Here is a 45,285-nt window from a genome sequence, read left to right on the forward strand (position 1 = left end):
CATACCCCGCCAAACTGGTCTGGTTTTGCCCACAGGGTTCGGTGTCAACGCACGGCACGGGCGGATAAGGGCGGGGTAATGCGGTCTCCCCGCTATCCTGAAATGGTACGCATGCGTTTTTGGCTGTTTCGTCACTGATAGAGACGGGTGGCCGAAGGATTTAAGGGGATGAGAGTGAACAAGCCGTCGCGCCCGACCCAGGTCGATGTTGCCAAGATGGCGGGAGTATCCCGTCAAACGGTTTCACTTGTCGTTCAACGAGATCCCCGCGTCTCCGATATTTCCCGCGCGGCCGTTGAGAAGGCCATGAAAGAACTGGGTTATCGCCCAAACCTTTCGGCACAGGCCTTGGCGGGTCGTCGAACCGGCTTCCTCGGCATCGTCCTCTCGGGCCTGGAAAATACTTTTCATGCCGAGCTTGCCGAAGGGTTGCGCCGCAGGGGAGAAGAGCGCGGCCTTATTCCATTCGTCTCCGTCGTCAGCGACTCGATGGAAGAACAGTATGCTGCGGCCCAGCGCTTTACCGAAGTAAACGTCGATGGTTTAATCCTTGTCTCCCCGGTGTTCCCGGACGAGACGATCTCCGAGTTTGGCAGTCGGCTCCCCACCGTCCTTGTCACCCGCAATGTTGGCCCGGCCGAGGTGGATCTGGTTCATTCCGATGATCGCCTCGGCGCTCAGACCGTTGTCCAACACATTGCTGCCGCCGGCTACGACCCGCTGATTTATCTCGGCTACGAGCGTGCTGTCGAAGGCGACTCGTCGAGTACTCGTATCGCGGGCTACCTGGAAGCGATGGCAGCCATGGGTCGTGAGCCGGCGATGTTCGATGCGGGGGAGACCCCGCTCGGGGAGCTGTGCCGCGAAATTGTCGGAACCTACGGGCGCGGCTTCGGTATCTCCTGCCACAACGACCTTATTGCGTTCCAAACGGTTGGCATTCTCAACGACATGGGTCTTGTGCCCGGCATCGATTACGGTATTGCAGGCTACGACAACACGACGTTGGCAAACTTCCCCGGTGTCTCGCTCACAAGCGTCGATCAGAAGACGGGAGAGCTGGCGAAGCTTGCCGTTGACCTCATCATCGAACGCATCGAGGGTCGTTCCGAACGCAAGGACATTACGCTCCCATTTCAGCTTGTTGAACGCCGAACAACGGTTCCCGCGGTGCGGTAGGCGACGCCCATCCGCACAATTGCCCGTGCAAAACCATCCGCACCGGCACGCGGATGTTCATCTACCATGCTGACCGACGGCCCCAATCAACACCTGCTCATGAGGACCTGTTCATAAGGTAACGAGCAAACTGGGGGAGGCCGCGCGTTAGCCCCCGTCCGTATCGGTCGTCCAATGCTCGTGGCCACGCTGAGCAATCGCCTGACAGCAAGGCACTCGTAGGCCGTTAGAAGCGGAAATATCACCCGAAATCAGCTGTGAGCTTCATCACTGTAAGCTCTGAATGGGGCTGCAAAATTCTGCAAGAACTACATATTTAGCGCGCTCCAAAAGTGCGGGGCGAGGTTCAGTTTGGCGCGCGCCAAAGCGGAATCGAGGAAAAGTGTTAACGCGAGTTAACGCTGTCGATTCAACGCAATAGATGTGCAATCTGGAATGGTCTGGAATTGTTACGCGATCCTTGGGAAATGTCCGAACATATGTAAGGATCGACCAGTAGGGCGAGTGCAGTGAAGCATCGCACCGCAAAAGAGGAGAACGAATGTCAATGATGACTCTCGAAAACAGGGTCATGTCGGATGGTCGAGTTGCTCGATCGTTCCGCGTGATGGGGCCCGTTGCGTTTGCGCCTGGCCCGATGCTCGCTCCGAGCACTTTCGTCTGGAATAGGCAGGGAAGGTAACGACATGTCCCAGAATGTTGAATACCCCACTGGGGAAAAACTTAAGAAAATGGTGGATGAGACCCCGATGTCCGGTAAGCACCGGTCAATCGGGTGGGTGGCAGGTATTGCCTGTCTCGGCTCGTTCCTGTTCGGCTACGACACCGGTGTGATCTCCGGTGCGCTGCCGTTTATGCACATGCCCTGGGATGCTGGGGGCCTGTACCTGAACTCTGTTGAAGAGGGCCTCATCGGTGGCATCCTTCTCATCGGCTGTGCTTTCGGCGCCCTCTTCGGTGGTCGCCTCTCCGACCGCTTCGGCCGTCGCCACAACATCATGGTGCTCGCCATCCTATTCTTTGTCGGCGCCCTCATGGTTGCGTTCGCTCCGAGCCTCTGGTTCATGTATCTGGCTCGCTTTGTTCTCGGCCTCGCCGTCGGTGGCGCTTCTGCAACCGTCCCGGTTTACCTGGCTGAGACCGCCCCGAAGCGTATTCGCGGCACCATCGTGGCCATTGACCAGCTCATGATCGTGACCGGTCAGCTTGCTGCCTTTGTTGCCAATGCCATCATTAACCAGGTTGTGCGCGGCCCCCGTCTGGAGATCGACCAGGCTGCTTCGCTTCCCGATGGTGGAACCCTCACCGCCGGTGAGTACACCTGGTCTGAGATCACCGATCTCGCCACGCTCTTCGCATCCGACGAGGCTTTCCAGTCCTTCGTTGGCCAGCTCTCCGTCGACACCGGTAACGGTGACGCATGGCGTCTCATGATGCTCATCTGCTCGATCCCCGCCATTGCGCTGTGGCTCGGCATGCGCATGATGCCGGAGTCGCCCCGCTGGTACGCGGCAAACCACCGTTATTTCGATGCCATCGGTGCTCTCAAGCGCGTTCGTGACCACCGCGATGCCCCGGTCGAAGACGAGATGGCGGAGGTCATCGATGGTCAGATCGCACAGGCCCGCACGAAGAAGGGCACCTTCTCAGAAGTCTGGAACACGCCGTGGCTACGCAAGCTGTTGCTGGTCGGTATTTTGATCGCCGTTGCCAACCAGACAACGGGCGTCAACACCGTCATGTACTACGCGCCCCGCGTCCTCGAGGCTGCGGGCATGACCACCCAGGCTGCCATTACCGCCCAGGTCGCGAACGGCGTCATGTCGGTTCTGGGCTCGTCAATCGGCCTGTACCTCATCTTCAGGTTCCGCAGGCGCCAGGTCCAGCTCGTCGGTGTTGCCGGCATCTTCATCTGTCTGTTCATCATCGCAGGGCTGTTCGGCACGCTGATCCAGCCGCACCTCGATGATGGCACGAACCCGGCCCCGGCCGCTGCCTTCCTTGTCCTCGGCTTCATGGGTCTGTTCATGCTCATCATGCAGTCGACGAACGCACCGGTGACCTGGACGGTCCTGGGTGAAATGTTCCCGAGCCACGTCCGCGGCATCATGAACGGCGCAGCAGTGTTCTGCCTCTGGATCGCCAACGCAATCGTGACCTTCGTCTTCCCGACGATGATCGATAACCTCGGCGGCATGATGACCTACGGAATCTTCGGAGTCATCAACGTCATCGCCTTCATCATGCTCTGGAAGTGGATGCCCGAAACCGCGGGTCTGTCCATGGAGGAGATCGAAGCAGAGAACGAGAAGCGGTTCTCGTAAAAGCCCGGTGCTGCGGGGAGTGCTGTGTGGTGCACTTCCCCGGGGCGCCACTCGCTCCCGATTGGGGAGTGGCTCCACGAAGCTAGAACCAACAGGTTCACAGCTGAAATGACGCGCTGATACCGCAGAGCTGACACCGCGGTATCAGCGCGACATGGCGAGAGGGGGTAGGCAAAGGAGGAGCGGCCGGATGGTCGCGAGCGAATATCTGATCGGTCGAGGGGTAAGATGAGTTGACAAACAAAATGTTCGGGTTGCGGGCTGTAATTTCGCGCACGGCAACGCCGAGATTGATCAGCGTTCCTCCATCGATTTGTAATTATCTTTAGTTGAAAACTTGGCATTTGTGCTGACATATGCGAGACTCTTTCCTAGAAGTTGGGGCAACGTAGCTCCCGCTTTGGTAAGAGGAGAAAGTATGTCAGCGAAGACTCTGAATGTCGGTGTCATCAGCCTTGGCTGGATGGGCCGACTTCACACCCGTAGCTACAAGCAGCTGCAGGAACGGTTCCCCGAGGTTGATGTCAAGATCAACCTCGCCGTCGCCTGCGATCCGATTGAGGAGACGCGCCGCGTCGCCGTCGATGAGCTCGGTTTCGACCGAGCTGTTTCCGATTACCGCGAACTGCTCGCGGATCCCGCGATCGATGTCGTGTCGATCTGTTCCCCGAACTTCCTGCACCGGGAAATCGCGCTTGCCGCGATCGAGGCCGGGAAGCCCTTCTGGATCGAGAAGCCCATGGGTGTCTCGGCCGCCGAGTCCCGCGAAATCGCGGAAGCCGCAGAGAAGGCCGGTCTCATCACCGGTGTGGGATTCAACTACCGTCACACCCCCGCTATTGAGAAGCTTCGTGAGCTTATCAACGAGGGTCGTCTCGGCCGTATCACCAATGTGCGTGCCTGGCTGCTTGCCGACTATGCGTCGCAGCCCGATGGGCCGCTGACCTGGCGCTACAACCGCGAACTCGCGGGTGCTGGCGTTGTGGGTGACCTCATGAGCCACGGTGCGGACCTGATCCAGTACCTGGTCGGACGCATTGATACCGTCACCGCGCTCACGGGCACCTTCATCCCCGAACGCCCCATCCCGACCAAGGCCGGCGTTGGCCACTCCGGCTGGGAAGTTTCCGACGAGCTCGGCCCGGTCGAAAACGAAGACTACGTTGCCATCCTGGCCCGCCTCGACAACGGCGTTGTCGGTACCCTTGAAGCTTCGCGCGTCGCTGTTGGCCCGCGCGCCGAGTACATGGTTGAGGTGTACGGCACGAACGGTTCGGCACGGTGGAATTTCGAAGATCTCAACGATCTCGAGATCTGCATCGGTCGTAACAACGAATTCCAGGGCTACACCCGGGTCATGGCAGGACCTGCCAATTTCCCGAACTTTGCTCGGTTCCAGCCCGGCGCTGGCACCTCGATGGGCTTCGACGACCTCAAGGCTGTCGAAGCGGCCAAGTTTGTCCAGTCCGTCCTCACCGGCGAGCAGCTTGCTCCGTCCGCAGCGGATGGATGGTCAGCGGCCGAGGTTGACGAAGCGGTTGTCCGCTCGGTCGAGTCGGGACAGTGGGAGAAGGTTGCTGCCGTCAACGGCACGACCACCTTCGATCTCGGCAGGAAATAAGGAGGCGGGACCATGTCAAAAATCAATGATGCTCCCCTGGAGGGGTACCCCACGGGCGAGAAACTCAGCCGGATGGTGCAGGAGACACAGCCCTCCGGTAAGCACCGTACGATTGGCTGGGTTGCCGGCATCGCCTGCCTCGGTTCGTTCCTGTTTGGTTACGACACCGGAGTGATCTCGGGCGCCCTGCCCTACATGTACATGCCCTGGGATGCTGGCGGCATGCACCTGAACTCCCTCGAAGAGGGTCTTATCGGCGGCATCCTCCTCATCGGCTGTGCCTTCGGTGCACTCTTCGGTGGGCGTCTTTCCGACCGGTTCGGGCGCCGCCACAACATCATGCTACTGGCAATCTTGTTCTTCGTTGGCTCCCTCATGGTGGCCTTCGCACCGAACCTGCCCTTCATGTACGTTTCCCGCTTCATTCTCGGCCTCGCCGTCGGTGGAGCATCCGCAACCGTGCCGGTCTACCTGGCCGAAACTGCTCCGAAGCGCATTCGCGGCACCATCGTCGCTATCGACCAGCTCATGATCGTCGTCGGTCAGCTTGCTGCCTTCTCGTTCAACGCGGTCATCAACACGATGGCGGGCGGCCCGAAGTTGACGATTATCGAGGACCCCACGGGCACCCTCCAACCCGGCGAACAGCTCTGGTCAAACGTCACCTCGCTTGAGAACACGTTTGAAAACCAGGAAGCGTTCCGGATGTTCGTTGATCAGCTGGTCATTGACACCGGCAACGGCTCGGCATGGCGCTACATGCTTCTGCTCTGCTCGATCCCCGCAATCGCACTCTGGTTCGGTATGCGAGTCATGCCGGAATCACCGCGCTGGTTCGCACACAACCGCCGCTACGTTGATGCGATTGGTGCCCTGAAGCGCGTTCGCGATCATCGCGATGAGCCGATCGAGCAGGAGATGGCAGAGGTCGTCGCCCTTCAGATCGAGCAGAACCGCACCCGGAAGGGAACCTTTGGAGACATCTGGCAGACGCCATGGCTACGAAAGCTCTTCTTGGTTGGCCTGCTCCTGGCGGCATGTAACCAGCTGACCGGCGTCAACTCGGTCATGTACTACGCGCCAAAGGTCCTCGAGATCGCTGGCATGACCACGTCGGCCGCCATTACCGCACAGGTCGCTAACGGCGTCATGTCGGTCATCGGTTCCTCTCTCGGCCTGTACCTGATCTTCAAGTTCCGCCGCCGTACGATCCTCCTTGTTGACGTCGCAGGCGTGGCAGTCTGCATGTTCATCATCGCAGCCCTGTTCGGAACCCTCATCCAGCCGCACCTGGACACGGGAGATAACCCGGCCCCGGCCGCAGCCTTCGCCATCCTGGCAGTCATGGGCGTGTTCATGCTGATCGTTCAGTCATCGAACGGCACGGTCGTGTGGACCATGCTCGGTGAGATCTTCCCGGCCCACGTTCGCGGCATCGCCAACGGCGCCTGCATCTTCTTCCTCTGGATCACGAACGCACTTGTCACCGTGACCTTCCCGGTCATGATCGACAACCTCGGTGGCATGGCGACCTACGGAACCTACGGCGTCATCAACCTCATCGTCTTCGCCGCCCTGTGGAAGTGGATGCCAGAAACGGCTGGACTCTCCATGGAGCAGATTGAGGTCGAGATGGAGAAGAAGTACTCCTAAAACCGAACGGAGAAGACCTTCAGTCACACTGACGGGCTTCTTCCTATTCCAACGGCAAGGGCGGTCCTGCGGGGCCGCCCTTGCCGTCCCGGATTGCCCCCTTTGCCGAGCTTCCCTTCGTTGACCTTCCCTTCGTCGACTGCCGTTCCCAGGTCGCCTGTTTCTCGACCGTTTCTTCTCGGGTAATCCCTTCTCTTCCTGTCTCGTTCCTGGCTATCTCGTCCGATTCCGAGTCGGCTCCGGGCACTATTTGTGCTGACTGGCTCCCGACGTAACCGATCGTGAGCAACGGCGGCGGTGACGATAATGGGAGCGTTTGCCGTGGCGATCATGGGGGAGTGGCATCACTGGCGTAAAGTTTTATCGGAGGAGAATTATGCAGGCTGCTATTACCCAGAGCGACGTCGCCCGAGAGGCCGGCGTCTCGCGCGGGCTCGTTTCTTTAGCGCTGGCTGACTCTCCGCGAGTTGCGACCGAGACCAAAGAGCGTATCCGCGAGGTCGCGGCCCGGCTCGGATACTCCAGGAACTTCGGTGCGGCGGCCCTCGCCTCGTCGCGGAGCATGCTTATCGGTGTCGTTCTTCCAAACCTGCGCAATCCCTACTTTGAGTCGCTCGTTGCGGCCTTCCAAGCTGAAAGCGAAGCGCGCGGATATACGGTTCTTACTGCAACCGCGTCAGGTGATGAGGCGCGTGAGAGAGCAATGCTCGAACACTTCCAGACCATGCGGGTCGGCGGCCTGATCCTTGCCACCCCGTCACGCCCCGCAAGCCACTACGTTGCTATCGCTTCCCGACTCCCTCTCGTTATTGCTGGGTCGCCGTACGATGGCGGGCCGGCACACGTTGTCCATATCGATGAGTTCGAGGCAGCGCGCATAGCCGTCACCCACGCCGTGGACCGCGGCTACTGCCGCGTTGTTTACCTCGCAGAAGACGTCGACTCTGAGGCTGCCGGTTACCGCAGGGCGGCCATTGTTGCGGCGGCGGAAGCCGCCGGGCTTGAGGTTGATGTTATGACCCCCGTTGCGAGTGCGGAGCAGTTTGGCACGCAGGCGAAGCGGGAGCCCGGCTCCGTCTGCATCTTCGCCCACAATGACTACCTCGCCATCGATGTCGTCTCCCAGCTCCGCCAAGCCGGTATCGTTCCCGGCTCCGATGTTGGCATTATCTCCTACGACAACACGTTCCTTGCCCGTCACGCTGGGTTTGATCTGACATCTATTGACCAGCGACCCGACGTTCAGGCGAAACTCGCACTCGATGCAATCGAGGCACTTGCCGCCGACAGCGACCCGTCCGGCGGCGACATAGTGGTGTCGCCTCAACTCGTTGTCCGGACTTCCTCCTAGTCGCTGTCTATTCGCGGGCGCGAACGACGTTCGGCGACTCGACCACCCAGCTGTGACGCACCTCTCAGTTGTCGAATCGGAAAACCTTCTCGAATTGTATTGACATTGTTCTTGAGCCGGGGCTATTCTAAAGACAATGTTAACGCGCGTTAACTCGCTCGTACTAATGGATATATTGACGAAGGAGTCCCATGTCCACGAAGCCCATTTCGGTAGCAGTCATCGGCGCAGGCATGGCTGGCCGCACCCACGCCAATGCGTGGCGCCAGGCATCTACGCTCTACGAGCCGGGAGTTCTTCCCCCGGTACGTCTCGCAGCTATCTGCGATGCATTCGAGCCGTTCGCGAAGGCCTCGGCCGAGTCCTACGGTTACGAGCGCTACGCGACGGACTGGAAGGAGATCGCGGCCGCGGACGACATTGATGTCGTGTCGATCGTTGTTGCGAACCGCCTCCACCGCGAGATCGCTGAGGCTCTTATCCTTGCTGGCAAGCATGTCCTGTGCGAGAAGCCCCTGACGGACACCCTTGAGGACGCGAAGGCCATGACCGAGGTGGCTGAGGCTCACCCCGAGGTTGTGACCGGCATTGGCTTCGGTTACCGTCGCCATGCCTCAATCGCGAAGATCGCTGAACTTGCTCAGAATGGTGACCTCGGCGAGGTGTTCCACTTCGATGGTCGCTACTGGTGCGACTACGGCGTTGACCCGAACACGCCGATCGCATGGCGGTACAAGGGTCCGATGGGCTCCGGTGCGCTTGGCGATGTTGGCTCGCACATGACCGACGTTGCCGAGTTCATCTGCGGTCCGATTAAGCGGATCTCCGGTGCCACCCTGTCCACCGTGATCAAGAAGCGTCCCCCGGCTGTGGAGGGCGTTGCTGGCGGTCGCGGCATGGCGGTTGAGGCAGAAGCAACCGAGGTTGTTGAAAACGATGACGTTGCCATGTTTAACGCCGAGTTTGAGAACGGCGCTGTCGGCTCAATCTCCGTTTCGCGCGTTGCCTTTGGTGACCCGAACGCTCTCATGTTTGACGTCATGGGCACGAAGGCGAAGGCTTCCTTCGACCTGGCCCGCGGCGGCGAGATCCTCCTCAATGACGAAACGGCCGAGCCGGGTATGCGCGGACCCCGCCAGATCCTGACGGGTCAGAACTTCCCGTACTTCAAGGGCGGTTCATCCATGGACTTCGCCGGTGTGGGTACCACCCAGATCGACCAGTTCAACTTCCAGGCACGGGCCTTCCTCGGCCAGGTTGCCGGTATCGACGAGGGGCTTCCCCCGGTTCCCTCCTTCGCGCATGGCTACCGCGCCATCCGCATCCAGAACGCTGTCGCTGAATCGGCTGCCAACGACGGCGCCGCAGTCGAAATTAACTGAAAGGATCCATTTCCATGGCACTGACCCTTGGCGCATACACCGCCTGCCTCCACGATCGTCCCCTCGCTGATGCTCTCGATGTTCTCAAGGAAGCCGGGCTCACCGGTGCTGAGATCAACGTCGGCGGCTTCATTCCCTCCCCGCATGCACCCGTCGATGCTCTCCTCGCATCGCAGGCTGCCCGCGACGAGTACCTCGGCCTCTTCGACGAGAAGGGCATCAAGCTCGCTGGCCTTACCGCTTCCGGTAACTCCCTGAACCCGCTCCCGGACATCGGCCCCCGTCACCACTACGACCTGAAGCGCGGCATTGAACTTGCTGGCAAGCTCGGCGTGGAAGAGCTCGTCTGCATGTCCGGTGCACCTGGCTCAGATCCGGATGCGAAGTACCCCTCCTGGGTTGTTAACCCCTGGGATGGTGTATATGGCGAGATTCTTGACTACCAGCACTCGGTGCTCGACCCGTACTGGCGCGAGATGGATCAGCGTGCACAGGACAACAACGTCAAGCTTGCAATCGAACTCCATCCCCACAATACGATCTTCACCCCCGTGGGCTTTATGGACTTCGCCGACCGTATTGACGCGAAGAACGTTGGCGTCAACATGGACCCCTCGCACCTCATGTGGCAGCAGATGGACTCGATTGAGGCCACCCGTTACCTCAGTGACAAGGTCTTCCACGTCCACGCCAAGGACACGAAGATTGAGCCCGGCGTCGGTATCCGTGGCGTGCTCGACACCTCGCACGGCCGCCCGCCGGCCGATGAGTCGAAGCGTTACCCGTCCGGTATGAACCACTGGTGCCAGGTATGGCCCGAGGATCCGGCATGGCGGTTCGTCCACGTTGGCTCCGGTCACGACCAGGCCTGGTGGACCGAGTTCCTCCGCGCCGTCTACGAGATCAACCCGAACATGAACGTCAACATCGAGCATGAGGACGGCAAGTTCGACAACGTCACCGGCCTCAAGCTCGGTGCCGACACCCTTATCGCAGCCGAAGCCGCGATGTAACAAGACAGCCGTGCGTCTCGGCAACGCATGGTGGCCCTCTCGTCGGGCCAGTGCGAACAGCGTAATGTGTGGGCGCTGAACGCATGTGGGCGGGAACCATTGAACCTGGTTCCCGCCCACAAACGTCTCTAACGAAAAACGGGAGGCAGCCCCGCCCTGGGTGTAGATAGTCGCGCTCGTAGTAGAAAGCCATTCAAAATATCGGCGTCTCCACGGATGCATTCTCAAAAAGTAGCTATCTGTTTAGTCGTCGTGTCGGCCACTTGTTGGTAAAGAAAGCGGAGGCCCCCTGGGGGAGCCTCCGCTGAAGTCTTCGCATTCGCGTCAATCGCGAGCAGATCCTCGGGGCGCCCCGCAGGGCTACGTCCCGATATCCGTCTGTAGGCCGGATGATGAATACCTCCGCTGTTTGGAGGGTGCCCGGCACGGCACTGTTCTAGGCGTTGTACTGGGCGTTCTTGACTGCGGCAGTGATGATCGTGCCGAGTGCGACGGCGCTAGCGATAAGAGTAACTACGGGCAGGTTCAGGAACAGACCTGCAACTGCAACGATGAACATGAGAGCGAGGAACGAAAGGATTGCCGAGGCGTTAATATCCTTGGATCCGTCAACGGTCTCGTGCGAGGCCTCAAACTGCTGGGCGTAAGCGTGAGCTTCAATGATGCGCGACAAAGTCGAACTCCTTGTGGTCGTGGGGTGCAGGTACGCGGTCCGTGCCCTGCACTGCCGTGTACTTGATCCCGGAGGACCCGTTCCGGTTGGAACACCTCAATCGTATCAAAGCCTGTAATGCTTACAAGCGTGCTTGCATTATTGTGGCAACTTGCTGAGCAACTCGCCTTTGAATTAAACTGTTAAATGGTGTCATAGAGCCAATAATGTGTACGTGTCGCAACCGCTTGGGTGTGCAAATATGTTGCATTCAGTTGCACTCGTTGTTGGAGAACTAGTGATTTCTGGCTCGCCTCCCGTCACCAAAGCGCCGCGGGGCTTGCGCGTCTGTGTTGGCTCGAATATATTCTTCAGCATGTTGAAGTAGTGCAGTGATCAGATCCGCGACCGAGGCGAGGCCCGGCGGATACTTTTTGCACTTTCAAGGACCCTTGTGAATTATCACCATCATTCTGCCGTGCCCGGTTTCGCTCAATCAGCTGTTTCCCGCGGTAGCCATATCCGCGTTGAGGGCGTGTCGAAATCTTTCCCCGATAGGCGCGTGCTGACAGATGTTAGCTTCACTGTCTCCTCCGGGAGCCGTGCCTGCCTGGTGGGCGAGAACGGTAGCGGTAAAACAACACTCTTAAGGATCCTGGCCGGGCTCGATCAGGACTTTGTTGGTTCAGCGCGCGTGCCGGGAACTGTCGGACACTATCACCAAGAGCCGCCCTTTCCGCTGTCGTGGACCGCTCAGGAAGTTATAGAGGATGCGACAAGCAGGCAGCGTGCCGTGCTGGAGACGATTGAACGATCGGCGACGGATATGGCGCGACCGGATGCGAATCGAGAGGACCTATCTCGTGCCGCCGAGGTCTATGAAGCTGCGCTGGCCGAGGCTGAGCGATTGAATGCGTGGGATATTGACTCCATTGCCGAGCGCGTTCTGGATGCCTTTGGGCTGAGCGGAATCGACCTGTCCCGAAAGGCTCTGCACATGTCGGGCGGTCAGGTGGCAAGACTGTCCCTCGCGTGGCTGATTCTCAAGCGGCCGGAGACACTTCTGCTTGATGAGCCGACGAACCATCTGGATGATCGGGGATCGGCCCTGCTGGTCTCGATGCTTGCGTCCTGGCCCGGGCCGGTTGTGATTGCGAGTCACGATCGAGCGTTCCTCGATGAAGTTGCCACAATCATTCTTGATCTTGATCCTGCTCCGAGCCCGTTTCGGGATGCTCCGCAAGATGATTCACCGGGATCCGGCCTCGGTATCACGTCCTACACCGGTACCTACACGGACTATCTCGACGTGCGGGAAGCGGAAAGAAGGCGTTGGGAGGAACGATTTAGTGAGGAACAGGCGGCGCTCAAGGAAGCTCGTGCACGGGTAGGGTCGTCCCACAGTGTTGGTCATTCATCCCGTCCTCCGCGCACCGAGGCCAAGATGGCGAAGAAGTTCTACTCGGACCGGAACGCCAAAGTGGTATCCCGGCGGGTCAAGGATGCTGAGCGTGCACTCGAACGGCTTGAAGAAGACCAAGTTCGCAAACCGCCGAAGAGGCTGAGCTTCGCGGGGCTCTCCGCCGGCGTTGAGGACAAAGGGGCCGAGCGGGCTGACACCGGTGGTGACGGGGGACAGCGGACGATTCTTTCCGCAAACAGACTCGCCATTCCGGGAAGGCTCGCACCCGTTTCTCTCGATATTAGAGAACATGACCGGCTCCTCATTACGGGAGAAAACGGTAGCGGTAAGTCAACAGTGCTGAAGATTCTGGCGGGGGCTGTTACCGAGTTTGATGGGACCTTACATCACCCAAGCGGACTCACGATCGCATCTCTGGCGCAGGAAGTGGGTGTGATCTTCGAGCGTCATACCGGAGCCGAGCGACGTGGCTCATGGCGGGAAGAGACGGTGGAGCGCCTCTACGTGCGTGCAGTTGGGGAAGAACGTGCTGAGCACGTATCGCTCGGCACCTTTGGCTTGATTGCGGGGCGAGATGTCCAAAGGCGCGTCGGTACCCTCTCGACCGGGCAGGTCCGCAGACTGGAGCTGTCTGTTCTTCTCGCAAATCCGCCGGACATCCTCCTGCTCGATGAACCAACGAACCACTTCTCGCTCAAGCTTGCCACCGAACTCGAGGACTCGATCCCTGACTATCCGGGTGCCGTCATCGTGGCAAGCCATGATCGTTGGTTACGAGAGCGGTGGGAGGGGCGCAGGCTCCACCTCACCCAGTGCGGCCCGGGCACCGCATAAGTGATCGGTCCGCGAAAGCGCCATGCCTGGCAAGGTGCCTTCGTGTCATTCGATGGGTGGCCCCTTCCCATTGATGGCTACCGGTTATCGAATCGAATCCAGACCGGGATCGCCGCATCGGATCGCATTGCTCAATTCAATTGCCACGCCATAGGCGCACCGATCCCTTGAAGCGACGGAGTCATCGGTGATGTTGGCGGAGTCACCATTCGGTGGTAGGGGCAGGGTCATGCGCGGCGTGTGTCCCACGGCTACTTGGTCGTCCGTTCTCCACGACCGTGCGTAGCCTTCTCTGTCAGTAACAGTCAGAACAATCGAGTTCCGATCGGCCGTGGTGTAAGGCGAGGTGGAACAATGCTCGTGCGGCTACGTGAGCAGATGATCCGGGGGAGAAGATGAGCGGTATCGAACGCCAAGCCGCCGGATCTGTTAGTAGTTGGCGTCGACAGTGAAGGCTCGGGCTTCGCCAACGATCTCGGGCAGACGAACCCGGCTGATCTGAAAAACTTGAGGGCGACCACCCTCGGGAATGATGAGCGAGACTCTGGGGCAACTACCTTGCTCGGGCCTGACTGACTCTCGCTACGTGACCAGTAAGTGGAAGTTACAGAACGACGGGTACGTGTCCGCCCTGTGTAATAAAGGGTTCTGTAAAGGGTTCTGTAAAGGGTTCCGTAATGGGTTCCGTTCCAAAAAGGGTTCCGCCTTCCTTACTGCACAAACCTATTTGCTTGGTAAACGCTTCCATTCGACAGCCTTGGCTCCGAGAATGGTTATGCCCGCCGGGAAGGCGGGCATAACCATAAACCGTTAAGTCGGTTTCCGTTTGGCCTTGGAATCGGCGCTTACCGGTTAGTCCTTCTTGAAGGTGCCCTTGATCTTGTCGCCAGCTTCCTGGGCGAAGTCCTTCACGGACTCGCCAACATTCTTAGCCTTGGCGCTGAGCTGCTCGCCCTTACCCTCGGCCTCAAGATCTTCGTTGTCGGTAGCCTTACCGAAGCCCTCCTTCATTTTGCCGCTGGCGTTCTCAAACTCGTTATTGGCCTTGTCATCAATACCCATGACAGATCCTTTCGATAGTTATGACGTACTGTCTCTGACAAACTTATTGTGGTCCACATCTCAAGCCCTCGCATCATATTACGCCAAGGGAAAAAGGCCTCTGACCTGCGCAAACCCTGGGAAAGTGCTTCATCAGGGTTCGGGCTGAAAGTTCACGGAGCTATCCTCACTAGTTCCTGTCCTCACTGGTGTCTGTCGCGATGATGTGTAGCGTGGTTCGCACAGGCGGACGGAAATGATGTTCGCAGGCGACTTCGGAACCGCGGCTACCAAACCGTCTCACGGCGGGAATGGTTCACGCGGTTTCGTAGCTATCCCTAGCGTGCTCCTTTCCACATCGTGTTCCGATAACAGGACGGGCGCCCGGGTTCGTTAGGATAGGGGAAGGTTTCCAAGAGAAAGGCCGATATGTCTCAAGCACCGGGATTGGACCCGCGCGACGAAGCAGGAGTGGGCGCCGCAGTAGAAGCGGCACAGGCAGCATTTAGTGTCTCCACCACTTTTGACGAACTGAAGACCGCTCGGCTCGCCCACAGCGGCGACAACGCCCCCATTACCCTCGCCAACCAGCAGATCAAGGGCCTCGATAAGGCCGACAAGCCCGTCGCCGGCAAGATCATGGGAATGGCGCGCAAGAACATCCAGGCCGCGCTCGCGGAAGCGACTGAACGGCTTGAAGCTGAGGCCGCGGAACGGATCCTTGTGGAGGAGACCGTTGACGTGACGGTCCCGACGAGGCGTGCACCGCTCGGAGCTCGGCACCCGCTGCCCGTTCTGCTTGAAGACATTTCTGATTTCTTCGTTGCCATGGGCTGGGACATTGCGGAGGGGCCCGAAGTCGAGCACGAATGGTTCAACTTCGATTCATTGAACTTCGGGCCGGACCACCCGGCGAGGCAGATGCAGGACACGTTCTACGTCGACGGTGTCGACGACGGTGGCGAGGTTGATCGCCAGGACGGCCTCGTCCTACGTACTCACACCTCTCCCGTTCAGGCCCACGAGATGCTAGAGCGGGGAGCTCCGATCTATGTTTGCGTTCCCGGTAAGACCTTTCGCACCGATGCTCTTGACGCGACCCACACCCCGGTTTTCCATCAGGTCGAGGGTCTCGCGGTCGATAAGGGGCTGACCATGGCACACCTGAAGGGCACCCTGGACCGTCTTGCCAAGCACCTGTTTGGTCCCGACGCGAAGGCACGTCTGCGCCCCTCCTTCTTCCCGTTCACCGAGCCGTCCGCCGAGCTCGACATTTGGTTCCCCCAAAAGAAGGGCGGCGCCGGCTGGATCGAATGGGGTGGCTGCGGCATGGTCAACCCCAATGTGCTCGCCTCGGCAGGTATTGACCCGAACGAATATTCCGGCTTCGCATTCGGCATGGGAGTGGAGCGTGCACTCATGCTCCGCCACGGCATCGCCGACATGCGTGACATCGTCGAAGGAGACGTGCGTTTCTCCGCACAGTTCTCAACTAATGGAAGGAGCATCTGACATGCCACTCATCCCGATCGACTGGCTCTCCGCCCACGTTGAGACCCCCGAAAACCTGACCGCCGAACAGCTTGCCGCCGACCTCGTCAAGGTTGGCCTCGAAGAAGAAGAGATCCACCGCGGTGAGGTGACCGGGCCGATTGTTGTCGGCAAGGTCCTCACGCTCGCCAAAGAAGAGCAGAAGAACGGCAAACTCATCAACTACTGCCGCGTTGACGTCGGTGAGCACAACGACGCTCCCGGCGAAGGCAAGGAACCCGCCGAGATGGCCTCCCGCGGCATTATCTGCGGCGCCCACAACTTCGACGTAGGCGACTACGTCGTCGTGAGCCTCCCGGGTGCGGAACTACCCGGCGGCTTCGCTATCTCCGCACGCAAGACCTACGGCCACATTTCCGACGGCATGATTTGCTCGTCGAAGGAACTCGGCCTCGGTGACGATCACGACGGCATCATCGTTCTCGCCAAGGCAAGCGATGATGCTGCGATCGCCAGCATCCCCGCGCCTGGCGAGGACGCCATGGGCTACCTCGGCCTGGACCGCGAAACCCTCGAGATCAACGTGACCCCGGACCGCGGCTACTGCTTCTCCATGCGTGGCGTTGCCCGCGAGTTCTCGCACTCCACCGGAGCGAACTTCACCGACTTCGGTCTGCCCGAGAATCTTGAGAATCCGCTCCCTGAGCCCCGCGGCGATGAGAATGTCCGCGTTGACGACGTTGCTCCGATCAACGGCAACGTCGGATGCGACCGCTTCGTCACCCGCGTCGTCCGCGGCATCGACCCGACCGCGAAGAGCCCGAAGTGGATGACGGACCGCCTGACGGAAGCCGGGATGCGGCCCATCTCGCTTGCCGTAGACGTGACGAACTACGTCATGCTGGACCTCGGTCAGCCCCTCCACGCCTACGACATGGACAAGATGGCTCTGCCGATCGTAGTTCGCCGTGCCAAGGACGGCGAGAAGCTGACCACCCTCGACGATGTTGAGAGGACACTTCACTCGGAGGATCTCCTTATCACTGACACGGAGGGGCAGCGGATCCTCGGTCTTGCCGGCGTTATGGGTGGCGAATCCACCGAGATCAGCGACTCGACCGTGAACGTCCTCATCGAGGCCGCGCACTTCGACTCCATCTCCATTGCCCGCACGTCACGCCGTCATCGCCTCCCGTCGGAAGCTTCCAAGCGTTTCGAGCGCGGGGTTGACACGCAGATCGCTCCCGTTGCGGCCCAGAAGGTCGTCGACCTGCTCGTTGAGTATGGTGGCGGCACGGCTGGGGAAGAGGTCACCGACCTCGACAACACCGTTCCCTACCCGGCCATCACCTTCGACCCGGCCGAAGTCACCAGGCTTACGGGCCTCACCCCGGACAGCGCAGAGGTGACTCGCATCCTCCAGCAGATCGGCTGCGAGGTGACCGGTGAATTCCCGCTCGAGGTGCAGCCGCCCACGTGGCGTCCCGACCTCGTTGGTCCCGCCCACCTCGTGGAAGAGATCGCACGGCTCATTGGTTACGACGAGATCGAGTCGCTCGTTCCCGCCTCCCCGGCAGGACGCGGCCTGACCGACAGGCAGCGCCGTCGCCGCGACATGATGAGGACCCTGGTCGAGATGGGGTGGACGGAAGTGCTCTCCTATCCGTTCGTGTCGTCCAAGACCCACGATCTCCAAGAGATCCCCGCGGGCGACGAGAGGCGCGTTGCTCTCCGCCTGCGCAACCCGCTCCAGGACGATGTTTCCCTTATGCGCACCTCGATTCTCGACACGCTACTGAACACGGCGGCCCTCAACGTTGCCCGTCAGAACGCCGGCACCGCAGTCGTCGAGGCGGGCGTCGTGACGAACCCGAAGGGCATCGCATCCCAGGCACCGCTTCCCGGTGGCGCCCGTCCCTCGGATGTGGAGCTTGCCGGGCTGAATGCCGCGATCCCGAACCAGCCGTACCGCATTGCAGGCGTTGCCGTTCCCCAGGTGCACACCGGACGCGCTGGTCTGAACGCCGTCACCTGGGATTGGCGCGACGCCATCGAGGCCGTGCAGTCTCTCGCTCGTATCCTCGGGCTGAAGACCACGGTTCATGCAGAGTCCCGTGCACCGTTCCACCCGGGACGCTGCGCCCGGATCGAGGCGAACGGCACCGTCATTGGCTATGCGGGCGAACTTGCCCCGAAGGTATGCGAACGCTTCGATCTTCCGGGACGCTCCATCGCCTTCGAGGTCGATGCGGACGTGATGGATGAGGTGCGCGGCCATGAGCCGATCGCCGTCAAGGCCGTTGAGACGCACCCGGCTGCGAAGGAAGACATCGCCCTTGTCGTGGCCGATGATGTTACGTCGGCTGCCGTTGAGGCAATCATTCGTGAGGCCGGCGGTGACATCCTTGAGGACGTCACCCTGTTCGACATCTACACGGGAAGTCAGCTGGAGGAAGGGACGAAGTCCCTCGCCTATGCCCTTGTCTTCCGTAGCGATCACACGCTGACGGCGGAAGAGACGGCGGCGGCACGTAAGCGGATCGTCAAGCAGGCCGGCAAGGCCCTCGGGGCAACCCTCCGAGCGTGAAACCCTTCCTGTTCCTCGTATGTCGCCCGGGTGGCACGGTAGCCGATCGTGAACTGTCGGATATTCGTGCCTTCGGGCGGCTTCGAGAGCGCGACCTAGACGTCGTTCATCTCGACAAGCCGGGGCCCCGGCCCGTCCTTGACGACTACAGCGGAGTCATGATCTCGGGATCGCCGTACAACATCATGACGGCGCCCGAGGCAAAGCCGCCAACGCAGGTCATGACGGAAGAGGCCCTCACCTATATTTGCGACGAGATCCTCGAGCGGGACTTCCCGACCCTCGGCCTCTGCTTTGGCATGCAGATGCTGTCGCAACGCGCCGGTGGCACGCTCACCAGGGACTTTCCGGAGATCATTTCCGCCCCCTATATTTCCCTGACGGACGAGGGGAAAGCCGATCCGCTCCTGCGCGGAATTAGCGACCCATTCCGGGCCTATACGGGACATAACGAGGCAGTCGGTGTTGCGCCAGCAAATGCGACGGTCATTGCCTACTCCGATCTTGCTCCGATCCAGATGATCCGGTTCGGCAAAAACATGTACGGCACCCAGTTTCATCCAGAGGTTGGTCTGGAAAGCATCCAGATCCGCATAGAGTTCTATCGCGGGGCCTATTTTCCCCTAACCAGCACAAACAGGTCCTCGAGGAGTGCCTGTCCGCATACACTGACCACACTATTGTTTCCAGGTTCGTCGACACGTATCGGAGCTAATCATGGATTTCGCGAAGTCTGAGCAGTCCACCGTCGGTATCGAGTGGGAGCTCCAGCTCATCGATCAAGATTCGAACGATCTGCGGCAGGCCGCCGCCTACGTCATGGAGCAGCTGAAAGACCAGAAGTTCATTCAGGCCGAGATGCTCCTCAACACCGTCGAAGTGACCTCTGGAGTGCACCACACCATCGCCGGCTGCATTGAGGACATACGTGTTGGTGCCGAAGCGGTCCGCGAAGTGACAGACCCGCTTCGCATCGATATTGCCAGTGCCGGTTCCCATCCGTTTGCGAACCCCGCCTACCAGCGGGTGACGGACTCCGACAGATATGCGGAACTCGTGAACCGCACCCAGTACTGGGGCCGGCAAATGCTCCTGTTCGGAACGCACGTCCACGTCGGCATCGACCGCCGTGAGAAGGTCCTCCCGATCATCCGCGCGATGCTGACCCGCGGTTTCCACATTCAGGCGCTGTCCTCCTCGTCCCCGTACTGGGCTGGTGAGCACACCCAGTACGCCTCAAACCGGGCCATGGTTTTCCAGCAGCTACCAACATCTGGAACGCCCCGCCAGTTTGAACAGTGGCATGAGCTGGAGCAGTATACGAGCGACCTGAAGAAAACTGGCGTGATCGAGCACTTCAACGAGGTCCGTTGGGACATTCGCCCGAGCCCGGGGTGGGGGACAATCGAGACCCGCGTGTGCGACGCCAACACCAACATCTATGAGCTCCAAGCCATTGCCGCTCTCATTCACTGCATGGTTGACCACTTCTCGACGGAGTGGGACGAGGGGCGGGAACTGCCCTGGATTCCCGACTGGTACGTTGCCGAAAATAAGTGGCGGGCCAGCAGGTACGGCATGGATGCGATTCTTATTGTCGACCGGGATGGCAATGAGGAGCACGTCTTGGACACCGTCAAGCGGATGGTGCGGCGCCTCGAACCGACGGCAGAGAAGCTTGGTTGCCTGGAAGAGCTGTCGGGAATCAACGACATTCTGGAAATCGGTGCCGCCTACCAGCGGTTCATTGAAGTAGCTAAACGTAATGATGGCTCGCTTGACGCCGTCGTGGAACACATGAGGTCGGAAATGAAAGCGGACAAGCCGCTCCCGTCCGCCTTCACATCACCAGAGAGGCAGGGACCCCGTTGAGGATCCTTATCACCGGATCATCCCGCGGCATCGGCCGCCACATCGCAACCGCACTCGCAGACGAGGGACGCACCCTTCATTTGCATGCACGCGCGATCGAGTCGTTGACCGAGACCGCACGAGCATGCCAGGACAGGGGAGCGGACGTCGTCCTCCACGCGGCCGACCTGTCCACCATCGAGGGCGCCGAAGACCTTGCTGAAGCAGTCGGCGAGCTGGACATGCTGGTCAACAACGCGGGTGTCTCCGGAACCGAATTGCTGCCCTGGGAAATCACGGCCGAAGAGTTTGCCACAACGATTCGCACGAACGTGTGCGCCCCGTTCGTCCTGTCCTCCGCAGCCGCTCGTAGCATGCTGGATCGGGGCGGCTACATCGTCGACCTGTCTTCTGGCGCCGCCGTCACTGACCGGGCCGATTCGGCCGACTACTGGGCGTCCAAGACGGCTCTCATGCGTCTCGGTGGTTCCTTCCACGAGGCGGGGCACTCCCGCGGGCTCAAGGTCTACGAGGTTGCCCCCGGCGTTGTCGAAACCGACATGACGCACTCGATGAACATGCACGATGGTCGCACGGATTGGACGGATCCTGCCGAGATCTCCGGGATCATCGCCGCTATCTCCCAGGGCGAGCTCGACGGCCTTGCGGGCACCCACATTCGTGCCGGACGGGATTCCCTCGATGATCTGCGAGCACGCTCCGCCAGGGGCGTCCGCCCCACCGAACGCAAACTCCGCCTGACCGAATGGGAAGGCTGAAAGACCAGTCCATCGGTGGTGCTCTTTGAGAGCTCTTGTGCCAGCGTGACGTGACAGGAGCAAAGCAGAAGCCCGGTCCAACTCGTGATTTCGAGCGAACCGGGCTTCTGCTTACCTGACGTATGGCAGTTGTGTTTCCGATGTCAGTCCGATTTCCTACCGGATTCTGGGCTTCAAGGTTGTCGCCCGAATGGTGACGCGGTGCTGTTATGCCTCAACGGCGAGGCCCTCGACGACCTCGGTGTTCGGGAACAGGGCAAGGACCGAGCCGGGCAGGCTGATCTTGGAAGACCGCAGGCCGGAGCCGATGATTGCGGTCGCACCAAGGACTTGGGTATCGAGCCAGATCGGCCACTGGCCAAGTCCGATTGGGGTGATTCCGCCGTGTGCCATGTCGGTACGTTCTACTGCCTCGTCCATCGGCATGAACGAGCACTTTCGCACATCCAGCTTCTTCTTGACGGCGTGGTTGACGTCAGCGCGAGTGGTGGCCCGGATGCAGCAGGCGGCAACCTTCTCGACGCCGCTGCGCTTACCCGAGACAACCACGCAGTTGACCGAGTCGAACAGGTCCGTGCCCCAAAGCGAGGTCATCGCCTCGGTGTCAGCATGCTCGGGGTCGATCTCGGCAACGAGAATCTGCTTCGCCTCGTCAGGATGCTGCGCGGTGAAGGCACGCAGTGCCTCGGCAACGGGCTCTGCGACGAGATTCAGGTTATCGAGGACCGGTTTCCACGCTGTCACTTCTCGTTACCTTCAGTATTCTCGGTGTTCTCAACGGTCGAAGCAGCATCGCCCTTGCTCGAAGCGGCATTGCCATTGCTCGCGGTGACTTCGTCACCGCGTGTTGCGGTGTCGGCCCCGGAGCTGTCGCCAATGACATGTTCGGTTTCTTCTGCCTCACCGGGTGCGGGCACCGTGGTCTTGCGGAGCTGGATGGCGGTGATGCGGTTGTGTTCGATCGTGGCGACTTCCAGTTCGTAACGGATGGAGGTGGAGTTATCCTCCGTGTCCTCCGTCATGTCGTGATCGATCGGGACGATGTCGCCGGGCTTTGCCAGGCGCCCCATGTGGGACAGCATCCATCCGGCAATCGTTTCGTAGGGACCTTCGGGTAGGACAATGCCGGAGCGGTCCGCGAAGTCCTCGAGAGAAGTCTGTCCGTCGAACATCTTCGACTCGTGCAGCTTCATTTCTTCCCGGTACTGCTCCTGGTCGTACTCGTCCCAGATCTCGCCAACGAGTTCCTCAATGAGGTCCTCAAGAGTAACGAGCCCGTCGGTGCCACCGTATTCGTCAATGACGACTGCAATGTGATGGGAAGAGGAACGCATGTGGTTCATGACCGGCATGATCGTCGACGTACCGGGCACCATGAGGACATCGCGGATAATCGAATCAAGCGGAGCTTCTGCCGATAGTTCGTAGCGTGCCTCGTAGAGGTCGCGAATGTGGAAAAAGCCAATAACGTCATCAATCTCTTCGCGGTACACGAGGTAACGAGAGTACGGATGCTCGGCAACCACGGCGATAGCTTCACCCAGCGTGGAGTCGTTGCGGATAGCAACGATGTCGCGGCGGTGCTTCATGACCTCGCGGATCAGGGTGTTGGAGGCCTGGAAGACATCCTCCACCATGTCCCTCTCCGCCATGTCGAACCCCTCGTGGGAGACAACAATGTCGCGAACCTCCTCGTCCGACATGGATGAGCCGTTATCTTCGGGGTTGATCCCGATGAGACGCAGGATAGCGCTGGACGATACGTCAACAATCCAGATCACCGGCTTCAAAATAACGGCGAACTTCGACAGGGGAGGACCCAGGATCTTCGAGGCGCCCTCGTTCCGTGCGAGCGCGATGCGCTTGGGAACGAGCTCACCAAGAACGAGAGACAGGTAGGACACGATCAGGGTCATGAGGACCAGGGCAACCGGACCCGACAGCGACTCGGAAATACCAATGTCCTCGAGCCAGGGCTCGATCTGTGGGGCAATGGTGGAGGCGCCAAACGCGGAGGAGAAGAACCCTGCAAAGGTCACGCCGATCTGAACGGCGGAAAGGAAAGTGCCCGAGTCGCGGGCGAGCACTGCTACCTTCTCGCCGGACTTCGATTCCTTCTCCATGCGGCGGAGCTGGCTCTCGCGTAACGAAACCAGTGCCATCTCCGACGCGGCAAAAATGCCGCCGATGATGACAAAAACGAACACCATGATGATGTTCACGGCAAGGCCGTTCATGATCCGACCACCTCACCATTGAGCGCACTGAAGCGGGGTAAGGCGGTCAAGGTACTAGGGGGCTCCTTAAGAGCAGATTTATCCACACGACCATACTAGAGGGATATGCGTGTCCTTGAGAATCAGGGTGCCTCACTTCATAACCCATGCCACAGGCAAAGAAGAACCATGCACGCTAGCCCCGTGACCACGGGTTTCGTCCAAGACCGGCGACTTTTTGGCGACTTAAAGCCCATGTAATCCGCGCTGAATCCACCAAGCCAAAGAGAATCGGGCAGTGCCAAAGACCGTCTGCAACGCCGTCCGACTCCCCAGGCGAGTTCCGTGTGTTCACTCAGAGCAGTAACCGGACCTGGGAGTCACGCCCAGACCCGGGGTATCTGAGGCAAGCGAAAGCTTGGCGAGCCGGGCGCTGAGTGGTTCCAGGACCCTCCGTCCTCAGTTGTTATTCGACTCTGCGCAGTTATCCGAGCGGCTAGCTGACCTTGAGAAGTGTCTTCCCGATCGATTCACCGGACTCGATGTGCCTGTGGGCGTCACCGGCATTCTCAAGATCGAAGATCTTCCCGATCAGGATGTCGAGATGACCGGCGGCGGCACGTTCCGTCAGTTCGCTCCACCTCCAGTCCTTCTCGTGGCCCAGATAGTCACGCAAGGTCGGTCGGGTGACAAACAGGCTTCCGAGGGCGTTGAGTCGCTGCAGGTCAAAGGGCGGTACCTGTCCGGACGCCCCACCGAAGAGGCACATGAGTCCGCGCTCCCGCAGGCAGGTGATCGTGTGATCAAACGAGTCCTTGCCAATGCCGTCATAGACCACATCAACGTCACCGACAAGCTGCTCCACTCGCTCCTTGATTGTTGCCCAATCATCCACAACAAGCGTGTGGGTAGCTTCGGAGAAGGCGAGCTTATCCTCCGAACCGACGGTTCCCACGGTGACGGCACCCTCGGCGGCCGCCAACTGAGCGGCGATCCTGCCGACCCCGCCTGCGGCCCCCGTCAGCAGCACCTTTGTTCCGGTGGATACCGGGAAGACAGAGCGGATGAGGTAGTGGGCCGTCATGCCCTGCAAAGGCAGAGCAGCAGCCACGTCCATGCGGACATGGTCTGGGACGTAGAGCGCCGCGGACGCCGGAATGACGATCTTCTCGGCGTAGGAGCCAAGCACATTGGTCCAGGCAACCCGGGTGCCGTCCCACCAGCCCTCAACGTCGTCGCCGCGACCAATGACCCGCCCGGATCCTTCCTGACCTGGGATGAACGGAAGGTCCATGGGGTAGGTGCCGGAGCGCTGATAGGTGTCAATAAAATTCAGTCCAGCATAGTCGACCTCGACGAGGAGTTCGTCCGGCCCGGGCACGGGATCGGGGGTCTCAACCCACTCCAGAACCTCCGGCCCGCCGGCCCGGCTGGTCTTGATAGCAAACATGACGTCCTCCTTTTCGTCCTAGACTAGAGCCAAATCACACATAACGGGAGGTAAGAATGGAAAAGCCCGGGAGGCTCTACATCGACAGGCAGCATCCACTGGCCTATCGATCGGCCCTCGAATTCGTCGACACGGTGAAGAAAATAGCCGACGAGGCGGGGCTGGGACGCGACCTCGTTGAGCTCATTAACGTTCGCTGCTCCCAGATCAACAGGTGCCCGAGTTGCCTGAAAGCACACGTACCTCAGCTCGTCCGCGCAGGCATCGATGCCACCAAGATTGCCGTTATTCCGGCATGGCGGGATGTTGCCCTCTTCAGCGCCGAGGAGCGTGCCGTGTTGGAGATGGCGGAGCTGGCCACCGAACTCCCGCAGGCCCGGGATGCCGATGCTCGCTACGACGAGATCGCCTCCGTCCTCACGCCAGACCAGGTGTCCGCAGCCGCCTGGATCGCCGTCGCCATCAACGCCTTCAACCGGATCTCGATCCTCTCCGGCCACCCCGTCAGGTAGAACAAGGTCGGCCGCCGGCCGATAGCGACCAGCGCGATGACAGCCATTCCGCGTGGGCTAGGAGAGCGCCCCCGAGATCGTGACCAGGCACGACACCGCGATGAGCGGGCTCGTTGAGTGCCGATATACAGAAAACAAGTGAATTTCCCCTGTCGAATACTATGTGCAATTGGGTAAGGTTACAGGTAGCCGACAATGATGCGGAACATGAAGATTCCGCTAAAGATACGAGATTTCCAGTGCAATCTGCGTTACGGCAACGTTGCCTGGCTCACAACTTCGCAAGTTGATCGAGATACAAGAGTGCGTATACTTATGCACATGACTAGGGTATCTGTCGCCGGCGCATCCGGCTATGCAGGGGGAGAGGCGCTCCGCCTCCTCGTGTCGCACCCCGAGCTGGAGATTGGGACGCTCGCCGCCCATTCTTCCCGGGGGCCTATCGGTGGGGTTCATCCGCACCTGCGATCCATTGCTGACCGGCAGCTCGTTGCTATCGAGGCGCAGTCCCTGGCCGATTCCGATGTTGTGATTCTTGGGCTTCCGCACGGCGCGTCGGCTGCGATCTCTGCCGAGATTCTCGCGATCAACCCCGATATTCGGATCATTGATCTCGGTGCTGACCACCGTCTCGAAAACGAGGCCGACTGGGCGGCTTACTACGGGGGAGAGATGGCAGAGCCGTGGGCTTACGCCATGCCCGAACTGATTCGCAATGGGACGACCCAGCGGGAACTCCTTGCCGATGCAAAGCTTATTGCCTCGCCCGGCTGCAACGCCTCGTCGGTAACCTTTGCTGCCCAGCCCGCCGTGAGCGCAGGCATTGCCGGCGGCGAAGGCATTGTTGCCGTGCTTGCCGTTGGCTACTCGGGTGCCGGTAAGGCGCCGAAGCCCCACCTCATTGCCTCCGAGGCGCTCGGTAGCCTTGCGCCCTATGGCGTGGGTGGCACCCACCGTCACATCCCCGAGATCATGCAGAACCTCCGGCACGCCGGCGGGACGCTCGACAAACTGTCGTTCACGCCCGTTCTCGCTCCCGTCTCGCGCGGCATTCTCGCCACCGTTTCGATTCCCGTTGCTTCGGGAACGACGCAGTCTGACGTTCAGGACGCATACCGTTCGGCTTACGATGGTGAGCCGTTCGTTCAGTTCATGGACTCCGTCCCAACAACGGCGATGACAACGGGCGCCAACACGGCGCTTGTCCACGCTGTTCTCGATCGTGACGAGGAGCGACTCACCGCCATCTGCGCACTCGACAACCTGGTCAAGGGAACCGCGGGCGCCGCCATCCAGTCCCTCAACCTTTCTCTCGGCATTCCCGAGGAGACCGGCCTGACCACGATTGGAGTCGTACCATGATCACCTATCCAAAGGGCTTTAGGGCCTCCGGTGTGACTGCCGGGCTCAAGGAGTCCGGTAAGGCAGACCTTGCTCTTGTGGTCAACGTCGGGCCGCTCGATGTTGCCGCCGGTGTCTTCACGACCAACCGTATTGTTGCCTGGCCGGTCGTGTGGACCAAGGACGTTGTCTCAGACGGGAAGATGAGAGCCGTTGTTCTCAACTCGGGCAACGCCAACGTCGCAACCCCGGGCGGTATGGCGGTCACGGAAGCCACCGCCCAGCAGGTTGCCAAGGTCCTCTCGATCGATGCGTCTGAGGTTGGTGTCTGCTCGACCGGTGTCATTGGTACGAAGCTTTCCGCGGAACCGCTTGTGGCGGGTGTCGATGTGGCCGCCGGTGCAATGTCGACTTCCGGTGGCCACGATGCTGCTCGCGCAATCATGACAACTGATACTCGCCCCAAGGAAGCAACCTTTGAGGCCGGTGGTTACCGGATCGGTGGCATGGCAAAGGGCGCCGGCATGATCGCCCCCGGCATGGCAACCATGCTGTGCGTGATCACAACCGATGCCGTGATCGATGCCGAGACTGCTCATGAGGCGCTTGCCTCGTCGAGCGATAAGACGTTTAACCGGATCGACGTTGATGGCTGTATGTCGACCAACGACACGGTCCTGCTGCTTGCCAGCGGCGCTTCGGGGGTCACTCCCGATGCTCAAGACTTTGCTGACGGGGTCCGTAGGGTCTGCCAGGATCTTGCCCGGCAAATGATTGGTGACGCCGAGGGAGCGAGCCACGATGTTGCCGTGCGGGTGACCAACGCAGCCTCCGAAGTGGGAGCTCTTGCGGTTGCTCGGGCTATCGCGCAGTCGAACCTATTCAAGTGCGCAATCTTTGGAAACGACCCGAACTGGGGCCGGATCATCTCGGCAGCGGGAACCGTTCCCGAGTCGGTTGCTCCCTTTGAGCCCGCAGATCTCGCCGTTCTTATTAACGGCGTCGCTGTCTGTGAAAACGGTGTTGATACTGGCAGGCGCGACGAGGTCGACATGCAGTCCGATCGCCTTGTCGACATTGAGCTTCGGCTTGGTTCTGGAACCGAGTCGGCAACTGTTCTTACCAACGACCTGACGTACGACTACGTCACGGAGAATTCGGCGTACACGACATGAGCTCATTACTGCAGAGGCTGCGCGCAGCCCAGGATAAGGCCGAGGTTCTCGTCCAGGCCCTCCCGTGGATCCGTGAGTTCGCTGGCCAGACCATCGTCGTCAAGTACGGCGGCAACGCCATGGTGAACGACGAGCTCAAGCAGGCCTTCGTTCACGACATCATGTTTTTCCACCACGTTGGCCTCAAGCCCGTCGTCGTTCACGGCGGCGGCCCCCAGATCAACTCCATGCTGAAACGGCTCGGGATCGAGTCGGAGTTCCGAGGCGGACTGCGCGTGACCACGCCGGAAGCCATGGAAGTTGTCCGCATGGTCCTCGCTGGTCAGGTGCAGCGCGAACTTGTTTCGCTCATCAACCAGGATGCGCCGTACGCGGTCGGCATGTCGGGTGAGGACGCGGGGCTTTTGAAGGGCCGTAAACGGTACATCGACATTGATGGTCAGAAGGTTGACCTCGGCCAGGTGGGCGACGTTCACGAAGTGAACCCCGCCAGCCTGCACGACCTCATCGACAACGGACGCATACCCGTTGTCTCCACGATTGCCATGGATATCGAGGGCGACGGGATCCTCAACGTCAACGCTGATACTGCCGCCGCCGCCATCGCCTCCGCACTTGGCGCGAACAAGCTCCTGATGTTGACCGACGTTGAGGGCCTCTACCTTGACTGGCCGAACAAGGACTCGCTGGTCTCCGAGATCAATGCATCCGAGCTGGCCGAGCTCCTGCCGAAACTTGATGCCGGCATGAAACCAAAGATGGAGGCGGCGCTCCACGCCATCGACGCCGGCGTCCAAGCTGCCCACATTATCGACGGCCGCATGGCCCACTCGATGCTTCTCGAGATATTCACCGATGCGGGAGTTGGAACTCGCGTCACGAAGGATGAAAAATGACAGTCTCCGCATATGAATCCGTCTACGTCAACGCGTTCGGCTCGCCCTCGCTCGTCCTCGAGCGCGGCGAAGGCGTGCACGTGTGGGATGCGAACGGGAAGAAATACCTCGATCTCCTTGCCGGCATTGCCGTCAACGCACTCGGTTACGCCGACGACACGATGACGAAGGCAATCGTTGAGCAGGCGAGCAAGCTCGCGCATGTCTCGAACTTCTTCACGACCCCCGCACAAATCAACCTTGCTCAAAAGCTCGTAGACCTGCTCGAATCCGAGGGCGGTAGGCGCGGACGCGTCTTCCTTTGCAACTCCGGCACGGAAGCCAACGAGGGCGCGATGAAGCTCGCGATGCTTCACAAGCCCGGCGGCAAGATCATTGCCCTTGAAGGCGCCTTCCATGGCAGAACCCTCGGTGCGCTCTCGATCACCCACAAGCCCGCGATCCGCGAGCCCTTCGGCCAGACACCGGGGTGCGACTTTATTGAGCCGAGCGTTACGGCACTGGATGAGCTGGGCGACGACGTTGCGGCCATCTTCCTCGAACCCATCCAGGGTGAGCGTGGCGTTGTTCCCCTCGACCCGGAATTCCTCAAGGCCGCGCGGGCCAAGGCCGACGAGATTGGTGCGCTGCTCGTTCTCGACGAGATCCAGACGGGCGTGGGACGCACCGGCAGGTGGTTCGCCCACACCGGAACCGTCCAGGCCGATGTCGTGACACTAGCCAAGGGCCTCGGTGGTGGCATGCCGATCGGCGCGATCATCGCAACCGGTCCGGCCGAGAATCTCTTCACCCCCGGCAGTCACGGCTCCACCTTTGGTGGCAACCCCGTTGTGGCTGCAGCCTCGCTCGCGGTGCTTAACAAGATTGAGACGCTCCTTGACCACGTGTCGGAAACGGGGGAGTGGCTGATCGCTGAGCTTCAGTCCAAGGGTTTCGCCGTGCGGGGTGCGGGCCTGCTACTTGGAATCGAGGTCGAGGATGCTCCCGGCCTGGTTGGCGAGCTGAGGGAGAGAGGCTACATCGTTAACGCGACGAACGAGAACACGCTCCGTCTCGCACCCCCGCTGATCATCACCCGCGACGATCTGGTTCCCTTCATTAACGACCTTGTCCAGTTGAGAGGATGAGTGTGAAGACTACCCCAACGACTCGCGCCGCACGCCACTCGGTGATCACCGAGATTATTTCCAGCAACCAGATCGCCAGCCAGGAAGCACTCCGGCTGGAACTACTCGAACGCGGCATCGTTGTCACGCAGGCAACGCTCTCCCGCGACCTGGATGATCTGCGGGCAACGAAGGTGCGTTTCCCGGGTGGTCGCCAAGGCTACGTCCTGCCCAATCCCGATGATGTTCCCGACGCGACAATCGCGGCCCGCGACTACCTCGAACGCTGGTGCCGGGACCTGTTGCTCACCGCCCAGGTTGCCTTTAACCAAGTGGTCTTGCGAACCCCGCCCGGTGCGGCGCAGATCCTTGCTGCGTCGGTCGACCGGGCTGTCATTGACGGTGTCCTCGGCTGCATTGCCGGCGACGACACCGTCCTGCTTATCACCAACTCTGGTGAGCGCGCACAGTCGCTTGCCACCTATCTACTAAACATTGCTGAACAAAGACCATCAGAGAAAGAGAAAAACGCATGAGCGAACAGAAGGATCGCGTCGTCCTAGCCTATTCGGGCGGGCTTGACACCTCCGTCGCAATCGGATGGATTGCGGAGCAGACAGGAGCCGAGGTTGTTACCGTCTCGGTCGACGTCGGCCAGGGCGGAGAGGATCTTGAAGTTATCCGCCAGCGAGCAATCGACTGCGGCGCCGTCGAGGCCTACATTGCAGACGCACGCGATGAATTCGCCAACGAATACTGCATGCCGGCACTTGCTGCCAACGGCCTCTACATGGATGCCTACCCGCTGGTTTCCGCGATCTCGCGTCCCACCATCGTCAAGCACCTCGTGACCGCGGCCCGCCGCTTCGGTGCCTCCACCGTTGCCCACGGCTGCACCGGCAAGGGCAACGACCAGGTCCGTTTCGAGGTTGGCATTACCTCGCTCGGCCCGGACCTTAAGTGCCTGTCGCCGGTCCGCGACCTTGCCCTTACCCGCGAATTCGCTATCGAGTACGCAAACAAGCACGATTTGCCGATCGAGACGACGAAAAACAACCCGTTCTCGATTGACCAGAACGTCTGGGGCCGCGCCATTGAGACCGGTTTCCTTGAGGACATCTGGAACGCGCCCACGAAGGACGTCTACCAGTACACGGACGACCCGACATATCCGCCGCTTCCCGACGAGGTCATCATCTCGTTCGACAAGGGCATCCCCGTCGCCATCGACGGACAGAAAGTCACTCCGCTTGAAGCGATCCAGATACTCAACAGGCGTGCTGGCGCCCAGGGCATCGGCCGTATCGACATCGTCGAGGACCGCATGGTTGGCATTAAGTCGCGTGAGATTTATGAAGCTCCCGGCGCGATGACTCTCATTGAGGCACACCGCGAGCTTGAGAACGTCACGCTGGACCGTGAGCAGGCGCGCTTTAAGCGGACCGTTGCTGACCAGTGGACCAACATCGTTTACGAGGGCCAGTGGTTCTCTCCGCTCAAGAAGTCGCTTGACGCCTTCATCGAGTCCACGCAGGAATACGTCTCCGGCGACATCCGCATGACCCTGCACGGTGGCCGCGCCACCGTGACCGGTCGCCGTTCCGACACGTCCCTATACGACTTCAACCTCGCAACCTACGATGCTGGCGATACGTTCGACCAGGCATCGGCCCGTGGCTTCATCGAGATCACCGGCCTGCCGAGCAGGCTCGCAGCAGCCCGCGATGTTTCCTTCGGTAACGGCGAGGATCTTGGAGAGTCCGTCCTCAGCTAATGAGCGTCGACCTGAGAGCAGGCCCCGAGGTCTGATTCCCGATGGGCCGAGACGATGGAATCGCGCTTTGGATGCATCGTGCTCTGAGCGAGCACTGACCGGCGTGAATGAGTCAGATACACACGTGTGAGTCCTGGACAGATCATACTGTCCAGGACTCACCCAATGAAGGGTGCTACTCCTATCCACATAGCCTGAGAATCGTGGGGAGAGGTGCTCCCGGGTGCGATCTGGCTGTTGTCCGGCCCGTACTTTTCACGTAACGAAAAGCCATGGTGCAAGAGATTCGCCCTAATAATTGCGATGCTCAGAATGGATTTTGGCCGATTGCACCTGCAGTTATCATTGCCTTCATCGTGTCATGAAGGTTTGATGCCGTATATGAATGGAATAGTCGGATCACGTTTTGCGGCTCCTCCTGCTGGCATTCTCATACCGCTACATCTTTGGGACGTCGAGGTCAGGACTGCTCGGGTGTCGTGGGGTTAACGGGTTCTGGAAACTTGTTCCCGCGCTGTCGAACCACCAGGGGTGCAAGTATTCCGTAGATGATGGCAGTGTGGACGAGAGGATGGTAGGCGGCCTTATAGAGCCAACCCTCTAGACCGGGGAAAGGTGGACGACTCATTTCTTCGATGTAATCCGCTGTGATTCCGAAGTAGGCGATGATACCGACGAGGACCACGATGAGTGCAATGGTGCCGGCGCCAGATCCTTCTCGTAGTGAACCGCGGATATCCCAGGTGATGAAGAGCAAAATTATTGCACCGCACGCGGCTAGGCCCATCATCTGAATCACGGGAGTTTCTGGTTCAGTGATCGCGGTCAGCATGTTATTGAGGTCGAAAACAGCACCACTCTCTGTGGCGATACGCTGAAGTTCAAGGAGGCCGATGAGAGAGCTTCCAACAAACGCAACAGCGAGGCCTGCAAGAATTCTAAGGGCAAGTCTCAATGCCATAATGGTTCTTTCAAATGTGGATGGTTGGTTCTTACAAGAAGGCTTTGCACGTCAAGGGGGCGGTTCCTCCTGACACATTGGGGACGTTAAAACGGCACTTGCTGTGAGCGGTTGGAGTTCTCGCGTGGTACAAGGTATTCACCAAGGAAGTATCAGCAGTTTGGGAAGCTATTTCTGTGTATCCGGGATGTGAAAAATAGCTTGTGATTGTCTGATGCCCCATTGCTAAAATCACGTTGACCGACCCGCCAGATAGCGTTGCTAGTTCTCCCGAAAAACGCTCCTGTCCAATCTGTGTGCTGAGATTATTTGCGTACGTGTATGTGTTGCTCTGAGCGTACGCAACGGATGCGAACACAGCAGCGACAAGCACCGTCACGACAAATACTGGAAGCCAAAGGCTACGATGAAGAATTCTGATCGGACGACCTGACTTTGCCAACAATGCTTATTCCCCAATCGGGTAGAAAACAAAGTCAGAATGACCGGACCTTGCCAAGTCGCGTGGAGTCAAATCTGCATTTTGCTCAGGAGTGAGCGCTACGAAATTCTCGGACTCGGTTCCTCGGCTATCGGCTGTCAGTGAGGTCAACTCAACATCCGAGGGAAAGAGATAAGCGACGCGTGAAACAATATTGCCGTCAATATTACTTCTGAGCTTCAGCTTTAATCCCTTTTGATTGAAGTCAGTAAGAGTTCCACACGTTGATCCTGCGACTTCGTAGCCGCCAGGAATGTACATAACAAGGCAAACTTGAGACCTTTCAGAGAGCGTCACCCAGTAACGTGCGACAGAATCACTCCCGAGACTTCTTGATTCAGCCTGCGCCGCAATCCCTAGCTCCTCAGGCTTGACCTCTGCTGGGAAGGCATCATTCGTACTGGCGGCACTCTGAAACATGGGGAGCAAATTCTCGGGTGTCATGGTTGAGTCGTTAGACGCGGAAACTGATCCTGCAACACCCGCGAACACAAGCGCCGAACAGGCTGCCATTGAGGCCGCGATCCGTAGATTAAACATGGTGTTCCCTTCGATGTTGTGGGTTAATGGGTTGTATTGCAGGTCAGCTTGAGGCTTCCGTTATTTCCGCTTGCCCAGGGTAAGTTCCAAAAGCAATACTGGGTAGCACTTGTGGCCCTCTTGTGGGACATGTTTGCCCACTGTCCACCCTCGCCCGATCCTACAAACTGGTACCCGGGGTAGGAGATATAGGTTTCAATTCAATATAGACCGCAGTACCAAACCCGTCTGCGGAGAATGGCTCTACTTCGACCCTTCCACCCGAAATTTCAGGACGGATCCCCGACGATCGAGACTGCAACTCGTCCGTCGGGGTGTTGTAGGCATAAAAGTAGTGTGAAGTTTGAGCCGAACTTACTCCGCCGAAAACAAAAAATGCCGTCGCAACTATAAATATCAGTAGGGCCCTAGTGCGGGCTCGATGTCCACTTAATAGGTATTGCAACCAACTCACACTCCTTTGTCCTACGTTTAATGTGACCTACATTTCACACGACGATAACTGTTTTAAAGTTGATGGTCAATGAATGATGCAAAGTTGTAATAATAGGTGCTTCTATGTGTCAAAGTGGAAATGTAAGATTCTGAGAATATTTCTTCAATTCGATTAGTTCTGGACGTATCTCTAATCCTAGGCCTTACTAAAGCGGAAATGTGTCATCCATGGCGTTAATTCCTGGAACTTCGTGGAGAGATGTATGAATCGGCACAGAAGTGAAAGAATCATCATTTTTTGCACGCTGAATGTCTGACTGAGGTTGCGCGGAGGGTAATTGATCGGTGAATACGCGTTACATCCGTGTCCGTAGAGAGAAGGCTAAGGGGCAGTAGTTGGGCAGAGGGATTGTTGTAAACGTGCCCTTCGGGTCAGCGGACTGTCCCTCGATTTGAGCCTCGAAGTGCTAAACCGACGTAGTTGCGCATCTCAGCCACCGAGTTGCGCAAAGACTACCGGGTCCCCCGAAAAGTTGCTTTCCTTGTGTCCACGCCACCGCGAGAGAGAACAGTAAAGTCTGGTGGTAGACAGAATCAGGTGGAGTACGAAATCCTGTGAATACCTGGGATCGCCTCGGGGAGTATAACCGACTGGAAGGAAGTCAGATCACGATTTCTGATCGTGACCCGGTATGGGAATCAGAATATTGCCGGTCTTGGGAATGCGCGCGGTCTACGCGTTGTCAGACGTTGCGGCCCGGTCCACTGTCGGGATATCCATGAAGAAAGCCTGCCAGATTAGTCGTGTCACTGCCGCGGCATGGACAGTCACTTATTGAGCGCGAACAAGGGACTCTGCACCGGTGGCGATCTCATCTGAATATGCGCCGTATTGGCCTGCTGGATAGGTGACGGTCTTGACACGGCCTCCAACCTGAGGCTGTAAATCGGTGCTCGGGCAGATTTTATCGCTGACGCGAGCAACAGCTATGCCTGGAATGATGGTGCCTACATGGTTGTTGCTACGTGGTCCTCGTGGTCAGCGGGAGTCTCGTTGACCCAGGCCTGTTCATCGCCCACCGGCACGCGGAGCGATCTGCCGTAGTCCTCTGTAACAATGTAGGGGTTGAAACCTGCTACCCTCACGTGCTCGGCCAGCTCGTCAAGGTCGGGATGTCCGAAAGACAGATCGATTCGCGGAGCCTCGTTCTCGTCACGAACGTGCAAAGCTATGGTTCCGTCTCCTTCTACTTCCGCGTAGTTCTCCGAGTCGCTGATCATTCGAACTTCCATGCCGAGTGATTCAAAGACGGGGATGTTGTCCTTGACCTTTGTCGTCAGGAGCAGGGGAGTGGCCAAGAGCTTTCCGCCCCGCACCGGTTCATATTCGAGGTTGTGGATAAGGAGTTCGGGGAGGTCGTAGCCCAAGACGGTGAGATCCGGGTGGTCGCCGGGCTGAGCCACCCTGACGTAAGGACTGCCCACCTTGTCGAGCCGTTCGGACTCCAAGCTCAGCGAGACTGAACCGGGAGGTTCGTGATCTGCAAGTTCGACCCCGAGGCGTCCCCGACCAAGCCCGTAAACCGACCATGAATCACCTTCGACAATTGGCACAGCACCGCAGGCGAGCATGAAGTCTTTCCACGCGTTCGGGTGGGCGGTGTGGATAATCGGGCGGATGATCATGACAGACCTCCTCAAGGGTCGGTGGATACACCGCCGACCGGCTACCTGATCATGTTCAAAAGGATAAGATCCGACAACCCGCTCTCGCGGGAGGTGACATGGTCACCCGTTCCGGCGATGCTCTTGGGTTCACGCTAGCATCCCGTGCGATGAATAATAATGACGTTACCGAACTGAGTCCGGGACCGGATCAGAATATGGCGCCGTTCCTGTCGGTAATGTCGATCCCGGCGGGTAAAGTTGATTCCAAAAGGAGCGCGTATGTCCATCCCCGTTGAGGCTTCCCGGTTTGCACGGGTCACGCAGGCCTATTCCAGTGGAACCCTTCTTACCCACACCGCCGACACCGGGATCCGAATCCTAACGGTCGATCCTGTCTTCGATAGTGCCGGCACCGCCCGAATCACCGGTGTCTACGGTTCTATTGTCCGTGCCGTGAAGGAGAATCCTAACGTTGTCATGATCTGGCAGCCTCGCGTGGAGCAGGGATGGACCTTGATCTACGATGGCGAGGTTCAACTGTCGAGCCCGCGACTGGTTGATGGTGCCTCGGAAAGCGACGAACTGGTCATCAGCTACGTGTCCGGCATGCTACACCGCCCTGTTGCGCACCGTGATGGTCCGGACTGGGTCTGGCCGGGCTAGTGGACGGGCGTGGACTTGTCCACCGGCTGGTGATGGACCTGCCTGGCGGAGACCTATGAACCGAGCCGAGATAGACGTGTGGGGTGGCTGCTGACGAGCAGTCACCCCACATAACTAGCGCGGGCTCGTGGAAATAGTTGAGCCCCTCGCGAGGTACACCTAGTAGCAGACCGCTCCAATGGAAGCGGACTGGACGAGCTTCGCATACTTGCCGAGCACGCCGTGCAGGCGGTGATTCTCGGGATGGGAGAGATGCTTGCGGCGATCTTCGAGCTCTGCGTCATCGACATGGAGGTCAATGGTGCGTTTCGGGATGTTAACCGTGATACGGTCGCCGTCCTTTACGAGTGAGATTGGCCCGCCGTCAACAGCCTCCGGGGCAACGTGTCCGATGCAGAGGCCGGTGGAGCCGCCGGAGAAGCGCCCGTCGGTAATGAGGAGGACATCCTTGCCAATACCAGCGCCCTTGATAGCACCGGTGATGGCAAGCATTTCCCTCATGCCGGGACCGCCCTTGGGACCCTCGTAGCGGATGATGACCACGTCGCCAGGCTTTAGTTCACCCGCGAGAACAGCGTCCATCGCCGGCTGCTCCTGGTTGAAGACGCGTGCGGTGCCGTCGAAGACTTCGGCGTCGAAGCCAGCGGTCTTCACGACAGCGCCCTCGGGAGCCAGGGAGCCCTTGAGGATTGCGAGGCCACCCGTTGCGTGGATCGGGTTCTTCATCTCGCGCAGGATCTTGCCATCGGGATCCGGCGGGTTCACGTTGGACAGATTCTCGGCGACGGTCTTACCGGTGACCGTTATGCAGTCACCGTTGAGCATGCCGTTGTCGAGAAGCGCCTTCATAACGACCGGGACGCCACCGACCTTGAATACGTCATTCATGACGTATTCGCCAAATGGCTTCAGGTTACCGAGGTGGGGCACCCTGTCCGCCATCATATTGAAGTCATCGAGAGTCAACTCAACCTCTGCTTCGTGGGCGATAGCCATGAGGTGAAGAACCGCGTTCGTGGAGCCACCGAAAGCCATGACAACTGCGATGGCGTTGAGGAGAGATTCGCGGGTGATGATGTCGCGTGCGGTGATACCGCGGCGCAGCAGGCCAACAACGGCGTTGCCGGACTCGCGTGCAAACAGCGAACGGTTCCGGTGAATAGCGGGCGGAGCGGCCGAGCCGGGAAGGGACATGCCCATGGCCTCGGCGGCGGATGCCATGGTGTTTGCTGTGTACATGCCGCCGCAGGCGCCCTCGCCCGGACACACGGCGCGTTCGATAGCGTCAACGTCCTTCTCGGACATCTTGCCTGCACGGCACGCACCGACCGCTTCGAAGGCGTCAATCAGGGTGACTTCCTTCTCCGTACCATCCTCGAACTTTGCCGTGCCCGGCATGATCGAACCGTTGTACAAGAATACCGAAGAAAGATCGAGGCGGGCTGCTGCCATGAGCATGCCGGGGATTGACTTGTCACAACCGGCTAGGAGAACAGATCCATCGAGGCGCTCGGCCGACATGACGGTCTCAACGGAGTCGGTAATGACTTCGCGGGAAACGAGGGAGTAGTGCATGCCCTCGTGACCCATGGAGATGCCGTCGGAAACGGAGATCGTTCCGAACTCGAGGGGAAAGCCGCCACCCTGGTGCACGCCTTCCTTTGCGAAGCCCGCCAGCTTTGACAGTGTCATGTTGCACGGCGTGATCTCGTTCCAGGAGGAGGCAATGCCGATCTGAGGTTTCACCCAGTCGTCATCACCCATGCCAACAGCTCGGAGCATGCCGCGGGCTGCGGTTTTCTCCAGTCCATCGGTTACGTCCCGGGAGCGGGGCTTGATATCAATACCGTCAGGGAAATCCTCATTACTCATGACGCAAGTGTAGGCCCCGCCACAGTCGCAATGTCCAGATTTCTACATCATGGACGAGTCGGCAAGGCGATACCTTTGGAGTAGGAATCCGTTGCGTTCGTTCAGAATCGCCAACGTGTTCATTGCGCGCTCGATGAGTATCCGCGTCGGTAGCTGAGACACTTCCTCGGATGTATCGTTTTGCGACTCACAAGCAAATACGTGTAGAGCGCGAGTTCTATGCATCTGCCCGTTCTGAAACCGGCTGCCGTTATCCGGGCTCTGCCAGAATCGGCTATCCGTCGATCTGAATGGGCTAACCGTCGAGCAGAAGTGGCTAACGGTCGAAGTCCCGCGACTGTATGGGCATGCCATGCAGATTCAACCCGAGCCGGGCATAGGTCTTGGGTAGGAGGAGACGGAACCAGACGGCACCGAACAGGCCGAGGCCCGCCGTTGCCCAGAGTCCCGCTGAGATCCCAAGGGCGGCGGTGAGCCCTGAAACGACGAAGGGTCCGGTCGCGCTTCCCGAGTTAGCTATTGCCTGCCAGTACCCGAGGAACGTTGCCCGCTTGGTCGACGGCGAAAGGTCGGCACCGAGGGTCATGAGGATTCCGGAGCCGAAGCCGTTACCAAATCCGAGGAGAGCCGCCCCAATAAAGAATCCGGGAACGGTTCCCCACGACACCATGAGGATGATGGCGGCAGACATGATGGTCAGCGACGGCATGAGAGCCCAGAGCCTGCCCTTCCTGTCAGCAAGTTTTCCTGCCGGATAGAAGAGGACAGTGTCGATCAGGGCGGAGACCGCGAAAGCCAGAGTGATGAGCTCATTATCGAGCCCCAGGGCAGTTCCCCAGAGGGGAATGATGACGTTCTTGTTGGCTCGCAAAATTGTCAGCGAGGTGATGCCGATGCCGGCAATGACCGTGGCTTTCAGATCAGGTCGGGGAACACCGCCGGGATGTGCGTCTGTGGGCAGATACCGTTTGTGGCTTGTTCCACCAGCGCCTGCCGATTCCTTGGCCTCAGTCCGAGCAATCTTAGCTGTCCCGGATTGAGCTGAACTGGGCTCACCCTGATCTGCGTCGGCGGCGGGAGCCGAGCCATCTTCACCTTGAGATGCTTCTGCGGGTTTGGGCAGGGGAACGAGGTAGCGAACGATGAGCGCGAGGGAGATTGCGACCGTGACGGCATTCATGACGAACACGGATTCCAGGCCCCACAGTGCGATAAGAGCAGTCGAGATCAGCGGGCCGACAAGTACGCCGAGCCTGAGCATTCCGCCCAGGGTCGAGAGCCCGCGCCCCCGCCATATCCCCGGCAAGGCGTCGGCAATATAGGCCTGGCGTGCCAGCGTCCACACGTTGAGTGAGATGGCGATAATGGCGATGCCGAGAAGGAAAGCGGCCTTTGCGAAGAATGTGCCCGGAAAGAACAGTGCCGTGGTCGATACTGCTAGTGCTGCGAGGGCCAGAAGGCTCGCGATGATGAGTGAACGCCTGTCGCCAACGCGGGTGATGAACTTGCCAAGCAGCGGAGCGGTGAACACCCCGATGACGCCGGCCACGCCAAGAACAGCTGACGATCCGGCCTCCCCGAACCCGATGTCGAGCGCCGCAAGGACAATGACAGGTTGAAGGGCCCCGTTTCCGATCGAATAGATCAGCGACGGAATGTAGATTGGCGCGGCCAGCGCCCGCAGGGGACTGCTCACGACAGAGTCGACACCATGACGGCCTTGATGGTGTGGAGCCGGTTCTCGGCCTGATCAAAAACAACAGAAGCGGGGGACCGGAACACCTCGTCCGTTACCTCGAGCTCGGTCACATTGAATGCCTTGTAGACCTCGCGGCCAATGGCCGTTTCCTGATCGTGGAAGGCGGGCAGGCAATGCATGAAGACCGCGTCCGGTGCCTTCTTCATGAGCTCGGCGTTCACCTGGTAGGGAAGAAGCGCGCCAATTCTCTCCGACCACACCTCTTTGGCCTCTCCCATCGACACCCACACGTCGGTGGAGATGGCATCGGCTCCTTCGACGGCGTTGAGGGAATCGGTGATCGTGATCCGAGCGCCCGTGTCCTTTGCAAAACTTTCGGCCAGCTCCACCACATCCACAGGCGGTTCATAGCCCGACGGCGCGATGATCCTCACGTCCTGGCCCAGCATTGCTGCGGAGATCAGGAAAGACCGTCCCGTATTAAACCGAGCGTCGCCAACGTATGCGGAGATGACATCTGAGAAAGGCTTCTTCACGTGCTCGCGAATCGTCAGAGCATCTGCCAGCATCTGCGTTGGATGCCAGTCATCGGTCAGCCCGTTGTAGACGGGCACACCGGCGGACTCGGCTAGCAGCTCCACATCGGCCTGCCGATCCCCGCGGAATTCGATTGCGTCGTACATGCGGCCAAGCACCCGAGCGGTGTCCTCGATTGACTCCTTGTGACCAATCTGGGAAGCGGACGTATCCAGGTACGTCGTGGCCGCGCCCTGATGAACTGCAGCGACCTCAAAGGCTGCACGAGTTCTTGTGGAGGTCTTCTCAAAAATGAGAGCAATGGCCTGACCGGCAAGACGCTGTTGCTCCCGGCCGGCGGCGCGTTCAGCCTTGAGTTCACCCGCAAGATCAACAAACGAGACCCACTCGGCCGGAGTGAAATCGGCTTCCTTCAGGAAGTGACGTCCAGTCATATGCTCAGTCATGCGCCAATTCTAGACCTGATCATGCCAAGCAACGACCACAGGAAAGAGGCTGGTGCCACGGAGAGAGAAAAGGTCGACGGTGGTTTAATTTGCGCCGGGGATAACGATGTGGGGCAAGATGGTCCCATGACCGATAACCAGCTCGCCCTGTGGGGAGGCCGCTTCGAAGGCGGCCCAGCCGACGCACTCGCACATCTCTCCAAGTCCACGCACTTCGACTGGCGCCTCGCGCTGTACGACGTCGCAGGATCGAAGGCTCACGCCCGAGAGCTGAACCGCGCCGGCCTGCTGACGAAGACCGAGCTGGTCGACATGATCAAGGCACTCGAGCAGCTCGAGGCCGACGTGTTGTCCGGTGCCTTTGTCGCAGCACCCGGTGACGAAGACGTTCACACGGCACTGGAGCGCGGCCTTCTTGAGCGCGCTGGCGACCTCGGTGGAAAGCTCCGTGCGGGTCGCTCCCGTAACGACCAGATCGCCACTTTTATCCGGATGTACCTGCGCGACGAGTCCCGCCGCATTGGCGGAAGGGTTCTTGACCTTGCCGAGGCACTCATTGACCTCGCTGAGAAGTCCGGCGATGCGATCATGCCGGGACGCACCCACCTGCAGCACGCTCAGCCCGTCCTCGTCGCACACCATCTCCTGGCGCACGCATGGCCGCTTCTACGGGACGTGGCACGTTTGGAGGATGCTGACCGCAGGGCCGCGGTTTCTCCGTACGGTTCCGGCGCCCTTGCCGGTAACACGCTCTCGATGAACTCGAAGGCGATTGCGGAAGAACTCGGCTTCGATGGCGTGACCGAGAACTCGATCGACGGCACGGCTTCCCGCGACATTGCGGCCGAGTATGCCTTTGTCTTTGCCCTTATTGGAATCAACCTGTCAAGGATCTCCGAGGAGATCATCATCTGGAACACGAAGGAATTCTCCTTCGTGACCCTCGACGATGCTTTCTCGACCGGATCGTCAATCATGCCGCAAAAGAAGAATCCAGACGTCGCCGAACTTGCTCGCGGCAAGTCGGGCCGCATGATCGGTGACCTCACGGGCCTGCTTGCAACCCTGAAGGCGCTTCCGCTCGCGTACGACCGCGACCTGCAGGAAGACAAGGAACCGATCTTCGACCAGGTTGATACCCTCGATGCTCTTTTGCCGGCCATGACCGGCATGATCGCCACCATGACACTGCACTACGAGCGCATTGCTGAGCTGGCACCCCAGGGCTTCTCCCTTGCCACCGACATTGCGGAGTGGCTTGTCAAGCAGGGCGTCGCCTTCCGCGACGCGCACGACATCTCGGGCTCCTGCGTCAGGCTTTGCGAAGAGCGCGGCATCGAGCTTGCCGACATGACCGATGAGGACTTCGCTTCGATCGATGAGCGGCTCACGCCCGAGGTTCGTTCCGTGCTGACAGTCGAAGGCTCGGTTGCATCCCGTAACGGAATCGGCGGAACCGCTCCCGAGCGTGTTGCCGAGCAGCGCGAGAACGCTCGTGCGGAGCTTGCTCGTCTGAGGAAGTTCACCACCCCGCGTGCTTGATCTTTCCGGTGACCCCTGCGACCTCGGTCCGAAGCTGCTCGGTGCAGTTATTCGGACCGATGTTGCTATCCGGATCGTAGAAGTCGAGGCATACAGGGGAGAGCAGGATCCCGGCTCCCATGCTTACCGCGGGAAGACGAGACGGAATGCTTCCATGTTCGGTCCTCCCGGACACCTGTACGTCTACTTCATTTACGGCATGCACTGGTCCGCCAACCTCGTGTGCTGGCCCGAAGGCCGAGCGGGCGGACTCTTGCTAAGGGCCGGTGAGGTCGTCGAAAACCACGAGGCAGCTCGAAAGCGCAGGCCCGCCGCTAAATCCGACCGGGATCTTGCTCGCGGCCCAGCCCGGCTTGCCCAGGCTCTCGGTATCGATGGCTCTTTCGATGGCACTGCGGTTCATCAGCAGCGCAGTTCAGTAGACCGGTACGGTCAGAGCAGTGGATTGGGTGAAAACCACGTGGATGAAAGCGCGACCGGCGTTCTTGGTGCAGAGACCGCGCTGGTAACGCCGACTGGGGACCCCGTCCGTGTCGAGCTGGAAGTGCCTTCCGTTCGCGCACCGTGGACTCAGGGTCCTCGGGTCGGGGTCTCCGGAGAAGGTGGGAGCGAGGAATACTCGTGGCGGTTCTGGATCCCAGGCGACCGGCATGTCAGCCCCTACCGTCCCGGGAAACCGGCACGCTGATGGCTACTTTTCTCTTTCTTGTTAATCCCGAGCTTGCCTACGATCCCTACCCGGACTGGGAACGCTGGGAGCCGCTCATCGCGGAAGGGAAGTTTCCGTCATCAACGTGGAACACGGGCATGAGAAGACAGGGGATTGTGCCGGGGGACCGGGGCCTCATCGTCAAAGTGGGGCGGGAACCGCGCGGACTCGTCGGTGCCTGCATTATTACGTCAGAGATTTACTTAGGTCCGCGCTGGAACCCGGAAGCACGGTCCGTTGAAACCGGCTATGTGGATATAGAGATGAGAGAGGTCATCGACCTTGAAGATCCGGTGACCCTGGATGAACTGCGCACCGTAGCGCCACATGTTCTCTGGACACCCAGACAATCCGGCACTCGGGTTCCCGACATAGAAGCAGAGACAGTGTGGTCGATTCTGTTCGATGAGACCGGCGATAGCGAGTGAAGTGGCGGCGGCGTGCCGTGGCATACTGTGACTGACCATAGTTCGACAGGAAAGGTAACTAACGTGTCCCACATTCTCGACGAGCTCCAGGCCCGCGGCCTGATTGCTCAGCACACGGACATCGAAGCATTGCGTGCGACGCTGGACGAGGGACCGATTACCTATTACTGCGGATTCGATCCGACGGCAGCATCACTGCACCACGGCCACCTCGTCCAGGCCATCCTCATGAGGCACCTGCAGAACGCCGGCCACAACCCCCTCGTTCTCGTGGGAGGCGCCACCGGCATGATCGGTGACCCCCGCGATTCAGGGGAACGCACCCTCAACCCTGAAGAACAGGTAGCGGAGTGGACCCAGAAGCTGGCCAACCAGCTGTCCGGATTCCTCAGCTTTGAAGGTGAAAACGCTGCGCGGATCGTCAACAACTACGACTGGACGTCCGAAATCACGGCCATCGACCTGCTCCGCAACATTGGCAGGTACTTCCGTCTCGGCACGATGATCGCCAAGGACACCGTTGCTCGTCGCCTGACATCCGACGAAGGAATCTCGTACACGGAGTTCTCCTACCAGATCCTGCAGGCAAACGACTTTCTCGAGCTGTACCGCAGGTACGGCTGCATCCTCCAAACCGGTGGCAACGACCAGTGGGGCAACCTCGTTGGCGGCATGGACCTTATCCACAAGGCTGAGGGAGCAGCCGTGCACGTCATGACCACCCCGATCATCACCAAGTCCGACGGCACGAAGTTTGGCAAGACAGAGGGCGGAGCCATCTGGCTCGACCCGACCATGATGAGCCCGTACGCCTTCTACCAGTTCTGGCTCAACCAGGCCGATGCCGATATTGAGCGCCTCCTCAAGGTTTTCACCTTCATCCCACTCGAAGAGATCGACCAGATCGTTGCCGAGTCCCTCGAGAAGCCGTACCTCCGCCTCGGCCAGCGCCGCCTCGCTGACGAGGTCACAACCTTCGTTCACGGCGCGGAAGCAACGGACCGTGTAAAGGAAGCTTCGGCTGCGCTCTTCGGCAAGGTTGATCCCTCGGGCCTCGACGGTGACACCCTGCAGGATGCTGTCGCCGAACTCGTCTCCGCGCCGGCTGAAGTTGGCATGTCGGTGGTGGATCTTGTGGAAGCACTCGGTCTTGAAAAGGGGAAGGGCGCGGCCCGCCGCACCATTACAGCCGGCGGCCTCTCCATCAACTCCGTCAAGGTGGAAGATCCGGAGGCCGCCATCACCGATGATCAGGTTCTCCCGGGAGGAATCATTCTCGTCCGCAAGGGCAAGAAGAATTTGGCGGTAGGCAGGATTTCCTAGCCAAGAGAATTGGTGAAAGCGCGCCATCTCAACGAAAAGTGGCAAGGTGGCGCGCCTCACCGTCAACGGAATTGACCTATCGGTGTCGGATCCGTAAAGTTATATCTCGCCGCGGGGATGCGGAAAACCAATCAGGAAAAACTTCCTGGGTGGAACGCGCCCCAAAGTCAAGCGAAGTGCCGGAGTTATCTCCAACACAGATCTTGACGGAGAAATCCGCTGAGAGTAAGCTTGTGAGACGCCCCTTTCGGCCAGATACCAAGTGTTTGTCCGGGTGTGGGTTGCTTGTTTTGAATCTCAATAGTGTGTCGTTTTTTGATTGTTTTTTTG

Annotated in this window: 36 protein-coding genes; 25 read left to right on the top strand and 11 right to left on the bottom strand. The window is 59.5% G+C overall.

The features are described from left to right. Positions 1–168: 168 nt before the first annotated feature. From ACTHUY_RS09605 to ACTHUY_RS09635, 7 genes are all read left to right on the top strand, one after another. Positions 169–1,179 carry a LacI family DNA-binding transcriptional regulator gene (locus ACTHUY_RS09605; RefSeq protein ID WP_441655099.1) on the top strand — a complete coding sequence of 337 codons (1,011 nt, stop codon included), beginning with the start codon at positions 169–171 and terminating at the stop codon, positions 1,177–1,179. Positions 1,180–1,865: 686 nt separating this feature from the next. Then, positions 1,866–3,503 (top strand): MFS transporter, encoded by a 1,638-nt coding sequence (locus ACTHUY_RS09610; RefSeq protein WP_441655100.1) that lies wholly within the window; start codon positions 1,866–1,868, stop codon positions 3,501–3,503. A gap of 418 nt (positions 3,504–3,921) precedes the next feature. Then, on the top strand, positions 3,922–5,124 hold the full coding sequence (locus tag ACTHUY_RS09615) for a Gfo/Idh/MocA family protein (protein WP_441675900.1): 1,203 nt from the start codon (positions 3,922–3,924) through the stop codon (positions 5,122–5,124). Between the two features lie 12 nt (positions 5,125–5,136). Next, entirely contained in the window at positions 5,137–6,777 is a 1,641-nt protein-coding gene (locus tag ACTHUY_RS09620; protein WP_441675901.1) for an MFS transporter, read from the top strand. Between the two features lie 376 nt (positions 6,778–7,153). After that, positions 7,154–8,128, top strand: a complete 975-nt coding sequence (locus tag ACTHUY_RS09625) for a LacI family DNA-binding transcriptional regulator (protein ID WP_441675902.1) — start codon at positions 7,154–7,156, stop codon at positions 8,126–8,128. A gap of 191 nt (positions 8,129–8,319) precedes the next feature. Further along, positions 8,320–9,510, top strand: a complete 1,191-nt coding sequence (locus ACTHUY_RS09630; RefSeq protein WP_441675903.1) for a Gfo/Idh/MocA family protein — start codon at positions 8,320–8,322, stop codon at positions 9,508–9,510. A gap of 14 nt (positions 9,511–9,524) precedes the next feature. Beyond that, a complete protein-coding gene (locus ACTHUY_RS09635; RefSeq protein ID WP_441675904.1) occupies positions 9,525–10,523 on the top strand; it encodes a sugar phosphate isomerase/epimerase family protein in 999 nt (332 codons plus the stop codon). Between the two features lie 436 nt (positions 10,524–10,959). Here the strand turns inward: ACTHUY_RS09635 and ACTHUY_RS09640 are convergent, their stop codons facing one another. Further along, on the bottom strand, positions 10,960–11,196 hold the full coding sequence (locus tag ACTHUY_RS09640; protein ID WP_441655106.1) for a hypothetical protein: 237 nt from the start codon (positions 11,194–11,196) through the stop codon (positions 10,960–10,962). A gap of 433 nt (positions 11,197–11,629) precedes the next feature. On the opposite strand from ACTHUY_RS09640, the gene ACTHUY_RS09645 reads away from it, so the two are divergent. Then, complete coding sequence (locus ACTHUY_RS09645; RefSeq protein WP_441655107.1) at positions 11,630–13,432, top strand: ABC-F family ATP-binding cassette domain-containing protein; 1,803 nt, start codon at positions 11,630–11,632, stop codon at positions 13,430–13,432. 852 nt (positions 13,433–14,284) lie between these two features. On the opposite strand, the gene ACTHUY_RS09650 is transcribed toward ACTHUY_RS09645, so the two are convergent. Next, positions 14,285–14,494 carry a CsbD family protein gene (locus tag ACTHUY_RS09650; RefSeq protein ID WP_441655108.1) on the bottom strand — a complete coding sequence of 70 codons (210 nt, stop codon included), beginning with the start codon at positions 14,492–14,494 and terminating at the stop codon, positions 14,285–14,287. A 408-nt stretch (positions 14,495–14,902) separates the two neighbouring features. On the opposite strand from ACTHUY_RS09650, the gene pheS reads away from it, so the two are divergent. Genes pheS through ACTHUY_RS09675 form a run of 5 tightly spaced genes read left to right on the top strand, consistent with a single transcriptional unit; the run spans position 14,903 to position 21,181 of the window. Further along, positions 14,903–15,985 carry a phenylalanine--tRNA ligase subunit alpha gene (gene pheS, locus ACTHUY_RS09655; RefSeq protein ID WP_441655109.1) on the top strand — a complete coding sequence of 361 codons (1,083 nt, stop codon included), beginning with the start codon at positions 14,903–14,905 and terminating at the stop codon, positions 15,983–15,985. Position 15,986: 1 nt separating this feature from the next. Then, on the top strand, positions 15,987–18,551 hold the full coding sequence (gene pheT, locus ACTHUY_RS09660; protein WP_441675906.1) for a phenylalanine--tRNA ligase subunit beta: 2,565 nt from the start codon (positions 15,987–15,989) through the stop codon (positions 18,549–18,551). Further along, the gene (locus tag ACTHUY_RS09665; RefSeq protein ID WP_441655111.1) at positions 18,548–19,288 is read left to right on the top strand and encodes a glutamine amidotransferase-related protein; all 741 of its coding nucleotides are present in this window, start codon (positions 18,548–18,550) and stop codon (positions 19,286–19,288) included. Before pheT ends, ACTHUY_RS09665 begins: the two co-directional genes overlap by 4 nt. Next, positions 19,269–20,423, top strand: a complete 1,155-nt coding sequence (locus tag ACTHUY_RS09670) for a glutamate--cysteine ligase (RefSeq protein WP_441655112.1) — start codon at positions 19,269–19,271, stop codon at positions 20,421–20,423. The genes ACTHUY_RS09665 and ACTHUY_RS09670 overlap by 20 nt, the downstream gene beginning before the upstream one ends. Next, positions 20,420–21,181: an SDR family NAD(P)-dependent oxidoreductase gene (locus tag ACTHUY_RS09675; RefSeq protein WP_441655113.1), complete on the top strand. Its 762-nt coding sequence runs from the start codon at positions 20,420–20,422 to the stop codon at positions 21,179–21,181. The genes ACTHUY_RS09670 and ACTHUY_RS09675 overlap by 4 nt, the downstream gene beginning before the upstream one ends. Before the next feature lie 207 nt (positions 21,182–21,388). Here ACTHUY_RS09675 and ACTHUY_RS09680 read toward each other — a convergent pair whose 3' ends face one another. From ACTHUY_RS09680 to ACTHUY_RS09690, 3 genes are all read right to left on the bottom strand, one after another. Continuing rightward, the gene (locus ACTHUY_RS09680) at positions 21,389–21,925 is read right to left on the bottom strand and encodes a YbaK/EbsC family protein (RefSeq protein WP_441655114.1); all 537 of its coding nucleotides are present in this window, start codon (positions 21,923–21,925) and stop codon (positions 21,389–21,391) included. Further along, positions 21,922–23,418, bottom strand: coding sequence for a hemolysin family protein (locus ACTHUY_RS09685; RefSeq protein WP_441655115.1), 1,497 nt, complete (start codon positions 23,416–23,418; stop codon positions 21,922–21,924). The genes ACTHUY_RS09680 and ACTHUY_RS09685 overlap by 4 nt, the downstream gene beginning before the upstream one ends. 475 nt (positions 23,419–23,893) lie before the next feature. Further along, a complete protein-coding gene (locus tag ACTHUY_RS09690) occupies positions 23,894–24,847 on the bottom strand; it encodes a quinone oxidoreductase family protein (RefSeq protein ID WP_441655116.1) in 954 nt (317 codons plus the stop codon). Positions 24,848–24,903: 56 nt separating this feature from the next. Here ACTHUY_RS09690 and ACTHUY_RS09695 point away from each other — a divergent pair, with 56 nt between their 5' ends. The 7 genes from ACTHUY_RS09695 (at position 24,904) to ACTHUY_RS09725 (ending at position 31,651) form a co-directional block, all read left to right on the top strand. Then, the gene (locus ACTHUY_RS09695) at positions 24,904–25,359 is read left to right on the top strand and encodes a carboxymuconolactone decarboxylase family protein (protein WP_126703467.1); all 456 of its coding nucleotides are present in this window, start codon (positions 24,904–24,906) and stop codon (positions 25,357–25,359) included. A 321-nt stretch (positions 25,360–25,680) separates the two neighbouring features. Further along, entirely contained in the window at positions 25,681–26,721 is a 1,041-nt protein-coding gene (gene argC, locus ACTHUY_RS09700) for an N-acetyl-gamma-glutamyl-phosphate reductase (RefSeq protein ID WP_441655117.1), read from the top strand. Next, positions 26,718–27,875 carry a bifunctional glutamate N-acetyltransferase/amino-acid acetyltransferase ArgJ gene (gene argJ, locus ACTHUY_RS09705; protein WP_441655118.1) on the top strand — a complete coding sequence of 386 codons (1,158 nt, stop codon included), beginning with the start codon at positions 26,718–26,720 and terminating at the stop codon, positions 27,873–27,875. Before argC ends, argJ begins: the two co-directional genes overlap by 4 nt. Then, complete coding sequence (gene argB / locus ACTHUY_RS09710) at positions 27,872–28,771, top strand: acetylglutamate kinase (protein WP_441655119.1); 900 nt, start codon at positions 27,872–27,874, stop codon at positions 28,769–28,771. Before argJ ends, argB begins: the two co-directional genes overlap by 4 nt. Then, entirely contained in the window at positions 28,768–29,898 is a 1,131-nt protein-coding gene (locus ACTHUY_RS09715) for an acetylornithine transaminase (protein WP_441655120.1), read from the top strand. The genes argB and ACTHUY_RS09715 overlap by 4 nt, the downstream gene beginning before the upstream one ends. After that, entirely contained in the window at positions 29,895–30,413 is a 519-nt protein-coding gene (locus ACTHUY_RS09720) for an arginine repressor (RefSeq protein WP_441655121.1), read from the top strand. Before ACTHUY_RS09715 ends, ACTHUY_RS09720 begins: the two co-directional genes overlap by 4 nt. Beyond that, on the top strand, positions 30,410–31,651 hold the full coding sequence (locus ACTHUY_RS09725) for an argininosuccinate synthase (protein WP_441655122.1): 1,242 nt from the start codon (positions 30,410–30,412) through the stop codon (positions 31,649–31,651). The genes ACTHUY_RS09720 and ACTHUY_RS09725 overlap by 4 nt, the downstream gene beginning before the upstream one ends. A 460-nt stretch (positions 31,652–32,111) precedes the next feature. Here ACTHUY_RS09725 and ACTHUY_RS09730 read toward each other — a convergent pair whose 3' ends face one another. From ACTHUY_RS09730 to ACTHUY_RS09740, 3 genes are all read right to left on the bottom strand, one after another. Continuing rightward, on the bottom strand, positions 32,112–32,612 hold the full coding sequence (locus ACTHUY_RS09730) for a hypothetical protein (RefSeq protein WP_126703461.1): 501 nt from the start codon (positions 32,610–32,612) through the stop codon (positions 32,112–32,114). 448 nt (positions 32,613–33,060) lie between these two features. Continuing rightward, a complete protein-coding gene (locus tag ACTHUY_RS09735) occupies positions 33,061–33,537 on the bottom strand; it encodes a hypothetical protein (RefSeq protein WP_441655124.1) in 477 nt (158 codons plus the stop codon). 1,539 nt (positions 33,538–35,076) lie between these two features. Next, positions 35,077–35,754 (bottom strand): hypothetical protein, encoded by a 678-nt coding sequence (locus ACTHUY_RS09740; RefSeq protein WP_441655125.1) that lies wholly within the window; start codon positions 35,752–35,754, stop codon positions 35,077–35,079. 261 nt (positions 35,755–36,015) lie between these two features. On the opposite strand from ACTHUY_RS09740, the gene ACTHUY_RS09745 reads away from it, so the two are divergent. Next, positions 36,016–36,399, top strand: coding sequence for a hypothetical protein (locus tag ACTHUY_RS09745; RefSeq protein ID WP_126703458.1), 384 nt, complete (start codon positions 36,016–36,018; stop codon positions 36,397–36,399). A gap of 159 nt (positions 36,400–36,558) precedes the next feature. Here ACTHUY_RS09745 and ilvD read toward each other — a convergent pair whose 3' ends face one another. From ilvD to argF, 3 genes are all read right to left on the bottom strand, one after another. Continuing rightward, on the bottom strand, positions 36,559–38,271 hold the full coding sequence (ilvD, locus tag ACTHUY_RS09750) for a dihydroxy-acid dehydratase (RefSeq protein WP_441655126.1): 1,713 nt from the start codon (positions 38,269–38,271) through the stop codon (positions 36,559–36,561). Between the two features lie 316 nt (positions 38,272–38,587). Continuing rightward, the gene (locus tag ACTHUY_RS09755) at positions 38,588–39,967 is read right to left on the bottom strand and encodes an MFS transporter (protein WP_441655127.1); all 1,380 of its coding nucleotides are present in this window, start codon (positions 39,965–39,967) and stop codon (positions 38,588–38,590) included. Then, a complete protein-coding gene (argF, locus tag ACTHUY_RS09760) occupies positions 39,964–40,953 on the bottom strand; it encodes an ornithine carbamoyltransferase (RefSeq protein ID WP_441655128.1) in 990 nt (329 codons plus the stop codon). The genes ACTHUY_RS09755 and argF overlap by 4 nt, the downstream gene beginning before the upstream one ends. Positions 40,954–41,079: 126 nt before the next feature. On the opposite strand from argF, the gene argH reads away from it, so the two are divergent. The 4 genes from argH (at position 41,080) to tyrS (ending at position 44,955) form a co-directional block, all read left to right on the top strand. Then, positions 41,080–42,495, top strand: a complete 1,416-nt coding sequence (argH, locus tag ACTHUY_RS09765; protein ID WP_441655129.1) for an argininosuccinate lyase — start codon at positions 41,080–41,082, stop codon at positions 42,493–42,495. Further along, complete coding sequence (locus tag ACTHUY_RS09770) at positions 42,488–43,183, top strand: DNA-3-methyladenine glycosylase (protein ID WP_441655130.1); 696 nt, start codon at positions 42,488–42,490, stop codon at positions 43,181–43,183. The genes argH and ACTHUY_RS09770 overlap by 8 nt, the downstream gene beginning before the upstream one ends. Next, positions 43,183–43,632 (top strand): hypothetical protein, encoded by a 450-nt coding sequence (locus tag ACTHUY_RS09775; protein WP_441655131.1) that lies wholly within the window; start codon positions 43,183–43,185, stop codon positions 43,630–43,632. The genes ACTHUY_RS09770 and ACTHUY_RS09775 overlap by 1 nt, the downstream gene beginning before the upstream one ends. Positions 43,633–43,695: 63 nt before the next feature. Further along, positions 43,696–44,955, top strand: a complete 1,260-nt coding sequence (gene tyrS / locus ACTHUY_RS09780) for a tyrosine--tRNA ligase (RefSeq protein ID WP_441655132.1) — start codon at positions 43,696–43,698, stop codon at positions 44,953–44,955. Positions 44,956–45,285: the final 330 nt, after the last annotated feature.

Origin of the sequence: Flaviflexus sp. (assembly GCF_052087705.1) — a bacterium.
Classification (GTDB): Bacteria; Actinomycetota; Actinomycetes; order Actinomycetales; family Actinomycetaceae; genus Flaviflexus; species Flaviflexus ciconiae.

What these genes read in the sequence shown, in the direction of transcription:
- ACTHUY_RS09605 (WP_441655099.1), top strand. Translation starts at nt 169, where the DNA reads ATGAGAGTGAACAAGCCGTCGCGCCCGACCCAGGTCGATGTTGCCAAG.
- ACTHUY_RS09610 (WP_441655100.1), top strand. Translation starts at nt 1,866, where the DNA reads ATGTCCCAGAATGTTGAATACCCCACTGGGGAAAAACTTAAGAAAATG.
- ACTHUY_RS09615 (WP_441675900.1), top strand. Translation starts at nt 3,922, where the DNA reads ATGTCAGCGAAGACTCTGAATGTCGGTGTCATCAGCCTTGGCTGGATG.
- ACTHUY_RS09620 (WP_441675901.1), top strand. Translation starts at nt 5,137, where the DNA reads ATGTCAAAAATCAATGATGCTCCCCTGGAGGGGTACCCCACGGGCGAG.
- ACTHUY_RS09625 (WP_441675902.1), top strand. Translation starts at nt 7,154, where the DNA reads ATGCAGGCTGCTATTACCCAGAGCGACGTCGCCCGAGAGGCCGGCGTC.
- ACTHUY_RS09630 (WP_441675903.1), top strand. Translation starts at nt 8,320, where the DNA reads ATGTCCACGAAGCCCATTTCGGTAGCAGTCATCGGCGCAGGCATGGCT.
- ACTHUY_RS09635 (WP_441675904.1), top strand. Translation starts at nt 9,525, where the DNA reads ATGGCACTGACCCTTGGCGCATACACCGCCTGCCTCCACGATCGTCCC.
- ACTHUY_RS09650 (WP_441655108.1), bottom strand. Translation starts at nt 14,494, where the DNA reads ATGGGTATTGATGACAAGGCCAATAACGAGTTTGAGAACGCCAGCGGC.
- pheS (WP_441655109.1), top strand. Translation starts at nt 14,903, where the DNA reads ATGTCTCAAGCACCGGGATTGGACCCGCGCGACGAAGCAGGAGTGGGC.
- pheT (WP_441675906.1), top strand. Translation starts at nt 15,987, where the DNA reads ATGCCACTCATCCCGATCGACTGGCTCTCCGCCCACGTTGAGACCCCC.
- ACTHUY_RS09670 (WP_441655112.1), top strand. Translation starts at nt 19,269, where the DNA reads ATGGATTTCGCGAAGTCTGAGCAGTCCACCGTCGGTATCGAGTGGGAG.
- ACTHUY_RS09685 (WP_441655115.1), bottom strand. Translation starts at nt 23,418, where the DNA reads ATGAACGGCCTTGCCGTGAACATCATCATGGTGTTCGTTTTTGTCATC.
- ACTHUY_RS09690 (WP_441655116.1), bottom strand. Translation starts at nt 24,847, where the DNA reads ATGTTTGCTATCAAGACCAGCCGGGCCGGCGGGCCGGAGGTTCTGGAG.
- ACTHUY_RS09695 (WP_126703467.1), top strand. Translation starts at nt 24,904, where the DNA reads ATGGAAAAGCCCGGGAGGCTCTACATCGACAGGCAGCATCCACTGGCC.
- argC (WP_441655117.1), top strand. Translation starts at nt 25,681, where the DNA reads ATGACTAGGGTATCTGTCGCCGGCGCATCCGGCTATGCAGGGGGAGAG.
- argJ (WP_441655118.1), top strand. Translation starts at nt 26,718, where the DNA reads ATGATCACCTATCCAAAGGGCTTTAGGGCCTCCGGTGTGACTGCCGGG.
- argB (WP_441655119.1), top strand. Translation starts at nt 27,872, where the DNA reads ATGAGCTCATTACTGCAGAGGCTGCGCGCAGCCCAGGATAAGGCCGAG.
- ACTHUY_RS09715 (WP_441655120.1), top strand. Translation starts at nt 28,768, where the DNA reads ATGACAGTCTCCGCATATGAATCCGTCTACGTCAACGCGTTCGGCTCG.
- ACTHUY_RS09720 (WP_441655121.1), top strand. Translation starts at nt 29,895, where the DNA reads ATGAGTGTGAAGACTACCCCAACGACTCGCGCCGCACGCCACTCGGTG.
- ACTHUY_RS09725 (WP_441655122.1), top strand. Translation starts at nt 30,410, where the DNA reads ATGAGCGAACAGAAGGATCGCGTCGTCCTAGCCTATTCGGGCGGGCTT.
- ACTHUY_RS09730 (WP_126703461.1), bottom strand. Translation starts at nt 32,612, where the DNA reads ATGGCATTGAGACTTGCCCTTAGAATTCTTGCAGGCCTCGCTGTTGCG.
- ACTHUY_RS09735 (WP_441655124.1), bottom strand. Translation starts at nt 33,537, where the DNA reads ATGACACCCGAGAATTTGCTCCCCATGTTTCAGAGTGCCGCCAGTACG.
- ACTHUY_RS09740 (WP_441655125.1), bottom strand. Translation starts at nt 35,754, where the DNA reads ATGATCATCCGCCCGATTATCCACACCGCCCACCCGAACGCGTGGAAA.
- ACTHUY_RS09745 (WP_126703458.1), top strand. Translation starts at nt 36,016, where the DNA reads ATGTCCATCCCCGTTGAGGCTTCCCGGTTTGCACGGGTCACGCAGGCC.
- ilvD (WP_441655126.1), bottom strand. Translation starts at nt 38,271, where the DNA reads ATGAGTAATGAGGATTTCCCTGACGGTATTGATATCAAGCCCCGCTCC.
- argF (WP_441655128.1), bottom strand. Translation starts at nt 40,953, where the DNA reads ATGACTGAGCATATGACTGGACGTCACTTCCTGAAGGAAGCCGATTTC.
- argH (WP_441655129.1), top strand. Translation starts at nt 41,080, where the DNA reads ATGACCGATAACCAGCTCGCCCTGTGGGGAGGCCGCTTCGAAGGCGGC.
- ACTHUY_RS09775 (WP_441655131.1), top strand. Translation starts at nt 43,183, where the DNA reads ATGGCTACTTTTCTCTTTCTTGTTAATCCCGAGCTTGCCTACGATCCC.